At 22.9% G+C, this 57,671-nt stretch carries 68 protein-coding genes and 3 pseudogenes (2 of these 71 cut by a window edge); 21 read left to right on the plus strand and 50 right to left on the minus strand.

Annotation, left to right across the window (positions count from 1 at the left end; translation table 4 throughout):
- From SPIRDC1_RS00330 to SPIRDC1_RS00375, 10 genes and pseudogenes are all read right to left on the minus strand, one after another.
- Nucleotides 1–1,208, minus strand: the start of a protein-coding gene (locus tag SPIRDC1_RS00330) for a ligand-binding sensor domain-containing protein (RefSeq protein ID WP_174479960.1). The gene continues 1,573 nt to the left of window position 1, outside the view; the window shows 1,208 of its 2,781 coding nt (coding positions 1–1,208); its start codon is at nt 1,206–1,208; its stop codon lies beyond the left edge, outside the window.
- A 44-nt stretch (nt 1,209–1,252) separates the two neighbouring features.
- On the minus strand, nt 1,253–1,576 hold the full coding sequence (locus SPIRDC1_RS00335; protein ID WP_174479961.1) for a hypothetical protein: 324 nt from the start codon (nt 1,574–1,576) through the stop codon (nt 1,253–1,255).
- 27 nt (nt 1,577–1,603) lie between these two features.
- Nucleotides 1,604–2,155 carry a hypothetical protein gene (locus SPIRDC1_RS00340; RefSeq protein WP_174479962.1) on the minus strand — a complete coding sequence of 184 codons (552 nt, stop codon included), beginning with the start codon at nt 2,153–2,155 and terminating at the stop codon, nt 1,604–1,606.
- A gap of 72 nt (nt 2,156–2,227) precedes the next feature.
- Complete coding sequence (locus SPIRDC1_RS00345; protein WP_174479963.1) at nt 2,228–2,518, minus strand: hypothetical protein; 291 nt, start codon at nt 2,516–2,518, stop codon at nt 2,228–2,230.
- Entirely contained in the window at nt 2,519–3,301 is a 783-nt protein-coding gene (locus tag SPIRDC1_RS00350; protein WP_174479964.1) for a ParA family protein, read from the minus strand.
- A 124-nt stretch (nt 3,302–3,425) separates the two neighbouring features.
- On the minus strand, nt 3,426–4,178 hold the full coding sequence (locus SPIRDC1_RS00355; protein WP_174479965.1) for a replication initiation protein: 753 nt from the start codon (nt 4,176–4,178) through the stop codon (nt 3,426–3,428).
- 175 nt (nt 4,179–4,353) lie between these two features.
- Nucleotides 4,354–4,797 carry a competence protein CoiA family protein gene (locus tag SPIRDC1_RS00360; RefSeq protein WP_174479966.1) on the minus strand — a complete coding sequence of 148 codons (444 nt, stop codon included), beginning with the start codon at nt 4,795–4,797 and terminating at the stop codon, nt 4,354–4,356.
- Nucleotides 4,798–4,819: 22 nt separating this feature from the next.
- Nucleotides 4,820–4,966: a hypothetical protein gene (locus SPIRDC1_RS00365; RefSeq protein ID WP_174479967.1), complete on the minus strand. Its 147-nt coding sequence runs from the start codon at nt 4,964–4,966 to the stop codon at nt 4,820–4,822.
- A gap of 1,326 nt (nt 4,967–6,292) precedes the next feature.
- Entirely contained in the window at nt 6,293–7,288 is a 996-nt protein-coding gene (locus SPIRDC1_RS00370; RefSeq protein WP_174479968.1) for an IS3 family transposase, read from the minus strand.
- 92 nt (nt 7,289–7,380) lie between these two features.
- Nucleotides 7,381–7,539 (minus strand): annotated as a pseudogene (locus SPIRDC1_RS00375) (IS256 family transposase); the annotation flags it as partial.
- Between the two features lie 108 nt (nt 7,540–7,647).
- Between SPIRDC1_RS00375 and SPIRDC1_RS10430 the strand changes: the two are divergent.
- On the plus strand, nt 7,648–7,857 hold the full coding sequence (locus SPIRDC1_RS10430) for a SemiSWEET family sugar transporter (RefSeq protein ID WP_368668545.1): 210 nt from the start codon (nt 7,648–7,650) through the stop codon (nt 7,855–7,857).
- Nucleotides 7,858–8,440: 583 nt separating this feature from the next.
- Here the strand turns inward: SPIRDC1_RS10430 and SPIRDC1_RS00385 are convergent.
- The 3 genes from SPIRDC1_RS00385 to SPIRDC1_RS00395 form a co-directional block, all read right to left on the minus strand.
- Nucleotides 8,441–8,656 carry a hypothetical protein gene (locus SPIRDC1_RS00385; RefSeq protein ID WP_174479970.1) on the minus strand — a complete coding sequence of 72 codons (216 nt, stop codon included), beginning with the start codon at nt 8,654–8,656 and terminating at the stop codon, nt 8,441–8,443.
- A gap of 230 nt (nt 8,657–8,886) precedes the next feature.
- Nucleotides 8,887–11,613, minus strand: coding sequence for a hypothetical protein (locus tag SPIRDC1_RS00390; protein ID WP_174479971.1), 2,727 nt, complete (start codon nt 11,611–11,613; stop codon nt 8,887–8,889).
- Nucleotides 11,614–12,056: 443 nt separating this feature from the next.
- Nucleotides 12,057–12,770, minus strand: coding sequence for a DUF5050 domain-containing protein (locus SPIRDC1_RS00395; RefSeq protein ID WP_174480260.1), 714 nt, complete (start codon nt 12,768–12,770; stop codon nt 12,057–12,059).
- Nucleotides 12,771–12,851: 81 nt separating this feature from the next.
- Here SPIRDC1_RS00395 and SPIRDC1_RS00400 point away from each other — a divergent pair, with 81 nt between their 5' ends.
- Nucleotides 12,852–13,049, plus strand: a complete 198-nt coding sequence (locus SPIRDC1_RS00400; protein ID WP_174479972.1) for an HMG-box domain-containing protein — start codon at nt 12,852–12,854, stop codon at nt 13,047–13,049.
- Nucleotides 13,050–13,133: 84 nt separating this feature from the next.
- Nucleotides 13,134–14,129: an IS3 family transposase gene (locus SPIRDC1_RS00405; RefSeq protein ID WP_174479973.1), complete on the plus strand. Its 996-nt coding sequence runs from the start codon at nt 13,134–13,136 to the stop codon at nt 14,127–14,129.
- 57 nt (nt 14,130–14,186) lie between these two features.
- Here the strand turns inward: SPIRDC1_RS00405 and SPIRDC1_RS10135 are convergent, their stop codons facing one another.
- The 7 genes from SPIRDC1_RS10135 to SPIRDC1_RS00435 form a co-directional block, all read right to left on the minus strand.
- Nucleotides 14,187–14,309: a hypothetical protein gene (locus SPIRDC1_RS10135; protein WP_255495884.1), complete on the minus strand. Its 123-nt coding sequence runs from the start codon at nt 14,307–14,309 to the stop codon at nt 14,187–14,189.
- A complete protein-coding gene (locus SPIRDC1_RS00410; protein WP_174479974.1) occupies nt 14,302–14,616 on the minus strand; it encodes an HU family DNA-binding protein in 315 nt (104 codons plus the stop codon). The genes SPIRDC1_RS10135 and SPIRDC1_RS00410 overlap by 8 nt, the downstream gene beginning before the upstream one ends.
- Nucleotides 14,617–14,656: 40 nt before the next feature.
- Nucleotides 14,657–15,922 carry a rod shape-determining protein gene (locus SPIRDC1_RS00415; RefSeq protein ID WP_174479975.1) on the minus strand — a complete coding sequence of 422 codons (1,266 nt, stop codon included), beginning with the start codon at nt 15,920–15,922 and terminating at the stop codon, nt 14,657–14,659.
- Between the two features lie 156 nt (nt 15,923–16,078).
- The gene (locus SPIRDC1_RS00420) at nt 16,079–17,278 is read right to left on the minus strand and encodes a DUF2326 domain-containing protein (RefSeq protein ID WP_174479976.1); all 1,200 of its coding nucleotides are present in this window, start codon (nt 17,276–17,278) and stop codon (nt 16,079–16,081) included.
- Between the two features lie 53 nt (nt 17,279–17,331).
- On the minus strand, nt 17,332–17,679 hold the full coding sequence (locus SPIRDC1_RS00425; protein ID WP_174479977.1) for a hypothetical protein: 348 nt from the start codon (nt 17,677–17,679) through the stop codon (nt 17,332–17,334).
- Nucleotides 17,680–17,740: 61 nt separating this feature from the next.
- On the minus strand, nt 17,741–18,028 hold the full coding sequence (locus SPIRDC1_RS00430; protein WP_174479978.1) for an ABC-three component system middle component 6: 288 nt from the start codon (nt 18,026–18,028) through the stop codon (nt 17,741–17,743).
- A 20-nt stretch (nt 18,029–18,048) separates the two neighbouring features.
- A complete protein-coding gene (locus tag SPIRDC1_RS00435; protein WP_174479979.1) occupies nt 18,049–18,510 on the minus strand; it encodes an ABC-three component system protein in 462 nt (153 codons plus the stop codon).
- A 346-nt stretch (nt 18,511–18,856) separates the two neighbouring features.
- Between SPIRDC1_RS00435 and SPIRDC1_RS00440 the strand changes: the two genes are divergently transcribed.
- On the plus strand, nt 18,857–19,852 hold the full coding sequence (locus SPIRDC1_RS00440) for an IS3 family transposase (RefSeq protein WP_174479968.1): 996 nt from the start codon (nt 18,857–18,859) through the stop codon (nt 19,850–19,852).
- 159 nt (nt 19,853–20,011) lie between these two features.
- Here SPIRDC1_RS00440 and SPIRDC1_RS00445 read toward each other — a convergent pair whose 3' ends face one another.
- The 9 genes from SPIRDC1_RS00445 to SPIRDC1_RS00485 all read right to left on the minus strand — a co-directional run bounded on the left by SPIRDC1_RS00445 (nt 20,012) and on the right by SPIRDC1_RS00485 (nt 24,482).
- Nucleotides 20,012–20,353 carry a carboxymuconolactone decarboxylase family protein gene (locus SPIRDC1_RS00445; RefSeq protein WP_174479980.1) on the minus strand — a complete coding sequence of 114 codons (342 nt, stop codon included), beginning with the start codon at nt 20,351–20,353 and terminating at the stop codon, nt 20,012–20,014.
- Nucleotides 20,354–20,375: 22 nt separating this feature from the next.
- Nucleotides 20,376–20,924, minus strand: a complete 549-nt coding sequence (locus SPIRDC1_RS00450; RefSeq protein ID WP_174479981.1) for a DJ-1/PfpI family protein — start codon at nt 20,922–20,924, stop codon at nt 20,376–20,378.
- A gap of 170 nt (nt 20,925–21,094) precedes the next feature.
- Nucleotides 21,095–21,358, minus strand: coding sequence for a SemiSWEET family sugar transporter (locus SPIRDC1_RS00455; RefSeq protein ID WP_174479982.1), 264 nt, complete (start codon nt 21,356–21,358; stop codon nt 21,095–21,097).
- A gap of 21 nt (nt 21,359–21,379) precedes the next feature.
- Entirely contained in the window at nt 21,380–22,138 is a 759-nt protein-coding gene (locus SPIRDC1_RS00460; RefSeq protein ID WP_368668546.1) for a type IV secretory system conjugative DNA transfer family protein, read from the minus strand.
- 60 nt (nt 22,139–22,198) lie between these two features.
- Nucleotides 22,199–22,633 (minus strand): DDE-type integrase/transposase/recombinase (locus SPIRDC1_RS09980; RefSeq protein WP_233214948.1); only part of this gene is annotated, 435 nt, incomplete at its 5' end.
- Nucleotides 22,634–22,731: 98 nt separating this feature from the next.
- Complete coding sequence (locus SPIRDC1_RS00470; protein WP_233214947.1) at nt 22,732–22,965, minus strand: hypothetical protein; 234 nt, start codon at nt 22,963–22,965, stop codon at nt 22,732–22,734.
- Entirely contained in the window at nt 22,940–23,791 is an 852-nt protein-coding gene (locus SPIRDC1_RS00475) for a hypothetical protein (RefSeq protein WP_174479935.1), read from the minus strand. The genes SPIRDC1_RS00470 and SPIRDC1_RS00475 overlap by 26 nt, the downstream gene beginning before the upstream one ends.
- Nucleotides 23,792–23,793: 2 nt before the next feature.
- Nucleotides 23,794–23,985, minus strand: coding sequence for a hypothetical protein (locus SPIRDC1_RS00480; RefSeq protein WP_174479934.1), 192 nt, complete (start codon nt 23,983–23,985; stop codon nt 23,794–23,796).
- Between the two features lie 209 nt (nt 23,986–24,194).
- Nucleotides 24,195–24,482, minus strand: coding sequence for a hypothetical protein (locus SPIRDC1_RS00485; protein WP_174479933.1), 288 nt, complete (start codon nt 24,480–24,482; stop codon nt 24,195–24,197).
- A 211-nt stretch (nt 24,483–24,693) separates the two neighbouring features.
- On the opposite strand from SPIRDC1_RS00485, the pseudogene SPIRDC1_RS10140 reads away from it, so the two are divergent.
- Nucleotides 24,694–24,843 (plus strand): annotated as a pseudogene (locus SPIRDC1_RS10140) (IS256 family transposase); the annotation flags it as partial.
- A gap of 154 nt (nt 24,844–24,997) precedes the next feature.
- On the opposite strand, the gene SPIRDC1_RS00495 reads toward SPIRDC1_RS10140, so the two are convergent.
- From SPIRDC1_RS00495 to SPIRDC1_RS00525, 7 genes and pseudogenes are all read right to left on the minus strand, one after another.
- On the minus strand, nt 24,998–25,471 hold the full coding sequence (locus tag SPIRDC1_RS00495; RefSeq protein WP_174479985.1) for an Hsp20/alpha crystallin family protein: 474 nt from the start codon (nt 25,469–25,471) through the stop codon (nt 24,998–25,000).
- 339 nt (nt 25,472–25,810) lie between these two features.
- Entirely contained in the window at nt 25,811–26,080 is a 270-nt protein-coding gene (locus SPIRDC1_RS00500) for a SemiSWEET family sugar transporter (RefSeq protein WP_174479986.1), read from the minus strand.
- A 109-nt stretch (nt 26,081–26,189) separates the two neighbouring features.
- Nucleotides 26,190–26,411, minus strand: a complete 222-nt coding sequence (locus SPIRDC1_RS00505; protein ID WP_174479987.1) for an HMG-box domain-containing protein — start codon at nt 26,409–26,411, stop codon at nt 26,190–26,192.
- A gap of 83 nt (nt 26,412–26,494) precedes the next feature.
- Nucleotides 26,495–26,992 carry a hypothetical protein gene (locus tag SPIRDC1_RS00510; protein ID WP_174479988.1) on the minus strand — a complete coding sequence of 166 codons (498 nt, stop codon included), beginning with the start codon at nt 26,990–26,992 and terminating at the stop codon, nt 26,495–26,497.
- 196 nt (nt 26,993–27,188) lie between these two features.
- Nucleotides 27,189–27,866, minus strand: coding sequence for a DDE-type integrase/transposase/recombinase (locus SPIRDC1_RS00515; protein ID WP_174479989.1), 678 nt, complete (start codon nt 27,864–27,866; stop codon nt 27,189–27,191).
- A gap of 38 nt (nt 27,867–27,904) precedes the next feature.
- Nucleotides 27,905–28,183: a hypothetical protein gene (locus tag SPIRDC1_RS00520; RefSeq protein ID WP_174479990.1), complete on the minus strand. Its 279-nt coding sequence runs from the start codon at nt 28,181–28,183 to the stop codon at nt 27,905–27,907.
- A 287-nt stretch (nt 28,184–28,470) separates the two neighbouring features.
- A pseudogene (locus SPIRDC1_RS00525) lies at nt 28,471–29,142 on the minus strand (IS256 family transposase); the annotation flags it as partial.
- Between the two features lie 108 nt (nt 29,143–29,250).
- Between SPIRDC1_RS00525 and SPIRDC1_RS00530 the strand changes: the two are divergent.
- Nucleotides 29,251–30,246 carry an IS3 family transposase gene (locus SPIRDC1_RS00530; protein ID WP_174479968.1) on the plus strand — a complete coding sequence of 332 codons (996 nt, stop codon included), beginning with the start codon at nt 29,251–29,253 and terminating at the stop codon, nt 30,244–30,246.
- An 87-nt stretch (nt 30,247–30,333) separates the two neighbouring features.
- On the opposite strand, the gene SPIRDC1_RS00535 is transcribed toward SPIRDC1_RS00530, so the two are convergent.
- From SPIRDC1_RS00535 to SPIRDC1_RS00545, 3 genes are all read right to left on the minus strand, one after another.
- On the minus strand, nt 30,334–32,268 hold the full coding sequence (locus tag SPIRDC1_RS00535) for a hypothetical protein (protein WP_174479991.1): 1,935 nt from the start codon (nt 32,266–32,268) through the stop codon (nt 30,334–30,336).
- Between the two features lie 198 nt (nt 32,269–32,466).
- Complete coding sequence (locus tag SPIRDC1_RS00540; protein ID WP_174479992.1) at nt 32,467–33,054, minus strand: hypothetical protein; 588 nt, start codon at nt 33,052–33,054, stop codon at nt 32,467–32,469.
- Nucleotides 33,055–33,130: 76 nt separating this feature from the next.
- Nucleotides 33,131–33,814, minus strand: coding sequence for a hypothetical protein (locus SPIRDC1_RS00545; protein WP_174479993.1), 684 nt, complete (start codon nt 33,812–33,814; stop codon nt 33,131–33,133).
- Nucleotides 33,815–34,379: 565 nt separating this feature from the next.
- Here SPIRDC1_RS00545 and SPIRDC1_RS00550 point away from each other — a divergent pair.
- On the plus strand, nt 34,380–34,754 hold the full coding sequence (locus tag SPIRDC1_RS00550; protein WP_174479994.1) for a rolling circle replication-associated protein: 375 nt from the start codon (nt 34,380–34,382) through the stop codon (nt 34,752–34,754).
- Nucleotides 34,727–34,858, plus strand: a complete 132-nt coding sequence (locus tag SPIRDC1_RS10145; RefSeq protein WP_255495885.1) for a hypothetical protein — start codon at nt 34,727–34,729, stop codon at nt 34,856–34,858. The genes SPIRDC1_RS00550 and SPIRDC1_RS10145 overlap by 28 nt, the downstream gene beginning before the upstream one ends.
- Nucleotides 34,859–35,096: 238 nt before the next feature.
- Here SPIRDC1_RS10145 and SPIRDC1_RS00555 read toward each other — a convergent pair whose 3' ends face one another.
- The 5 genes from SPIRDC1_RS00555 to SPIRDC1_RS00575 all read right to left on the minus strand — a co-directional run bounded on the left by SPIRDC1_RS00555 (nt 35,097) and on the right by SPIRDC1_RS00575 (nt 38,183).
- Nucleotides 35,097–35,699, minus strand: a complete 603-nt coding sequence (locus tag SPIRDC1_RS00555; protein ID WP_174479995.1) for a hypothetical protein — start codon at nt 35,697–35,699, stop codon at nt 35,097–35,099.
- A 100-nt stretch (nt 35,700–35,799) separates the two neighbouring features.
- On the minus strand, nt 35,800–36,168 hold the full coding sequence (locus tag SPIRDC1_RS00560) for a hypothetical protein (RefSeq protein WP_174479996.1): 369 nt from the start codon (nt 36,166–36,168) through the stop codon (nt 35,800–35,802).
- Between the two features lie 71 nt (nt 36,169–36,239).
- Nucleotides 36,240–36,497: a hypothetical protein gene (locus SPIRDC1_RS00565; protein ID WP_174479997.1), complete on the minus strand. Its 258-nt coding sequence runs from the start codon at nt 36,495–36,497 to the stop codon at nt 36,240–36,242.
- A gap of 213 nt (nt 36,498–36,710) precedes the next feature.
- On the minus strand, nt 36,711–37,136 hold the full coding sequence (locus SPIRDC1_RS00570; RefSeq protein WP_174479998.1) for a hypothetical protein: 426 nt from the start codon (nt 37,134–37,136) through the stop codon (nt 36,711–36,713).
- 87 nt (nt 37,137–37,223) lie between these two features.
- Nucleotides 37,224–38,183: a rolling circle replication-associated protein gene (locus tag SPIRDC1_RS00575; protein WP_174479999.1), complete on the minus strand. Its 960-nt coding sequence runs from the start codon at nt 38,181–38,183 to the stop codon at nt 37,224–37,226.
- Between the two features lie 656 nt (nt 38,184–38,839).
- On the opposite strand from SPIRDC1_RS00575, the gene SPIRDC1_RS00580 reads away from it, so the two are divergent.
- A complete protein-coding gene (locus tag SPIRDC1_RS00580) occupies nt 38,840–39,883 on the plus strand; it encodes a hypothetical protein (RefSeq protein ID WP_174480000.1) in 1,044 nt (347 codons plus the stop codon).
- Between the two features lie 337 nt (nt 39,884–40,220).
- On the opposite strand, the gene SPIRDC1_RS00585 is transcribed toward SPIRDC1_RS00580, so the two are convergent.
- The 3 genes from SPIRDC1_RS00585 to SPIRDC1_RS00595 all read right to left on the minus strand — a co-directional run bounded on the left by SPIRDC1_RS00585 (nt 40,221) and on the right by SPIRDC1_RS00595 (nt 41,408).
- The gene (locus SPIRDC1_RS00585; protein WP_174480001.1) at nt 40,221–40,556 is read right to left on the minus strand and encodes a hypothetical protein; all 336 of its coding nucleotides are present in this window, start codon (nt 40,554–40,556) and stop codon (nt 40,221–40,223) included.
- A complete protein-coding gene (locus SPIRDC1_RS00590) occupies nt 40,483–40,806 on the minus strand; it encodes a hypothetical protein (protein ID WP_174480002.1) in 324 nt (107 codons plus the stop codon). The genes SPIRDC1_RS00585 and SPIRDC1_RS00590 overlap by 74 nt, the downstream gene beginning before the upstream one ends.
- A 314-nt stretch (nt 40,807–41,120) precedes the next feature.
- Nucleotides 41,121–41,408, minus strand: coding sequence for a UPF0236 family transposase-like protein (locus SPIRDC1_RS00595; protein ID WP_174480003.1), 288 nt, complete (start codon nt 41,406–41,408; stop codon nt 41,121–41,123).
- 662 nt (nt 41,409–42,070) lie between these two features.
- Between SPIRDC1_RS00595 and SPIRDC1_RS00600 the strand changes: the two genes are divergently transcribed.
- From SPIRDC1_RS00600 to SPIRDC1_RS00660, 11 genes are all read left to right on the plus strand, one after another.
- Complete coding sequence (locus SPIRDC1_RS00600) at nt 42,071–42,466, plus strand: terminase small subunit (RefSeq protein ID WP_174480004.1); 396 nt, start codon at nt 42,071–42,073, stop codon at nt 42,464–42,466.
- The gene (locus SPIRDC1_RS00605) at nt 42,460–43,812 is read left to right on the plus strand and encodes a phage terminase large subunit (RefSeq protein WP_174480005.1); all 1,353 of its coding nucleotides are present in this window, start codon (nt 42,460–42,462) and stop codon (nt 43,810–43,812) included. Before SPIRDC1_RS00600 ends, SPIRDC1_RS00605 begins: the two co-directional genes overlap by 7 nt.
- Nucleotides 43,813–43,815: 3 nt before the next feature.
- A complete protein-coding gene (locus SPIRDC1_RS00610) occupies nt 43,816–44,751 on the plus strand; it encodes a phage portal protein (RefSeq protein ID WP_174480006.1) in 936 nt (311 codons plus the stop codon).
- Complete coding sequence (locus SPIRDC1_RS00615) at nt 44,705–45,124, plus strand: hypothetical protein (protein ID WP_174480007.1); 420 nt, start codon at nt 44,705–44,707, stop codon at nt 45,122–45,124. Before SPIRDC1_RS00610 ends, SPIRDC1_RS00615 begins: the two co-directional genes overlap by 47 nt.
- 3,095 nt (nt 45,125–48,219) lie before the next feature.
- The gene (locus SPIRDC1_RS00635) at nt 48,220–48,699 is read left to right on the plus strand and encodes a hypothetical protein (protein WP_174480011.1); all 480 of its coding nucleotides are present in this window, start codon (nt 48,220–48,222) and stop codon (nt 48,697–48,699) included.
- 3 nt (nt 48,700–48,702) lie between these two features.
- Nucleotides 48,703–48,837: a hypothetical protein gene (locus tag SPIRDC1_RS10150; protein WP_255495886.1), complete on the plus strand. Its 135-nt coding sequence runs from the start codon at nt 48,703–48,705 to the stop codon at nt 48,835–48,837.
- 18 nt (nt 48,838–48,855) lie between these two features.
- Nucleotides 48,856–50,046: a hypothetical protein gene (locus tag SPIRDC1_RS00640; protein WP_174480012.1), complete on the plus strand. Its 1,191-nt coding sequence runs from the start codon at nt 48,856–48,858 to the stop codon at nt 50,044–50,046.
- A gap of 5 nt (nt 50,047–50,051) precedes the next feature.
- A complete protein-coding gene (locus SPIRDC1_RS00645) occupies nt 50,052–50,834 on the plus strand; it encodes a hypothetical protein (RefSeq protein WP_174480013.1) in 783 nt (260 codons plus the stop codon).
- Entirely contained in the window at nt 50,800–52,629 is a 1,830-nt protein-coding gene (locus tag SPIRDC1_RS00650; protein ID WP_174480014.1) for a hypothetical protein, read from the plus strand. The genes SPIRDC1_RS00645 and SPIRDC1_RS00650 overlap by 35 nt, the downstream gene beginning before the upstream one ends.
- A 143-nt stretch (nt 52,630–52,772) precedes the next feature.
- Entirely contained in the window at nt 52,773–52,979 is a 207-nt protein-coding gene (locus SPIRDC1_RS00655) for a hypothetical protein (protein WP_174480015.1), read from the plus strand.
- A gap of 127 nt (nt 52,980–53,106) precedes the next feature.
- Nucleotides 53,107–54,345: an IS256 family transposase gene (locus SPIRDC1_RS00660; protein WP_174479940.1), complete on the plus strand. Its 1,239-nt coding sequence runs from the start codon at nt 53,107–53,109 to the stop codon at nt 54,343–54,345.
- A gap of 54 nt (nt 54,346–54,399) precedes the next feature.
- On the opposite strand, the gene SPIRDC1_RS00665 is transcribed toward SPIRDC1_RS00660, so the two are convergent.
- From SPIRDC1_RS00665 to SPIRDC1_RS00675, 3 genes are all read right to left on the minus strand, one after another.
- Nucleotides 54,400–55,182 (minus strand): hypothetical protein, encoded by a 783-nt coding sequence (locus tag SPIRDC1_RS00665; protein WP_174480016.1) that lies wholly within the window; start codon nt 55,180–55,182, stop codon nt 54,400–54,402.
- 187 nt (nt 55,183–55,369) lie between these two features.
- Nucleotides 55,370–56,608 (minus strand): IS256 family transposase, encoded by a 1,239-nt coding sequence (locus tag SPIRDC1_RS00670; RefSeq protein ID WP_174479940.1) that lies wholly within the window; start codon nt 56,606–56,608, stop codon nt 55,370–55,372.
- 58 nt (nt 56,609–56,666) lie between these two features.
- A complete protein-coding gene (locus SPIRDC1_RS00675; RefSeq protein ID WP_174480017.1) occupies nt 56,667–56,825 on the minus strand; it encodes a hypothetical protein in 159 nt (52 codons plus the stop codon).
- A 295-nt stretch (nt 56,826–57,120) separates the two neighbouring features.
- Here SPIRDC1_RS00675 and SPIRDC1_RS00680 point away from each other — a divergent pair, with 295 nt between their 5' ends.
- A protein-coding gene (locus tag SPIRDC1_RS00680) for an IS256 family transposase (protein WP_174479940.1) crosses the window boundary here: on the plus strand, nt 57,121–57,671 show its 5' end (the start). 688 nt of this gene lie beyond the right edge of the window; 551 of the gene's 1,239 nt are visible here — the first part of the coding sequence; its start codon is at nt 57,121–57,123; its stop codon lies beyond the right edge, outside the window.

Below are 57,671 nucleotides of genomic sequence, written 5' to 3' on the forward strand. Positions count from 1 at the left end.
GATTTTCCATCTAATGTTGCACTTGCAACTAGGTTCTCTTTAATATCCATTTTTTGTACAGAATTGTAAACTATGCCTTGGTACAATGGTCATGATTTATCAAAAGTATCAGGTTTAGTTATTTTTAATAACAAATTTATTGGATTGATTGTATATAAACCTTTGTTTTCTGTTCCAATATAAATAACCCCATTTGGTGCAATTAAAACAGAATTAATAACATCATCATCGGGTACTTCATTTACTTTTGTAAATTCATCTGTTCCATTAGATTTATATAATCCTTTTTCAGTTCCTGCATAAATATTGTTATAATTATCAGCTGCTAAACTAGTAATTACACCAGTAGTTCCTGAAATTTCTGAAAAATTTATTCCATCAATTGATTTATAAACAAATCCTTGTTTAGTATTATAAACTTTTGTTCCTGCATAAACATTATTTGAACTATCAGTTATTAACTTTTGAACTGCACCAACAGTTTTAAATATTTCATGAAATTCATCTGTTCCATTAGATTTATAAATAATTCCTTCGCTTCCACTAGGATTTGTTGTTCCTGCATAAACATTATTTGAACTATCAGTTATTAACTTTTGAACTGCACCAACAGTTTTAAATATTTCATGAAATTCATCTGTTCCATTAGATTTATAAATAATTCCTTCGCTTCCACTATGATTTGTTGTTCCTGCATAAACATTATTTGAACTATCAGTTATTAACTTTTGAACTGCACCAACAGTTTTAAATATTTCATGAAATTCATCTGTTCCATTAGATTTATAAATAATTCCTTCGCTTCCACTATGATTTGTTGTTCCTGCATAAACATTATTTGAACTATCAGTTATTAACTTTTGAACTGCACCAACAGTTTTAAATATTTCATGAAATTCATCTGTTCCATTAGATTTATAAATAATTCCTTCGCTTCCACTAGGATTTGTTGTTCCTGCATAAACATTATTTGAACTATCAGTTATTAAACTTTGAATTTGACCAGTAGTTCCTGAAATTTCTGAAAAATTTATTCCATCAATTGATTTATAAACAGTCTTTTTGCTTCCACTATAATTAGAACTACCAACATAAACAACACCAGTTTCATCAGCAGCAATTGAACCTATAAAATCATCTTTTCCTAATCCACTTTTTAATTGTTCAAATGTAATTCCATCAGTACTTTTATATAATCCTTTCCCCAATGATCCAACTCAAATAGTTCCATTTGGAGCAATTGCAATAGAAGTTATATATATATATTACTAGGAATTCCATTTATTACTTGTTCTAAATTTATTCCATCAGTACTTTTTCATAAACCTTCACTTTTTGTTCCAACATAAATACAATTGTTTGGTAAAGAAATAATTATTGATGATTTGATTTTTTCTTTTATCATCAAAGTAATAAATGGATTTGTATTATTTTGATTTTTGATACTGATGTCTCTATTTAATTGATTTGATTTAAAACCATGATTTATAACATTATTTGCAAATACTTGTTTTAAATTACTTGCACTTGTACCTACTAATGTACTAAGAGTTATTGTAGTTAGTAATTTTTTCATATTATTTATTCTCCTTTAACCTTTAATTTACATCTTTGGTAAATTTGTTTTACTTCCGTTTGCTAAAGGTTTTGAATTTTTTAAATCAATTGAATTTATCTCATTTTTAAAATATTCTAAAACATCCATAGCTTCATCAATTGATGTCTCTAAAATTTCTGATTTACCTGCATTATTAATGGAATTTAAAATTTCTTTAATACAATTTTTTAGTACTTTTTTATCCATAATCAAATTTCAATCAGTTGATAAAATTATATTTTCTTGTACTAAAAAAGTACTAATAAGACTTAAAATATTTTCTAATATTTCATTTATATTTTGAATTGAACTTTCAAATTTTAAAAAATAATTAATTTTTAATTGACAATTAATTATACAATTTCTAGTTAATTTTAGTTTTTTCATTTTATTTTCTTTTAAAAAACAAGATGTTTGAGTAGTATTATTTAATTTTGTAAATACGTAATTAGAATTGATTACATAATTATTCATTTCAAAAGCTTCTCTTAAAAAATCAAAAATTTTAGTTATATCTTTATTAAAATCATTTTCTTTAGTTTGATCAATATTTATCAAATTATCTTAAATATTTATATATTAATTATACCATATTTTCTATATTAAATATTTATTTTTATTTAATTTTATTTACTTGTTTTTTGAAATTAATTCTTTATATATTTTTGATACTTCACGACGAACTAATTGAGACAAATTAACTTTGTAATTGTTTTCTTTGAGTTCATTTAACATATTTTGAGTTTTCTGGTCAATTGAAATTGTTTTAACAACTTTTTTATTCAGTTCTATACTATAAATATCTTTATTAGTATCTTGTTCTTTTGGGCTAGTCTTTTCTTGTTTAGTAAAACCTTTATCAACAGAATCAATATTTTTTTGTATGCTTTCAAATAAAGAACTCTTTTTTGGTTCGCTCATTTATAACACTCCTTTTTCAATTAGTTCATTTGTTAAAAACCCAATTGGGTTTTTATCTGTTATAGAAATAAATTTCATTAACATGGTTTCTTTTTGTTTTGTTGTAGATAAAGGAATTTTAGTTTTTAAAACCATTGTTCCAATCTCGCTATTATTAATAGCTTGAATTACAGCTTCATGAGTTTTATTTTTTTGAACTTTATTAAAAATAAAATAATTCATATTATTTGTTATTTTTAACCCCAATTGATTTAGTGTTTTAATGGCATTATCATAAGGTTCTTTTATTGTTTTATACCCCTCATAACTAAACTTATGTGGTTCAATTGGAATTATTATTTCATCACTAGCCAATAAAACATTTAATAAAATTTTATTCATTGACGGAAATGAATCAAAAAATATATAATCAATATCTTTTTTTAAAATTTCATCCATTTTAATTAAGTTATTTTTTAGAATCAACTCTCCCATGCTCATAGCGGTAACATAAGTATTTGTTTCTAAAACTAAATTATTATATGCAGGAACAATTAAAACATTTTTTAAAATAGTTTTTTCAATTGAATTTAATAATTCTTTTTCATCAGAGTTTTTAAATCATAATTCGATATTTTTTTTACTAGTATAATTTGATAATAATGCTCTGCTTAAATTTGCTTGTGGGTCTATATCAAATACAAGAATTTTTTTATTTAATTGTGACAAAACATTAATTAGATTCAAAGTTAGTGTTGTTTTACCAACGCCACCTTTTGAATTTGCAAAAGTAATTTTTTTCATCAGTATTCCTTTCTGTAAATATTTACATTTATAAATATTTATTGATATTTATTTATAAATATTATTATACATATAAATAAATAAAATAAGATATGATATCTTTTTAAAGATGTTTTGATTTTAATTACCATCAATATTGTCTAGAATTATTTGTTTTGTCTTTTTGAGTTCAAGTAAATTCATAATTTTGAACTTTACCATTTTTATAATTTTTTATTAATTTAATAATTAAATCTGTTTTTTCGTTGATTTCAGAAAGTGATAAATTAATTGTTTTTCTTTCAAAATCAGCACGATTAAATTTACCTTTGTATACATAATCATCAATAGACAAACCAAGTAATTCTTTTAAGTCTTTTGTTGTTATATATCTTTGATTTATTTTTTTATTTTCATCAGTTCAACTACACAAGAATTTATATAATGTTAAACTATGTTTTGATTTTAGTTTTAAAATACTATCTAATTGTAATTTGGTATATTCTCTAACTAATTGTTCTAAATAAGGCATAAAGTTTGGATTTAAAGATATTTCAAAATATGCTTCTTTTGGTTTTCAATAAGAATCAAATATCACTACACCAATTCTTACCCCTCCTTTTTCATCTGTTATTTCAAATAAACTTTTATTAATTAAACTATGAACGAGCTTACGATATCTTGGATATCTATTTTTACTTTCTAATTCTAATTTATTAAAAAAATCTAATTTATTTAATTTAAATGTTATTGGGTTTTTACCATAAGGATTAATTTGACTAAAAATCAAATGTAAAACTTTTTGTTCTTCTAATGTAAATTTACAATATTTTCTTGCTAACTCATTTGCATAATATACAGTTAAATCATCATAATTATTTTTTAAATCATTTCCCATAAATAACCTCCAAATATTTTGTTAATACAATTATATAATAATTATTTTATAAAGTATGCTTTATAAAATAATTTAGCCATACCTAGGGTTCCCTCCACGCCATACTATAAAAGAAGTATAATAAATTATAATGAATTAATTAATGAAGTAGAAATATATAAATTTATTTTCATAATTAACTGTCATTAAATATTTCAATATGGTGTTGTTCTAATTTTCAGTTGTATGCTTTGATTTGTTCATCAATAAATTTTTTCATACTTTCATTTGGAACAAGTCATTTGATGTGAATATTTTGTAATAAATAACTCCGTAAATTATTTAACTTTAATTTGAACTTATCTTTTGATTTGCGTGTTCGTTCAAATTCAATAATCATATCTTTGTTTTCATAATGAACTAATAAGTCAGGATATCCTTGTTTGCTTTTAGTATTTCCTCAAACATCTTTTATCAAATGACCCTCTGTTTTTAATTCTTTTTCAGTTTGATATGAAAGTATGTTAGTTTGTTGACAAAGTCATTTGATGAGTAAATCTTGATGAACTAACTCGTTGTAATTAATTTTAGTTATTTTATTACCTTGTCCTAATTTGTTGTTACCTAGACTTGACAGCATATAATAATTCTTTCTTGTTAATTTATCAATTCGAATTATTTTTTTCTTTATTAAAAACTCTTAATAAAGTTTTAATAGCTTCAATATTTTTATTTAATAACAAAGCAATTTCTTCTTTGTTTAAATATCCTCATCGATTTATAATTTCTAGAATTTTTATTTGTTCCATTTTGTTTCAACTCCTTAGTGGCTCTTGTGATAACTTTTTGCAAAAGTTTTCTTTTTGGGAGCGTTTTTCAAACGCGGACTTTTTCTTTTTAAAAAGAAAAAGTCTTTTTTCTCTCTCCCACCCGTAACATCTGACCACTCTCTTTCNTTTGTTCCATTTTGTTTCAACTCCTTAGTGGCTCTTGTGATAACTTTTTGCAAAAGTTTTCTTTTTGGGAGCGTTTTTCAAACGCGGACTTTTTCTTTTTAAAAAGAAAAAGTCTTTTTTCTCTCTCCCCCCCGTAACATCTGACCACTCTCTTTCATAAGGTTACGTTGGGAGAGAGTGGTCAGATGTTTTAAAGGTTGATAAATCCTTTAAAGGGTGGGAAAAAATCAATATTTTACTAAACACCCTTGGGGGTTAATTTTGGGTTATTATTGGGTTATTAAAAATCAAAAATATTTTTGATTTTATTTCTCTAATTCATAACTTTTAATATCAATTTTCTTTATATATTGATTTGAATTTGTTAGTAATATTTTGCAGTATGATTGTCCTGTTTTTAAACGTTTTAAATCGTTTGGATGAACAATGTATTATATTTGTTTGTTTATTAATTTCTAAAAAAGTTAAAACATCAAAATTTAAAAACTTACCTTGATTATTTTATCGGGTATCATCTTATCTTTTTCAATATTAACTAATTGAGTTTTAAACATAAAAATTGCCAATCCTTTCTATAAATTTTAATAAAAAAATAATAAAAGAATTGGAAACAATTAAGTAATTAAATTACAAATAAAATTAATCTAATAAAAAAGTTTCTAATATTAATATTTAACTATCCCGCGAAAGGAATTGTTACCAATTCAAATAAGTTAAATATCATTTAAAAACTAATCTAAAACAATATAAACTTATGTATTAATACTAACAAATTTTTAAAAAATAACAATAATAATAATCAAAATAAAAAAGTAAGTACTATTATTCCTTTCGCGAAAAACAATAATACTTACTATAAATAAAGTATAACAAAAATATAATAAAATACAAATATAGTATATATTAATTGAATAAATTTAAAATTAATGAAAAAAATCAAGTATTTATTTATATTTATGTTTGTTTAAATATTCCCATATTATCATTTTTATCTCATGAGCCAATAGTATTAGTTACAATTATTAAACCAGTGTCTGGATAATTATGTAAAAAATCATTATAAAATTTAATTATTTCCTCAAAGTTATTAATAATTACATTTACAAATGTAAAAATATCATTTTCAGTTAGGTGGTGGTGGTTAGCCCTAAATACTGGACCACTTTTGGATAGACAGTTTTAAATTTTTATTTGTGAAATTGGTGGTTTTAGAAATTTAGAATGTATTCTTTCGTAATTATAAAACATAATATATTGGTTTACATCATTTATAGCTTCATTGAGAGAAAAATATTGATTTGAACCTTTAGGTAGTCATTCTTGAGATAAATGAGAAAATCAGTTTTCAGATATTACATTGCCACCAATATCATAAGGTTGTTTTTTGCTTAAAATTATTTGCTTATCAGCAGCTCAATTTGTGATGTCTTGACAATAAAATTCGTTGGCGTTATCTGAGTGTAAAATAACGTTTTTTACTTGGTTTCAAGAGAATTGTTGATTTATTTTTTCAAGTGCAGGAAGAATTAAATCTTGATAGGATTTGTTTGAACATGTATTATAGCTTACAATATTATTTGAATAAAAATCAATAATTACAAAAAGATATAATCAACCTTCTTTAGTATTTATTTGTTTAGTGTCCATTGATCAAATTTGATTTGAAGAGGTTGTACTTTTATAATCTTTGTTTACTTTATCCATTGTAGGTATTCACTTATTTGGATTTTTTTTGTTTTTAGGATAGTTATTTTTAGTTTGTTTTAATCCTTGAAGATTGTGATCTTTCATAATTTTTCGCATTTGTTTTGTTGATAATTCTAGATTTAAAATAATATGTTTGTATTGTTTTAATCATTCTTTAAATGCTGAAAAAATTCGTAAATAGCCATAAATTTGTCCTTTTCTTGTAAAATGAAATTCAAGTAAAAGTTGGCATAATTCTTGATATTTATGTGTACAATTACTAATTTGATTTTTTTCTTTTTTAATAGGGTTTTGTTTGTTTTTTACAAAATAATATGTTGATCGGTTTAGTTGAAGATGTTGGCAAAGATATCTAATTGAATATTGGTTTTTGCTATCATCAATAATTTGAATTTTTTGTTTGATATTTAACTTGTTAATTACTAATGCTATTTGTTTAATTTTATCCATTATTAAAAATCCTTTCATGTCAAAATTAGTGTTAATTGTATAACACAATTGTTTTTCGAATACATTCAAGTTTTTTTTAAATTAATGGTCTAGTAAAAAGGGCTAAGTAGCATCTCAGAATTCAACATTTTTTCTACCAATCGTTTAGTTAATTCTTTATATAAGCCTCCCTCTTTAAAAACTGTTGTTAAATCCTCAGTATTTTCTAATAATAAATCTACTGCTTTTGATATTTGATCATTGTTATTAAGATTATCTTTTTTAGCCATCTGTAACTCACTCTTTCTAGATATATAAATTATATTTACTAGAATTAATTAAACATAGTTATTTTTGTAAGTCACACAGATTACTAAACATTCCCTAGTTTTATTTTTTTACCTCAAATTATAAAAATAATAAAAACAAAAAGAGTACGTGATTTATCATTTTTCATGTTATTAATTCAATTTTTATCTTGTTTTTTATGAATAACTTATGGAATATTCATAAAAAATTGAGAAGTTGTAAGTTTAGATTCAATAATCTTAATATCTACAATTATTATTTTAGGGTTTAAATTAAATATTCATTACAAAGAACCATAAAAATAGACCACCATAGTTATGGTGGTCTATTTACATTAAAAACTTTTCTTTTTAACAAAACGTTCTTTTTTATATAATTTCCAAAATAAACTTCATCTAGAACTTAAATTTTTTACAAATGTTTTCATAAAAAATCAACTCCTTGAAATAAATTTAAATTTCCTTAATAGGAATGTTTATATTTTAATAAATTCAAATATTTTTTTCAAGATTTTTACTTAAATCAACTTAAAAATGAAAATTATTTATTTTTTTTTATTGTCTGTAATATACTTTTTTAATTTTGTTATATTTTTTCAATTTACAATTACTTAATTTTTAGTTTATTTTAAAAATAAAAAAAATTCCTATTTTTAATGTAGGAATTAAAGTTTTTAAAGGTTATTTGAAATTTGTGTTTATATTTAAATTTTATATTCATTTTTTATAATTATTTTGTTCTATACAAAAATAAGAACAATTTAATTATAACAATTTTATTTTATATTTTAACACTTATTTAAGTTAAATATTTTCATTAAAATTATAAAAATAAAATTGTTAAGCAAACTGCACAATTGTGCAGTTTTGAAAATATTAATATCTACATTTTTTGTGATTTACTACTAGAACTTTGACTTTTACTTGTTGAAGCTTCACTGTTTACTTTTGATTTATCTTTTTCAAATCCAAGAGCATTAGCAACTTTTTCTCGTCTTTCACGTTCGTTTTTTTCTCCTCAAGCTTTGTTTGTTTCTCTAGCTTCTTTAGCGTATTTGTCTCTATCTGCTTTGCTTCAATCTATTGGTTCTCATGGCATAATTTTGTGTTTCCTCTCTTTATTATTTTTTGAATATTTTTTTCTAACCTTAAAATATCCAATAAAAATTATATATTTTTAAAACTAAAAATATGTAAAAATAATAAATAATCACTATTTTAAAAAATAGTGATTATTACTTTTAAGATTTTATATTTACAATTTAGAATTAATTAAACATAGTTATTTTTGTAAGTCACACAGATTACTAAACATTCCCAATTAATCTTTTAGAGTAAAAAATAATTTTCTTTTGATAATGGTTTATTAAGGGATTGTAAATGCATAGAGTTTATTTCATTTTTTATATCAAATTCATTATTTGAACTATTTATGTTTTTGTCAAGTTCAATAATTGGTTTAACATTATCGATTAATAATTTTTCCTCATGATTGATATTTTTTTGAAAATTATTTTTCAACTTGCGTCCAACAATACCTATTAAACCTAATGTAGTTGTAATTCCTAAATATAGTCAGTATTTTCAAGTTTGTTTTTCTTTAGATGTATCATTATTTTTAATGTGTTTTAATTTTAATCATGATATTTGTTTTTCAGTAAAGGCTTGAATTTGATTTTGTTGTAGTGATTGAATTTGTCTTTTAGAAAATGATTTTATTTGGTGTAAAGTTAATGCTGGTATTTGTTCTGGAGTCAGTCATGATATTGATTTTATAGTAGTTAATGAAGATATTGAATTGATATTATCAAACATTAAATTAGAACGTTTTTGTCTAGAAAAAACAGATTGATCTTTAAAAAACAATTTTTGCTCTGTACTAAACGCTTGAATTTGCTCTTTAGTAAATCATGATATTTGTTTTTCAGTAAAGGCTTGAATTTGATTTTGTTGTAGTGATTGAATCTGTTCTCTAGTAAATGCTTCAATTTGTGGTTTAGTTAATAATTTAATTTCAATTAATTTTAAATACTTAATTTCTTCTAATGGAATATTATGAATTTCATTTGGCATTTTACAAGCAATACTATCAAATATAATTGCTGGTATTTGTTGTGGAGTCAATCATTTTTTTTGTTGTTCAGTCAATAAATTAACTATACTTAAATAATTAATTTGTTGTTCTGTCAATGCTTGAACTTGTTGTTCAGTGAATGCTTGAATTTGACGTCTACTTAATGTTTGAAATTGTTCTAGAGTCAATGCTTGAACTTGTTCTGAAGTAAGCCATGATATTTGTTCTGGAGTCAATCATGATATTTGTTCTGACGTAAATAATTTTGTTAAAGACGGATTTAATTTTGATAAATGATTTTTTTTAAAATAAATAAGTTGTTCTTTTTTTAACGCTTGAACTTGTTGTGGAGTAAATCATGATATTTGTTTTTCATTCAATGAAAATATTTGTCAGGGCATAAAAAGTGATATTTGTTGTTCTGTCAATGCTTGAATTTGTTGTTCTGTCAATGCTTGAATTTGATTTTTAAGCAATAATGATATTTGTTCTGCAGTAAGTCATGATATTTGTTGTTTAGTGAATGCTTCTATTAGTTCTATTTTTAACGTTTGAATTTGAAGAGGTTGTAATGCTTGAACTTGTTGTTCAGTGAATGCTTGAATTTGTTGTTTAGTGAATGCTTCAATTTGTGGCACAGTCAATACTTGAACTTGTTGTGAAGTCAATCATGATATTTGTTCTGGAGTCAATGATGATATTTGTTGTCGAGTCAATCATGATATTTGTTGTGGAATTAATGAACCAATTTGTTCTTCTTTTCATTTTATAATTTGTCTTGCAGTAAATGCTCTAATTTGATCTTTGTTAAATATTGAAAGAGAAATTTTTTTGCATTTTAAAATCAAATCATTAATTTCATTTTTTCTACTAATAGAAATTAATTCAAGTTGTTGTTGAGTGAATGCTTGAATTTGATTTTGTTGTAGTGATTGAATCTGTTTTGCAGTTAATAATTCAATTTGGTCTGTAGTTAATCATTGAATTTGGTTTTCAGTAAAGGCTTGAATTTGGCTTTCAGTCAATGCTTGAATTTGTTGTTCTGTCAATGCTTGAATTTGATCTTCTTTTAATGATTCAATTTGTGATACAGTCAGTGCTTGAATTTGAAATGGTTGTAATGCTTGAATTTGCAAAACTTTAAAACTTTCTATTGAAATTACCGATATTTGTTTTGCGGTAAATGATGTAATTTGTTGTGGAGTAAATCATGATATTTGTTCTGAATTAAATAATAATATTTTTTCTATTTCGAATTCTTTAATTTGTTCTGCTTTTAACGCTTGAACTTGTTGTGAAGTCAATTTATTATTAAATCGTTGATCATAAATAGAACGTTTTTTTTTAGAAACATGAAGAAAAAAATTTTTATTTATCAATAATTGAACTTTTTCTGGACTAAATGCTTGAATTTGAAATGGTTGTAATGCTTGAATTTCAGATATACTCAATGATTCAATTTGTTCTGCAGTTAATCGTTGAATTTGTTTTTCAGTCAATAATTGAATTTTACCAAATTTTAATATTTCATAATATGGAATATTATCGTTTACATTTATAAAACTATTTTTAAATCATGATATTTGTTCTGGAGTCAGTCATGATATTTGTTGTTGAGTGAATGCTTGAATTTGAGTTGTATTCAATGATTCAATTTGTTCTGCAGTTAATCGTTGAATTTGGCTTTCAGTCAATGCTTGAACTTGTTGTGAAGTCAATTTATTATTAAATTGTTCATGATAAATAGAACGTTTTTGTCTAGAAAAAATAGATTGATTTATAAGTAATGATTTTTGTCTTTTAATAGGTTTTTGAACTAACTTATTGCCTCATTCTTGTGCTTGTAAAAATTGTTGATTAATTTCTTCAATTTTTTCTTGTCTCTCTTGTATAGGACTTTTTCAAGTTGTATTTTCAATTTTTGTTACATTTTGATTAATATTAGTAATATTATTACTCAATATTTTTAGTAAATTATTCATTTTAAACACCTCTTTTTTTAAACCTAAAATCCTTATTTATTTTACTATAGACTTAGTGCATAACGTTTTTAAGTTTTAATGATAAATTATAAAATCCTGCAATTAAATTAAATCTTAAAAATATTTAAAATTTCATAAATTTCATTAAAAACTAGTTTATTAATACCAACTATTTTACGAAAATATTGATCTGATTTATCTTTTAATTCAAAATATGTCATAAAATTTATCCTTAACTATTCAACTTTTATTTTAATAATAACAAAAAAATGAAAAGTTAACTAGTTATACAGTAAGTCTTATTTTATAAATTTTAGTTCCATCTACTGTTGATGAATATAAATTACCTTCATTATCAAAAACAAGCATACCTGTTTTATCACTTTTTAAATCAGCAAAAACTGATTCAGAACCATCTTTATTTATTNTGAAAAGTTAACTAGTTATACAGTAAGTCTTATTTTATAAATTTTAGTTCCATCTACTGTTGATGAATATAAATTACCTTCATTATCAAAAACAAGCATACCTGTTTTATCACTTTTTAAATCAGCAAAAACTGATTCAGAACCATCTTTATTTATTTTATAAATTTTAGTTCCATGTGCTGTTGATGAATATAAATTACCTTCATTATCAAAAACAAGCATAAAAGTTTTATCACTTTTTAAATCAGCAAAAACTGATTCAGAACCATCTTTATTTATTTTATAAATTTTAGTTCCATGTGCTGTTGATGAATATAAATTACCTTCATTATCAAAAACAAGCATAAATGTTTTATCACTTTTTAAATCAGCAAAAACTGATTCAGAACCATCTTTATTTATTTTATAAATTTTAGTTCCATGTGCTGTTGATGAATATAAATTACCTTCATTATCAAAAACAAGCATAAAAGTTTTATCACTTTTTAAATCAGCAAAAACTGATTCAGAACCATCTTTATTTATTTTATAAATTTTAGTTCCATCTGCTGTTGATGAATATAAATTACCTTCATTATCAAAAACAAGCATAAAAGTTTTATCACTTTTTAAATCAGCAAAAACTGATTCAATATTAATAAATGTTTTTTCAGAACCACATGCAATAACACTAGTACTTGTTATTGTAGAAAAAGCCATTACTCCTAAAATACTTAATAATTTTTTCATATCTTATTACCTCCTAAAATTTCTTAATGTAATTTTACATGATTTAAAAATTATAGTAAGAAAATTTAGGGGGTTATTTATATGCCAAAAACACTTAAAAATGAGAAAATTAAAAGAACTCAAAAGATAAAAGATGTTAATGCTCCAAAACAACCAATGAATGCTTATTTCTTTTTTCTTAAAGATAAGCGAAGCGATTTTAAAGCGACTCATTCTGATTTAAAATCAACTGAAATTGTTAAATCTTTAAATAAACGCTACTTGCTACTTGCTACTTAGCCCTTTTTACTAGACCATTAATTTAAAAAAAAATTGAATGTATTCGAAAAACAATTGTGTTATACAATTAACACTAATTTTGACATGAAAAAATTTTTAATAATGGATAAAATTAAACAAATAGCATTAGTAATTAACAAGTTAAATATCAAACAAAAAATTCAAATTATTGATGATAGCAAAAACCAATATTCAATTAGATATCTTTGCCAACATCTTCAACTAAACCGATCAACATATTATTTTGTAAAAAACAAACAAAACCCTATTAAAAAAGAAAAAAATCAAATTAGTAATTGTACACATAAATATCAAGAATTATGCCAACTTTTACTTGAATTTCATTTTACAAGAAAAGGACAAATTTATGGCTATTTACGAATTTTTTCAGCATTTAAAGAATGATTAAAACAATACAAACATATTATTTTAAATCTAGAATTATCAACAAAACAAATGCGAAAAATTATGAAAGATCACAATCTTCAAGGATTAAAACAAACTAAAAATAACTATCCTAAAAACAAAAAAAATCCAAATAAGTGAATACCTACAATGGATAAAGTAAACAAAGATTATAAAAGTACAACCTCTTCAAATCAAATTTGATCAATGGACACTAAACAAATAAATACTAAAGAAGGTTGATTATATCTTTTTGTAATTATTGATTTTTATTCAAATAATATTGTAAGCTATAATACATGTTCAAACAAATCCTATCAAGATTTAATCCTTCCTGCACTTGAAAAAATAAATCAACAATTCTCTTGAAACCAAGTAAAAAACGTTATTTTACACTCAGATAACGCCAACGAATTTTATTGTCAAGACATCACAAATTGAGCTGCTGATAAGCAAATAATTTTAAGCAAAAAACAACCTTATGATATTGGTGGCAATGTAATATCTGAAAACTGATTTTCTCATTTATCTCAAGAATGACTACCTAAAGGTTCAAATCAATATTTTTCTCTCAATGAAGCTATAAATGATGTAAACCAATATATTATGTTTTATAATTACGAAAGAATACATTCTAAATTTCTAAAACCACCAATTTCACAAATAAAAATTTAAAACTGTCTATCCAAAAGTGGTCCAGTATTTAGGGCTAACCACCTGACCTTTATTTAATTATTTATGTTCGTTTTCGTTTTTATTTTCAAATTCTGACTTTGCAACTGGTTTATTTTTATTTTCACATGAACCAGTTTTACATTTTCTATTTTTAAATTTTTCTTTTAATTTATTAAACATTTGTTTTTACCTCAGTTTCTTTTTGAATTATTGCTGATTTAATTGTTTGTTTGTAAATAGATTTTGGTTGAAATTTTGGTGAGTAATGTTCACTCATTTGTAAAGTTTGACCAGTTCTAGGACTTCTTACTGTTCTTGCATTCTTTTTAACAATCATGAATTTTCCAAGATTTGAAATATCAACAAATTCGCCAATTGAATTCTTGGAAATAATTATTTCTGAAAGTTTATCAATGCAGTTTTCAACATCTTTTTTATTCAAATTAATTTCATTACTTATTGCTTTTACTAGTTCTTTTTTGTTCATACTATCCCTCCAAAAATTTTAATTTTTAATTATTTTTATCTTATTCTTCTTCTTTTTTAAGAATCTCACGGTTAGGATTTTGTTCAGCTATTATTTGTTTATAAATTGTATCACGATATTTTACACAACCATCAATAACATTTTCTAAAGGATTTTGAGCAATACGTACTTCAAAGATATCTCCTTCATATTTTTGACGAACTGGTTTTGTACCAGATTTATTAGATTTAATTTCAATGAAATATTCTTTAGATAATTCTTCTTTAATAAATTCATCTATTTTTTTAATATAAGCTCCACCACCACAAATTGTGATTCCCTTACCTTTTTTCTTTAAGTCACTAACACTTCCAGCAGCTTTGTCTCCGACAGTTCTTAACACTGTTCTAATTGCAGGAATAACATGTTCTCTAAATTGAAATTGCATAACACTTTCACGAATTTCTTCGGGTGTAATTTCAATAGTTTTAGAAATTGACATTGTTTCTCCGGGTTGAGAGTCCAATCTAGGTAATGAAATCCCCGAAATAGTATACGGTTTTTCATTTTGATATTTCATAAGTGAACCAATGTTTTTAAGAACATCTTCAGCTTCTTTTGTTCCAATTTTTATAGCATGTTTTTTAGCAATGTATTCTTGAATTTTTTGTGTTAAAAAATCTCCAGCACAATGTGTTGTATATGAATATAAAATTGAATCATTATTAATGACAGCAATATCAGTGCTTCCTCCACCAATATCAATACACATAATTGCTGTTCCAAAAATATCTTGTCCCGAACCTAGCGCTGCCATTTTAACTTCTTCTTGTACAAATCCACGCAGTGCTCCTAATTGATGAACAATATTTTCTAAGGCTTCTCTTTGTATTGTATTGATTTCACTTGGTGTAGCCATTAATACAATCAAGTCACGTTTTTTATCTATTTTTTCTAGTTCTTTAAAATTTTTTATCGAATTATTATCTATTTGTTTTATATTTGTAATTTCAAGTCTGAAATCTTGAAAAATTTTAGCAAGAATACGTTGTAAAGCATCGGCGTCAGCAATATTACCGTCACGAACTGGACGTTTAATAATAACATTTTCATTAGTTTTATCCATCAATGCTTTTGCTTCTTCACCATAAATAATTATATTTTTTTCATAATCTTCAGCTAAATATGTTGGTGCATCATATCTAAGACCAGTATTAATATATCTAGCTTTAAAATTTTCAGTTCCAATATCTAAAGCTAATCACTGATAATCATTTATAGATTTAAGCTTATTACTTTTCTTAATTTCTTTTATTTTTTTAAACATTTTTATTCTCCTTTCTTAAAAATATTTTAAATCCTATTTTTTCTTATTATAATTTTACAATATTTATAAAATAAGTTCTTTGTATACTTTTTTAACAATAAAATTTGGATGGGTTACACAGATTACTAAACATTACCAAATAATCAGAAGAAAACATTAGTCTTTATCTAATTCTAAATCAATTTTTTCACCAATTAAGTAACCATCTTCACCTTTACCATTTAGTTCTAAAATTATATTATTTGTTATTATTTTTTTATATTCTTCATCTGATAGATTTAATTTTAATTCATTTATGTCATTTTGATTTATTGTAAAAATAAATTGATAATTTTTTAAAATATTTAAATATTTTAAAAAATTAGAAAATTTATTAATATCTACTCCATGAAAAATATTACTGTCATGTATTAAAAATTTTATATTTACTTGATTTAAAATTAATATCAATGTATCAAAACACATTATTTTAGCATTAGTAATACCGGTTGACGAATCATAATTGATTTTAGGTTCAATTGAAAATTGAAGTTGATTATTTTTATTTGAATTAACATCTATTGTTATTCCACCTACATATTCTTCCGGATAAAAATTATTAATAATTTTTGTAAAATAAGTATTTAACTTTTTAATATAATCTTGAATTGAATCAAGATATTCTTGTGCTTTGCTATTATTAATACTTATTTGTTCATCTATTGATAATTTATTTCTTTTAAATTTTGTTATTTTTTCCTTAACTGATGTCATTTGAGAAATAATAGTGTTATATTCAATTAAATCACCTCTATTATTCATAAAATTATAAATTTCATCAATTTCTTTTTCAATTTTATTTTTATAACTTTTTTTAAAAATTAATTGTTGTTCGATTTCATTTTTATCATTTTTTAGTTTAGTTATTCTATTTTCAATAATTTTTTTATGAAAATTTTCTACCTCTGTAAGATTTCTTATAGAATTTTTTGGAAAAATTGTTAATACTTCTCCATATAATTCTTTTATATCATTAAGTTGTATTTCTATATTCTGATTAAGTGCTTCATTTATAAGATTAATTTTTTTATTATATATAAATATAAGATTTAATATATCTTGTAATTCTAATCTTTTATTATATAATTTTTGTTTTAATTCAGATAAATTTTCTGCTAATTTAAAATTTTTTAATTGTTTTTCAAATAATTCTAATTTACGCTTCAATGCATCTATTTCAATTTTTGCATCAGCATTTTCATCTACTAATGTTTTTTTTATCTCCGGATCTTCAAATTGTTTTAAGGCATTTTTAAAATTATCTTTTTTATCATTTAATTCTTTTTTTAATCTTACTAATTTTAAGTCTAGTCCCAATAAATAAAAAACATTTAACAAGCTGTTATATGGAGTTTGTTTTTCATGGCTTTTTATTGGGTTAAAAAAACTACTACTTTTATATCTAAAAAATATGATAAGATCGTTCTAAAACTTATTTCATTATTTTTAATAATATTTATTTCATTTGAAAGAAAATTTTTAACATCAGTTAACCCTGAAATTATTACTTTTTCATCTTTATATATTTCAATAATTGATTGTTTTTCAGCGTTTCTTTTAATTGTATATAAACTATCATTAATTTTTATATCTAAAAAAAACGAATATTTTAATTTAGATAATGATTTTAAAGTATTCGAACCTAAACAAAAATCAACTAAAATCAAACTTAATGTTTTTCCAACTCCGTTATATGTATTTTTTGATTTTTCTTTCAATTCTACACCACATATAAATGAGAAACCATTTTCATTAAATTTTATAGTATTAAATTTATTTCTATTTGAATATAGTTTTAAAATTTTCATTATTAATTACCAACTTATCTTTTTTAAAAATTATTAATTTAATAATATACAAATAATCCATAGCTAATAAAAATTGTGAAAAATTTAATTTATATTTTACTATTTTTTTATCAACATATTCTTTTAAATACAAATTATAACAATCATCTACGGATAATTTTTCATCATTATTTTTAATTAAAAAAAATATTATTCCACCCAAACAAAATAAAGTTTCTGACATATTTATATTTTTAGTTCGAAAAAAGCTAAATTTCATAACTATTCACTCTTTCTAATTTACCTACTTTTTAAAATGCTACAATTTTCAAAATATTTAGCCATAATTACTCATTTTGCATCTTCAACTTGTTTTAATTTTAAATTATTTCAGTTATTTTTACATATATAAAATTTTTGAAAAATATATTCAAATTGATCATTTGAATCTTCAAATTTTTTTTGTGATTCTTTATACAATGTAATTATTTTTTTTCCAATTTCTTCTGTTGAAAATTGATCTAAATCTCTCATAATATTTTCTAGTTTAGTTAAAGAAAGATAAGCAATATTCAAATAAGCAGTTTTATTAAAATCTAAATTATTAAATTTAATTTTTTTTGTAAAATCTAATGGTTCATTTATTTTTTCTTCCAATTTAGGCAACTTAACTAAATTATCAATTATCTCTGATATAATAGTTGCGCTTAAATCTATATCAAAATTATTATCAAGATAAGGTGCTTCCAAAATTTTTTTCATTTCATTAACATTTAATTGTTCGAATATATTTTTAATTTCTCTTTGTGTTCAAAGTGTAATTTTTAATTTATAATCAAATTCTAATGAATTAACTTTACTACATATAGGTGAAGGTAAATTTTCATTTAATTTATCATTAATTACAAATATAAATTCTTTTAATGGACTTTTTCACTGACCTTCTTTAATTTTTTCAATTAATCCTTTTAAATCACTTTCTATTTTTTTATTTACAAAGTGCTACTTGCTACTTGCTACTTAGCCCTTTTTACTAGACCATTAATTTAAAAAAAACTTGAATGTATTCGAAAAACAATTGTGTTATACAATTAACACTAATTTTGACATGAAAGGATTTTTAATAATGGATAAAATTAAACAAATAGCATTAGTAATTAACAAGTTAAATATCAAACAAAAAATTCAAATTATTGATGATAGCAAAAACCAATATTCAATTAGATATCTTTGCCAACATCTTCAACTAAACCGATCAACATATTATTTTGTAAAAAACAAACAAAACCCTATTAAAAAAGAAAAAAATCAAATTAGTAATTGTACACATAAATATCAAGAATTATGCCAACTTTTACTTGAATTTCATTTTACAAGAAAAGGACAAATTTATGGCTATTTACGAATTTTTTCAGCATTTAAAGAATGATTAAAACAATACAAACATATTATTTTAAATCTAGAATTATCAACAAAACAAATGCGAAAAATTATGAAAGATCACAATCTTCAAGGATTAAAACAAACTAAAAATAACTATCCTAAAAACAAAAAAAATCCAAATAAGTGAATACCTACAATGGATAAAGTAAACAAAGATTATAAAAGTACAACCTCTTCAAATCAAATTTGATCAATGGACACTAAACAAATAAATACTAAAGAAGGTTGATTATATCTTTTTGTAATTATTGATTTTTATTCAAATAATATTGTAAGCTATAATACATGTTCAAACAAATCCTATCAAGATTTAATCCTTCCTGCACTTGAAAAAATAAATCAACAATTCTCTTGAAACCAAGTAAAAAACGTTATTTTACACTCAGATAACGCCAACGAATTTTATTGTCAAGACATCACAAATTGAGCTGCTGATAAGCAAATAATTTTAAGCAAAAAACAACCTTATGATATTGGTGGCAATGTAATATCTGAAAACTGATTTTCTCATTTATCTCAAGAATGACTACCTAAAGGTTCAAATCAATATTTTTCTCTCAATGAAGCTATAAATGATGTAAACCAATATATTATGTTTTATAATTACGAAAGAATACATTCTAAATTTCTAAAACCACCAATTTCACAAATAAAAATTTAAAACTGTCTATCCAAAAGTGGTCCAGTATTTAGGGCTAACCACCATGGCAACACTTTTTAGGATTATTTTTTGATATTTAATAGGAACTTTATAATTCACAGTACTGTGAATTATAAAGTTAAAAACTAGACTTTTTAAAATTTTAATAATAAATAAAAATTAAGTGTCTAATTCTTTTATAGCATCATAAAGTTTACTAACAATAAAAGCTAAAGTAGGGCCACCACCAAAAAGAACAGCAACTTTGGCACTTTCTAAAATTTCATCACGTGTTGCTTTTAATTGCAACGCATTATTAATATGTTTTAAAATACATTCATGACAACGGTTGTAACTAGCTATACCAATTGCAATTAATTCTTTAGTTTTAGTATCAAGATTATCATTTTTCATAATTTCTGAATTTAAAGAACTATAAGCTTTCATGAAATTTATTTCTTTTTTATTAAAATCTATTAAATTATTATTTAATTTTTCTAAAATTACTTTTGAACTTGACATAATATTTTTTTCCTTTCTTTTTTTATCTAAATAACAAATTATTTTCCATTTCCAATCTACGATTTTTACTATGTATTTTTTCTACTAATTTTAAGGCAAAAGGAAAAACACAACCCAAAGATGGACTAGTAATAATATTGCCATCCATTATAACTGGTAATTTATTATTTATTTTACCTATTTTTTTTACTGCCTCTAAACAAGAAGGATAAATAGTATATTCTTTATCATTTAATAATCCAAATTCTGCTAAAACCATTGGTCCAGCACAAATAGCAGCAATTATTTTTTGCTCTTTATTTGCATTTGTTAATCATTCTTTTAATTTTTTTGATTTTTTTAAATTTATAACTTGATCTCAGCCCCCAGGTAAAATAAAAGCTTGATAATCTTGATAGTTTGCTCGATCAAAATTAATATCAATTTTAATATTGAATCTATTACAACTAGTTACTTCTTTATTACTTACACTTATTAAATCAACTATAATATTTGCTCTTTTAAGCAAATCAGCAGTAACTATTGCTTCTCCCTCTTCATAACCATTTTCTAAAAACATCGCTACTCTCATTAATTTTCATCTCCTTATTTTTAAATAGTATTTTTTCTTTTTAATTTTATTTTAAAATTTAATGTTATGTTTATAGTTATATAAATTTTATGTAAAATTATCATTTTTTGATAAAAAATAAAAGTCTATTTTATTACTAATTTAATAATATATAATATTTTTACTAAATTTTATGGTTCTTTACAATGGATATTTAATTTAAATCCAAAAATAATAATTGTAGATATTAAAATTATTGAATCTAAACTTACAACTTCTCAATTTTTTATAAATATTCCATAAATTATTCATAAAAAACAAGATAATAGTTGAATTAATAACATGAAAAATGATAAATCACGTACTCTTTTTGTTTTTATAATTTTAATAATTTGAGGTAAAAATATAAAACTATTTACAGCAACTGCTAATCAACCAATTATTTCTACATTCATAAATTACCTCCTTTGTTTTATTTAAATAATATTATTTTCTTTGATTTTTAATACAAGTTCTAAACTTAAATTTTCTTTGATTTTTAATATATAATTTTGTAAATCTTTTTCATTTTTAATTTGTTCAATTATAGTTTTAATTTCTTGACTTAAATCTTGTTTTAATAATCAATTAATCTTATCTTTTATAGTTTTAATTTTATTATTAATGATATTAACAGTTTCAATATTTATATCTTTAATTTCATTAATAAGAGTAGTTTTTTCTTCACTATAATTCTTTATTTTTCAAATTGGTAATGTTTCAACTTTGGCTACATTAAGACGATTGTATTTAATAATTTGTGTATTTACTGGTAGTTTAATAAGAGTTTCAGCTGTAATTAATGGTGTTTGTTTTTGATAGGTCGTAGTTGATGTATGTTTTTCACTTTTAGTTGTACTAGTTTCATTTACTTTGATTGTGCCATATTCTTCTGCTAATATTTTCGCGTTTTGATAGTCATTAGTATGTAAAAAATATTTTAAATTACAATTGGCAATAAGCGTACGATAATTTTTATATTTATTTTTAAGTTGTTCAAAATCTTGAATGACTAACATAAATCAAATATTTCTACTTCTTGCTGCAATTATTCAATTAGTTATATCTTTAATCATTGGTAAATTAGCAAATTCATCTAATAAAAATAATGTTGGTCTTTTTAATGTTTTTAAAGCTGAAGTATCAGCTTTACCAATTAAAAATTTATATAATTGTGCAATAAACAGATTTGCTAAAAAATGATATTCATTACGGTGGTTAGCCCTAAATACTGGACCACTTTTGGATAGACAGTTTTAAATTTTTATTTGTGAAATTGGTGGTTTTAGAAATTTAGAATGTATTCTTTCGTAATTATAAAACATAATATATTGGTTTACATCATTTATAGCTTCATTGAGAGAAAAATATTGATTTGAACCTTTAGGTAGTCATTCTTGAGATAAATGAGAAAATCAGTTTTCAGATATTACATTGCCACCAATATCATAAGGTTGTTTTTTGCTTAAAATTATTTGCTTATCAGCAGCTCAATTTGTGATGTCTTGACAATAAAATTCGTTGGCGTTATCTGAGTGTAAAATAACGTTTTTTACTTGGTTTCAAGAGAATTGTTGATTTATTTTTTCAAGTGCAGGAAGGATTAAATCTTGATAGGATTTGTTTGAACATGTATTATAGCTTACAATATTATTTGAATAAAAATCAATAATTACAAAAAGATATAATCANCTTTATATTTTTTCTAGTTATTAAAAATGGATATAATATTATTAATAATAAAATTCCTAAAAGTAAATAACCATATCAAGGCATTATTTATCAACTCCTAACCAACTAAAAATCCAACTGCTTTTAAAAATACTCACAATGTTAAAACTTGTTCTAAACCACTAGTAAAATCAACATTTAAAACAGAACTAATAGTATCATCAAAAATACGTCTCAATAATCCGTCAAGTTTAGTAAAAAATTCTCTTAATGGTTCCACCGGTAAAACTTTACCAACAACACCATAAAGTACTCATCTAAAAGCATTACGTAAATGACCAAAAAACATCATATCAACTAACACGCTCATACTCAGGGTTAAAAGGACTATTTGGCGGTACTGGTGTTACTTTCTCACTTGAAAAAATATTAATTTGACCAAAATTCAACTGTGGTGAAAAAGTTGCTCTAGTTGATTCACCATGAACATCAAAAAATACTGTTAAATGTCTTAAATTTGGAACACGAATAGGCATAGTAACAAAATTATATAAATCTTGTTGATAAATATCATTATCCACTTTACCTTTAAAAACATATTTTGTATCACCAACATAATCTAAAAAACTAAAAGTAAAATTAGCAGTAAAAGTTTTAAAATATTCATATTCAAAATAAAACATAAAACCTTGAATATAAAAACTCAAAGGTTTATCAATTTCAAAATTTAACTGTGTTTGAAAATTTATAATACTTTTACCAGTATTAACAAAATTTAAATTATTAGTATTATTCTTTGCAACATAATTATGATTAAACATAATACGTGAAAATTCATCTAATTGTTTTCTATTAAAAGTATAAACGCCAGTTCCCATATCTATCATTTGTGACGGAACACCAACTGTATCACTATAATAATAACACGTATATAAAACTTCATTATTACCTATAAATTCACCACTTACTAATTTTAAATCCGGTTGGTCAACATCAAAATAAGCAGAATTTCATGGTATTGTTGCTCAATCATCAAAATTATGATACTTAACATGTTTAACCATTTCTTTTGTAATATCATAATTAACGACATTAGGGTCATTTGAAACAATTAAACTAGTGGGTGCTTGAACAGAAGTATTTACAACAAAAAATAATTTAGCAAACTTAAATCACATAATTATTTACCAAATAAACATTTTAAAATTCACCATGAACCATAAAACAAAACAAATCCAATAAAAAACTGTGTTCCATAAACTACTAAATTTCATAAAATAGTAGTAAAATCATCAACTGGATTACCTATAAACATAGTTCAATAATCAACTATACATTGATGTATTTTATTGTAAATTTCTAAAACACTCATACTTAACACCTACCCAAACAATGACCTAAAAACAAATTTAATACTACGATAAATAAAATTAAAAAATACACCTAATACTAATCAAAAAGTCAAATTAAACAAAATATAAACTTCATTAGTAATATTTGGTTGATTTAAAAATATTTGAATATCTTTACTAGAAAATATAAAAATAAAATGTAATATACTAAGAACAAAATTAGACATAATTAATTACCTACTTTTATTCCACTAACATCTTGTGTTTGTTTATGACCCTTAGCAATTTCTTTACCAACTGAAACAGAAGCCTTACCAATTTTCTTAACACCATAACCTAAACCTAATGTTGGTAACATTAATTCGGGTAAAATAACCCTAAATGCAAATCTAAGCAAAATTAAAAATATCATTAACGTACCTAAATTAAAACCTAAATCACCAAGTGGAAAACTAAAAAACTTCATAAAAATTGAAGCAAATAAATGCATAACTGTTGTAATAAAAGGTATAAACATAATTTCACATCCTAATGTCTTGTAAATCTAAATAATCCTAAAATTAAATAAAATACAAAACTAACATTTATTAAAGCAAGAATAGGCAAAGGTAAAGTGTATAAACTATCATAAAAAAACGACTTAATAAAAAGTGTCACAGTATGTAATCCAGCAAAAGAACTTAAATACTGCATATAAATAGTTTGTACCAAAGTATTAACAACTGGTAAAAGTTTTTCCTAATGATATGGCAGTTTTTAAAATTTTTTACTTAGCAATTGAAAATATCACAAAAAAATGAACATTGCCTATTCAAAATTGAAATACAGCAATTGCTCATTTTATGATAAAATTTGAAGACAGAATTAATCTGAACTAGTACTTTGTAAAACAAAGAAACACAGATTACTAAAAAGCCTCATCAAATTTGCTCATATACAAACGATTTAAAAATTTATATGGTTTATAAGTATTCAAAAAATAAACAAGCCTAATTAGGCTTGTTTTAAATGAATTAAAGATACTTATTTTAGTTATTTAATCGTAATTTTTTTAGTTTTTGTTTGTTCTTTTTTAGGTATTTTAACAATTAGTATACCATTTTTAAAATTAGCATCTATAGACTCTTCACTTATATTAGATGGTAAATTAATAGAGCGAGAGAATGAACCATAATATCTTTCTTGAATATGATAATTTTTATTTTTCTTTTCATTAACATCTTCTTTTTTAGCTTCTATTGTAAGAACGTTATTATTTATTTTTAAATCAATGTTTTCTTGTAAAACACCAGGTAATTCAATTTCTAAACAGTATTCAGAATCATTTTCAAAAACATCTGTTTTTGGTAAAAATGTTCTTTCTCGGTCGTTGTTGGAAGTTAAAGGATAAGAAAAATCTATAATATCATTAAAAAAATTATCAAATATATCAGTTAAATAATTACGTCTAGAAAAATTGTTTTGTATATCTAATTTCTTTTTTGTTTGTGAAATTTCATTTTTCATATTAACACCTCCGTTTTTCTTAAATTAGCAATTAAGTTATTAGATTGCTAATTACAAATTTATTTTAAACCAAATTAATATTAAAAATCAAGTAATTTTTATTTTTAATTTGACGTTTAAGCAAAAAAGTTGAAAAAAATATATGAATTTATTAAAATGTAAATATTCCTAGTTAAGGAATTTTAAATTTAAATTTATTTCAAGGAGTTGATTTTTTATGAAAACATTTGTAAAAAATTTAAGTTCTAGATGAAGTTTATTTTGGAAATTATTTAAAAAAGAGCGTTTTGTTAAAAAGAAAAGTTTTTAATGTAAATAGACCACCATAATTATGGTGGTCTATTTACATGGTTCTTTATAATGAATATTTAATTTAAAACCTAAAATAATAATTGTAGATATTAAAATTATTGAATCTAAACTTACAACTTCTCAATTTTTTATAAATATTCCATAAGTTATTCATAAAAAACAAGATAATAATTGAATTAATAACATAAAAAATGATAAATCACGTACTCTTTTTGTTTTTATGATTTTTATAATTTGGGGTAAAAATATAAAACTATTTACAGCGACTGCTAATCAACCAATTATTTCTGCATTCATATAATATTCTCCTTTCTTTCTTTTTATTTTCTTTTAAAATAAAACAACGATATATGAATTCTCTCATATACCATTGTGTTTAAAATAAATTTGTAAATCAATTAAATAATTATTTTTGAGTTTCACTTTCATATATTTTTTTGTTTGCTTCTGCCATTTTCACATATTTAGATTTCTCTTCACTTGTCATTTCTTTTCAATGATTACCAATCAATTTTGCAATTTCTGCAACTTTTGATTTAAGTTCAGGTTTTTGTTGAATAATTTCTCTTCTTTTTTCTTTACTAAAAAGCATATAAGCATTCATTGGTCTTTTAACTTTATTTGACATATTTTTACCCCCTAAATTTTCTTACTATAATTTTACATGATTTAAAAATTAATTTTTTACATATTGGTTTTTAGTAAAGAAATTTATCCATAATTACGATTTTTTCCTTTAGAGTTTTTCAATAACTCAATCTCATTTTTAAGTTGTTGATTTTCTTCTTTTAATTTTAATATTTTATTTTGATTTACATTATTATTTTTAATTTTTAAATATTCATTTAATTCTAAAGTAATAGATTTTGCTTTATAAGGGTTGCTTTCAATTATTTTCATTAACTTACTATTTTCATCAATTTGAATTGGTTTTCTTTTTTCATAATCAAATCAAAAACCTTTAATTTGATTTATTGTTATATTTCTAAGATAAATAGGTCTAATATAACAAATTTTATTATTTATAGTTACATTTCCTAAATCATGATTACTTGATTGAGTTGACAATAACTGAACTCTTATAAATTCTGGGTGTGTTTTTAATACAATAGCAGGCCTTCTATTTTGCTTACCCTCGTGTTCATCACCCGATATACAAACAATAATGCCACGGCCTTTTTTAAGTTTTCATCAATTAATTTCTTGCATGTAAATTCAACTTTCCTAAAATTTGACATATATATATACTTTTATCGTATAATTAAATTGTTAGTACAGGTAATGCTGTGCAAGGGGGTATATCCCTCACACTGCCCAACATTAAGTTGGGTATTTATTTTTTTGGTATTATTTTTTTAATTTGGTGGTTAGCCCTAAATACTGGACCACTTTTGGATAGACAGTTTTAAATTTTTATTTGTGAAATTGGTGGTTTTAGAAATTTAGAATGTATTCTTTCGTAATTATAAAACATAATATATTGGTTTACATCATTTATAGCTTCATTGAGAGAAAAATATTGATTTGAACCTTTAGGTAGTCATTCTTGAGATAAATGAGAAAATCAGTTTTCAGATATTACATTGCCACCAATATCATAAGGTTGTTTTTTGCTTAAAATTATTTGCTTATCAGCAGCTCAATTTGTGATGTCTTGACAATAAAATTCGTTGGCGTTATCTGAGTGTAAAATAACGTTTTTTACTTGGTTTCAAGAGAATTGTTGATTTATTTTTTCAAGTGCAGGAAGGATTAAATCTTGATAGGATTTGTTTGAACATGTATTATAGCTTACAATATTATTTGAATAAAAATCAATAATTATAAAAAGATATAATCAACCTTCTTTAGTATTTATTTGTTTAGTGTCCATTGATCAAATTTGATTTGAAGAGGTTGTACTTTTATAATCTTTGTTTACTTTATCCATTGTAGGTATTCACTTATTTGGATTTTTTTTGTTTTTAGGATAGTTATTTTTAGTTTGTTTTAATCCTTGAAGATTGTGATCTTTCATAATTTTTCGCATTTGTTTTGTTGATAATTCTAGATTTAAATAATATGTTTGTATTGTTTTAATCATTCTTTAAATGCTGAAAAAATTCGTAAATAGCCATAAATTTATCCTTTTCTTGTAAAATGAAATTCAAGTAAAAGTTGGCATAATTCTTGATATTTATGTGTACAATTACTAATTTGATTTTTTTCTTTTTTAATAGGGTTTTGTTTGTTTTTTACAAAATAATATGTTGATCGGTTTAGTTGAAGATGTTGGCAAAGATATCTAATTGAATATTGGTTTTTGCTATCATCAATAATTTGAATTTTTTGTTTGATATTTAACTTGTTAATTACTAATGCTATTTGTTTAATTTTATCCATTATTAACAATCCTTTCATGTCAAAATTAGTGTTAATTGTATAACACAATTGTTTTTCGAATACATTCAAGTTTTTTTTAAATTAATGGTCTAGTAAAAAGGGCTAAGTAGCAAGTAGCAAGTAGCATGTTTTATTAAAAAATGGTATTAATGATATTCATGTTGGAAAATGTGTACACGAAGATAATAATTTTAATAATATTATTAATTATCAATTAATTAATAATATTAAAAATATACAATAAATAATAAAAAGTTTTATAATGAGGCTTTTTAGTAATCTGTGTTTCTTTGTTTTACAAAGTACTAGTTCAGATTAATTTTGTCTTCAAATTTTATCATAAAATGAGCAATTGCTGTATTTCAATTTTGAATAGGCAATGTTCATTTTTTTGTGATATTTTCAATTGCTAAGTAAAAAATTTTAAAAACTGCCATATCATTAGGAAAAACTTTTTTATTTCTAATAACTTTTCGTAATTGGCTATTAACAGATTCAATAGCATTTGTAGTATAAATTACCCTTTTAATTTCTGCTGGATAACTAATAAAAACCATTAAATTTTCTCAATTTTTATATCAAGATTTAGCAATTTGTGGATATTGTTTATTTCATTTACTTTCAAATGATTCTAAAGCTTGCATTGCTTGTTCTTCACTACATGCTGTATAAATTGGCTTTAAATCGATAACTAGAGACTTTCGATGTTTGTATGAAACATATTTTAAGCTATTTCTAATTTGATGAACTATGCATAATTGATGTTCAGTTTTAGGATAAACTGATTGTATTGCCTCTGACATGCCTGTTAAATTATCACTACAAGCAATAAGAATATCATTTAAGCCTCGATTTTTCATTTCTGTAAAATTATTTAATCAGAATTTAGCACCTTCATTTTCACTAATTCATAAACCTAAAACATCTTTTTTACCTTCTAAATCAACTCCTAAAGCTATATAAACTGATTTGCTAATTGCTACTTGCTACTTGCTACTTAGCCCTTTTTACTAGACCATTAATTTAAAAAAAACTTGAATGTATTCGAAAAACAATTGTGTTATACAATTAACACTAATTTTGACATGAAAGGATTTTTAATAATGGATAAAATTAAACAAATAGCATTAGTAATTAACAAGTTAAATATCAAACAAAAAATTCAAATTATTGATGATAGCAAAAACCAATATTCAATTAGATATCTTTGCCAACATCTTCAACTAAACCGATCAACATATTATTTTGTAAAAAACAAACAAAACCCTATTAAAAAAGAAAAAAATCAAATTAGTAATTGTACACATAAATATCAAGAATTATGCCAACTTTTACTTGAATTTCATTTTACAAGAAAAGGACAAATTTATGGCTATTTACGAATTTTTTCAGCATTTAAAGAATGATTAAAACAATACAAACATATTATTTTAAATCTAGAATTATCAACAAAACAAATGCGAAAAATTATGAAAGATCACAATCTTCAAGGATTAAAACAAACTAAAAATAACTATCCTAAAAACAAAAAAAATCCAAATAAGTGAATACCTACAATGGATAAAGTAAACAAAGATTATAAAAGTACAACCTCTTCAAATCAAATTTGATCAATGGACACTAAACAAATAAATACTAAAGAAGGTTGATTATATCTTTTTGTAATTATTGATTTTTATTCAAATAATATTGTAAGCTATAATACATGTTCAAACAAATCCTATCAAGATTTAATCCTTCCTGCACTTGAAAAAATAAATCAACAATTCTCTTGAAACCAAGTAAAAAACGTTATTTTACACTCAGATAACGCCAACGAATTTTATTGTCAAGACATCACAAATTGAGCTGCTGATAAGCAAATAATTTTAAGCAAAAAACAACCTTATGATATTGGTGGCAATGTAATATCTGAAAACTGATTTTCTCATTTATCTCAAGAATGACTACCTAAAGGTTCAAATCAATATTTTTCTCTCAATGAAGCTATAAATGATGTAAACCAATATATTATGTTTTATAATTACGAAAGAATACATTCTAAATTTCTAAAACCACCAATTTCACAAATAAAAATTTAAAACTGTCTATCCAAAAGTGGTCCAGTATTTAGGGCTAACCACCCTTTTTAAATTAAAATATCTAATTATTGAAGAAAATTATTAAAATTATTGACTAATATGAAATAATTTTATTTTAAAGATTTTACTTGTAAGAAAATTAGCATTTTTAAATGTAATATCATAACTTTTATTATCTAAATTATTTTTAATTTTATAACTTAAAACTGCACTAACACTACCATCATCATGTTTAAATGTATTCATTACAATATCACTTAAAGTAAAATAACTATTATTGTTAATATCAAAATATTTACTATACATATCTTTATATAAATTTTCTTGGTCCTTTAACATATTATCAAGAATACCATTATGATGTGTTTTATCAACTATTATATTTAGTAAGAAGTTTAAACTACTAGTAGGAGTATTTAATCAATTAGAAAAGTTTGCAAGAACACTATCTTGTTTAAAATTAGTTTCATCACCAAATTGAACACCTAATAATTGTAATATTTCTTTAGTTTTACTAATATTATCTGTTGTTGGGTGATTAATAATATATTTAAGATTATTTAAAGCATTAATAAAATCTTTACTACCGAAATTTAAATCTAAATATTTTACTAAATCTTTTAAATCAATTAATGGATTTGTTGTTAAATATTTATTAGTAAACTCAAATATTTTATTAATTGTGTCATTAATTGGAGTATTTTTAATTCCTGATTCTAAACTATTAACAACTTGTTGAGGAATATCACTAATAGCTGAAATAAAAGAAAATTTCTTTTGAATCTCAGGTAATGTTCAATATGAATCAGTTCATGCAAAGGTAGCTTTCGCAATAATATCTTCACCAAAAGGTCCGGTCATTAAATTGGTAACTAATTTAAGCATATTATCTTTTGAAGATATTAATTTTTGAAAAATAGTTAATACTATTTTTAGTTGAACTGTATTATTTTTAAGTGGTGTTTTATCATCTCAAGTAATACTATCAATACCAAAAGTTGGATTAGTTAATTTTAATACTTCACTTTTAACCATTGGTATTATTGTTTTTATTAAATAAGGTCATGCCACTGGATTTGTTAAAATCTTATTAAGAGTTTCACTAAATGTAACATTAAAATTATCAAAGTTAAAACCGATAGGTCCAGCACCTCATAAAGCATACTTAATATTATCACTAATCATTTCCCCAATATATTTTCCTGATATTGACTTAAACATATAATTAAAATTAACACCAGCTATATATTCATAAAATTGATTTCAATTTCAATTTTTCGCTTCATCTTTAACATAGTATCACTTTTCATGACTTGGAATATTTCAAGCTTGAGCAAATGTCGCTTTCTTTGACATATAATCTTGCATTTTTTCAAAAGTAGTATTACCACTAAAATTATCTTCTTGATCTCAATCTGCTAATAATTCATCAATAGTATTAGTTATAATTGGAATATAATTAGTATAAGATAAGTAATCATTAATATTTGGTATTAAATTTTTAATATTTTTTAACATTCCGTCAATCATATTAACAGTATCATCATTAGATAAAATAGAATTATTTAAATAATTTTTAAGCATTGACAATATGTCACGATAACTATTATAGCTATTAATATTAATAATGATAGCATCAACTTTAGATTGATTAATACCATTACGTTGAAATAAAGCCTGAATAGTATTAATACTATTACCATCTAAGTTACTAGTTCAATCATTAATAAAATCATTTCCAGTATTCTTACCTGTAAGATTATCAATTTGAATAGAAGGGGTTTGATTATACATATCATTTAATAAATTATTAGTATTAAAACCTTTATTTTTAGCAATTAATAACGATTTACCAACAATAGAGGTTTCATTAGCATACTTAGTTGCTGTTTTAGTATCAACATTGTTATTAGCAAAATTATTAATACTAATATTGTTTGTATCAATTGTGAATGCTAAAATCGACATGCTAGAACTTAATAAAAGGCTGGTAGTAAAAAATAAATTTAATTTTCGTCTCATATTTTACACTCCATTTATAATTATTTTCTTATTATTATAAACTATTACAAAATAATGTACAGTAAATTTTATTTTTAAAAAAATATCTACTAATAAGTTAAATTAGTAGATATTTAATACATTTTAATTATGAATTTAATTAGATATTCCGTTTTTGTTAAGTTAGGACTAATAACTAGTAAAAGAATATTTATAAATTTATGAGAAAGTATGTTTATTATATTTTTTTGTTGTAGAAACATTAGTTTTTGGTGTAGAAGCATTAGTTTGTGTTTTATTAAAAACATGTGTTGGTTTAACTGAATGATTATTCTTTTGAGTAAAATGATAATTTTTTTTGTGTTGATGTAATTTATTATTACATTTATTAAACAAATGTTTAATCAAATGTAAGGGATTTACCATACAGTGATGATGGTGACATAAAATATCAACAATATTAGTTAATAAATAATTAACATTTTTATTAGCTTCCAAATTATGTTGGATAGGTTTTTCCAAAATGCTATAAAAAGTAGGAATAATATTATTATAATTAGCGATATCTCTTTCCTGTAAATATCTTAACATTTCCAATACTTTTTTATTATTTACTAAATCATTATTACTTTTAAACTTTCTATTCTTGATAATGCTACTATGATAAGAATTTGGATCACATAAACGATATTTTATTTTCCTTGATGATTTTATTTTCTTTTTTCTTAATTTCAGAAAAAATATTATTATAAAACCAATTAAAAAAATAATACTCATGATAATAATTAAAATAACTATTAACTTCATATGTTACTCCCACATTTTATTTTTAATTAATAAGTATTAATTTAACATTTTATTTTATAAAATAAAATACTTTTTATTAAAAATAATAACGTTTAGCAGAACCTATCTTTCTTTCAACTAAACTAAATAAGATAAAGATAAAAATAAATCTTAAAATTTCAATACCAAGTAAAATAAATAATATAATTACTGAATGATTATTAAAATTAAGAATATTATTATATTCATCAGGTCTTGGTAGATTAGGACTAAAATAAAGTACTACTAAAGTTAAAGCAAAAGATAAAGTAGCAATAATCGCATTTAAGGGTACTATTACTAGACCAGCACTTACTTTTTTGATAGTATCTACTTTTAAATTTTTACTTTTATTACACAATTTAAAAAGATAGTAGTAAATAAAATAAAAAGAAACAATAAATAAAATATTAGCAATATTATCAAAGAAAATTTGAATTGGCGGATGATCACTATCTGCTAATAAATGTAATCAAGGTTCGATAATACCAATTGCTAATGTATAATATAAACCAATAATTGGTAAAGCAAAAGCAATAATTAATGAATCAAAAATTCTTAATGGTAAAATTACTCCCATAAACTGAATAGGTATTTCAATTAATGAAGAAGCAACAGCTAATCCCAATAAAATTCCTATCAAAGTAATATTAAAAATTTGTTGTTTTGAATTAATCTTTATTTTTTTCTTTGTTTTTATATCTATTTTTTCTTTTTCTTGGTCAACACTTTTAACTATCATTATAACTTCTCCTTTTTAAAATAGGTATTTAATTAATTAAATACCTATTTATAAAAATTATAAATTAATTTTAATTAAAAAACAAGACATTTATTAAATTTTTATAAAAACTATTAATACTACTCTAATTTAGAAAATTAATTAACAATAAAAATATCATAATAATAATTTGATAGATAATTTTTATTAAAATAAAAATAACAAAAACTAAAAAAATAAATTATAATATTAATCATATATTAATCATTAAATTATAATATTAATCATTAATTTAATTAAATTAAATTAAGTATCATTTTTGTTTTGTGTTTGCTTTTATATTTTTTTATGTTAAGATTTGTTTGTTATTAAAATGTATAAAATTGGTTTTTAAAACCTAGAACTCGGAAGTTTTATATATGGATATTCAACAATATTTTTATGTTAAAAAGGTTTTTATGCTTCTTATGTTAAAAACGTTCTTTTACCTATTTCTTTTTTAAATAATGTTGGAAATATTAGGGGTAAATCTTATGTTGGTAATAAACAGAAATTAAGAAATAATACTTCTCGTACTAAAACTAATTTGATACAAAAAGCATTACATAATTTTTGTGATAGTCAAATGTTAAGTTTTCTTACTTTAACTTATAAAGATAATATGCAAGATATTAGAAAAGCAAAGAAAGATATTCCTTTATTTTTTCTTAAATTAAAGAAAAGATGAAATGAGCCTAAACGTTCTAAATATTTAGGTGAATTGAAACATTTTTATGTTTATGAATATCAAACTCGTGGAGCAGTTCATTTTCATATATTGTTTAATAGTAAAATACCTTATAGTATGATAATTGATTGATGACCACATGCTGAGAAACAAGGTATTAAGTTAATTGTTGTTAAAAAGGTACAAATGAATTTGTTATTAAATATTTGGGAAAGTATGTTACAAAAGCGTTAGATGATGTTAAAGCAGATATAGGTATAAAAGCATATGCTTTTAGTCGTAATTGTAAAAATCCTATTGTAGTTCGTGGTATTAAAAAATGAGAATTCAAGATATAATTAATGCAAGTTTTAATGCAACAAATGTATTTTATTTTAAATCTCAAAGAGATAGTAATGGTGATACTGTTATGATTGGTGGTATTATTGAAAGTACTGTTGTTAATGATTATTTTAAGGATTATGAAGATTATGAAAAATATGTATATTTAAGTGCTTTATCGCATAATCATTATTTACGGAAGGAAGGATTAAATCTTGATAGGATTTGTTTGAACATGTATTATAGCTTACAATATTATTTGAATAAAAAACAAATAATTACAAAAAGATATAATCAACCTTCTTTAGTATTTATTTGTTTAGTGTCCATTGATCAAATTTGATTTGAAGAGGTTGTACTTTTATAATCTTTGTTTACTTTATCCATTGTAGGTATTCACTTATTTGGATTTTTTTTGTTTTTAGGATAGTTATTTTTAGTTTGTTTTAATCCTTGAAGATTGTGATCTTTCATAATTTTTCGCATTTGTTTTGTTGATAATTCTAGATTTAAAATAATATGTTTGTATTGTTTTAATCATTCTTTAAATGCTGAAAAAATTCGTAAATAGCCATAAATTTGTTCTTTTCTTGTAAAATGAAATTCAAGTAAAAGTTGGCATAATTCTTGATATTTATGTGTACAATTACTAATTTGATTTTTTTCTTTTTTAATAGGGTTTTGTTTGTTTTTTACAAAATAATATGTTGATCGGTTTAGTTGAAGATGTTGGCAAAGATATCTAATTGAATATTGGTTTTTGCTATCATCAATAATTTGAATTTTTTGTTTGATATTTAACTTGTTAATTACTAATGCTATTTGTTTAATTTTATCTATTATTAAAAATCCTTTCATGTCAAAATTAGTGTTAATTGTATAACACAATTGTTTTTCGAATACATTCAAGTTTTTTTTTAAATTAATGCTCTAGTAAAAAGGGCTAAGTAGCAAGTAGCTAAGTAGCATGAACATCGAAAAATACTGTTAAATGTCTTAAATTTGGAACACGAATAGGCATAGTAACAAAATTATATAAATCTTGTTGATAAATATCATTATCAACTTTACCTTTAAAAACATATTTTGTATCACCAACATTATCTAAAAAACTAAAAACAAAATTAGCAGTAAAAGTTTTAAAATATTCATATTCAAAATAAAACATAAAACCTTGAATATAAAAACTTAAAGGTTTATCAATTTCAAAATTTAACTGTGTTTGAAAATTTATAATACTTTTACCAGTATTAACAAAATTTAAATTATTAGTATTATTCTTTGCAACATAATTATGATTAAACATAATACGTAAAATTGGGCGCATAACTTTAACCCTTAGATTCATAATTGGATAACAAAGAACGATATAACTATCGTTCTTTTTTTGTTAAAAGATTAAAACTTAATAAAACTGTCGTAGAAGTCTAATAGTGAGTACTTTATGTAAATACTTCTATATCAGAATAAAAGAGCATTTAAATCACTAGCAAATTCTGGATTATATCATTTATCACGTGTTTGACCAGTTGGCACGCTTGTTTGTTTATTTATTTCTACAAATTTCAAAACATCAAACTTTAATGTTTGACCTTTATTATTTTTATCGGGAATAATACGCCCTTTTTCAATATTAACTAACTGTACTTTAAACATAAAAAAATACTTAACCTCCTGAATTCATTAAATTAAAAATTTAATAAGTTAAGCATAGTAGGGTAAAACCTATACTTACAAATTAAGTATAACAAAAAAAATAAAAATCAAATAAAAAAAGCACTAATAAGAATTCAGGTAATTATTAGTGCCATTAACCATTATATATATATATATATATATATACAAGTAAAATTATAGAAAAATAATAAATTATTGTTTAACTACATTAGTAACTAAAAAATCTGCTTGATTAAAACCTATTTCAATTTTTATACCTCTAATAGATTGTTTATTTACCATATAAATTTTTGAAAAATTATTATAAATAACAGTTGATAATTTTTCATAATCCGCTTCTTTAAATAACAAATCTTTTTCTTTATAAAAAGTTTTAAATAAATTATTAAATTGTTTAATTGCTTTCAAAGGTAAATTTTGTAAATAAATATCTTCAATCTTTAAAAAAGTATTATGATTAATATAATCATAAAATTTAATATCATATATTTTATCACCAATATAATTTTTGCCGTCAATATTTATAGTATTTACTTTAGAATTATTTAATTGAAATAAATTTACTCCCGAGACAGTTGCCATTGTTGTAGTTGTTAAAATGGTTAGTAATGGTTTCATATTTATATTTATCTCCTTAATAAATTTTAATTCTCATTAACCCTAATAAAATTATAATATACAACACAAAATAAATAAAATAATATTTTAATGTAAAACTCTTTTCTTAAAATCTATTTTTTCAACTTTATTACCAAAAACTTTATCTACCCAATTCAAAACATCTTTATCTCTTTGAATTAAATAACCTATTTCACTAGTCCGTAAATAATGCTTATGTGATAAAGCACTTAAATATACATATTGTTCGTAATCTTCATACTCTTTAAAATAATCATTTACAACAGTACTTTCAATAATACCACCAATCATAACAGTATCACCATTACTATCTTTCTGGGTTTTAAAATAAAATACATTTGTTGCATTAAAACTTGCTTTAATTATATCTCCAATTCTCAATTTCTTAATACCACGAACTATAATAGGATTTTTACAATTACGACTAAATGCATATGCTTTTATACCAACATCTTCTTGATTTAAAGACTTAGCATCATCTAGTGATTTTGTAACATATTTACCTAAATATTTAATAACAAACTCATTTTTACCTTTACGAACAACTCTCAAATCAATACCCTTAGCATTTCCAGCATGTGGTCATCAATCACGTATCATATTATAAGGTATCTTTCTATTAAAAATTATATGAAAATGTACTGCTCCACGGTCTTGATATTCATAAACATACATATATTTTAATTCACCCATATATTTAGCACGCTTAGGGTCATTTCATCATTTCTTTAATTTAAGAAAAAATAAACGAATATCTTTTTTTGCTTTTTTAACATCTTGCATATTTTCAGCATAAGTTAAAGTAACAAAACTTAACATATTACTATTATAAAAATTATGTAATGCTTTTTGAATTAAATTAGTTTTAGTACGAACAGTACTATTTCTCAATTTTTGCTTATTACCAACATAACATTTACCTTTCTTATTTCCAATATTACTCAAAAAAGAAATAGGTAAAACTACATTTTTAACATAACAAGCATAAAAAATTTTTTTAACATAAAAATCTTGTTGAATATCCATATATAAAATTCCTGAATTCTAGGTTTTTAAAAACCAATTTTATATTTTTTAATAATAAACAAATCTTAACATAAAAAATTATAAAAACAAATATAAAACAAAAACGTTATTTAACATAATTTATTTTTTTAATCTATCAATTAATATGCTTTTTTGTATTTTTAAGGTTTTGAATATTTAATTAAAAATAATTTAAAGAATGTAAATAAATGATTATAAAATAAGTGTTTTGTATGGTTTGATTTAATTATTATTTTATAGTAGTGTATTATCAATAGTAATTATAATATTTGCAAAATTAGCCTTTTAATAGATTTATTTATTAATAAGGTTTTTTAATATTATAATTTATATTTTAAATTAACATTATTATGAGGAGAAATTTTAATGCCAAGATTAGAACATTTAGAAAAAGAAAGAATAAACAAATTTCTTATTTTACTAAAAAATAGTGATGAAATAAAAATTTTTTTAATGATTATAAAGAAGTCATATTAAATGGTGAATGTCAATATATGAATTTTTTTATGATTTAGATGAATTTTTAAAAAATAAAGAAAAAATTAGAGAACAATTAAAAGCAGAAACAGTTCCTGATAATAAAAAAATAAAAAAAAAATAAATTCTTTTTTTTAAAAAAAGAAAATAATAAAAAAATGTTTTTAATAGAAAACTTAGAAAAGAAAGCAAATATGTTGGAAGAAATACATAATATTTTATTAGAACTACGTGATAATGCACCAAAACGGGAAATGGAACATATTATTTATTTAAAAATATTATTATTATATTTTGATGACAATTCTTTAAATGGTAAAAGATTATATTTTTATGAATATGAACAATGAAAAAAGATATTTATTGAATTTGCTAATATAAGAATGAATGAACTTGAAGGAGTTGATTTAGAAAATATTCAAATAATAACTGATGCAGTACAAACTTTATTTTTAGATGTATTTCGTGATGAAACTTTTCAAGGAAAATATAATTTAAATATTGAAAAAGAAAAGTCTAAATTAGAAATAGAAGATGTAATATCTTTTAATCTTTTTAATGATACACTTGAAATTATAAATAATAAAATATTTAAAACATATATGGAACAATTACCTATTTTTACCAAAAAAATACCAAAATATATTAGAGAAATATCAATTATTAAAAAATACGATATACTAGTTGATTATAAATTATTTCTTCTTAAAAGAAATGAAATAAGAGAGACTATTGATATAGTCACAAAGATATCAAAAGAATTATTTGAAAGAAATGAACAATATAAAAATAAAATTAAAAAGAAAGAAAATGAAAACAATACTTTTTCTTTATTAAAAATGGAAGTTGAATTAGTAGCAATAGAAGAAATAATTAATACACTTAAATTAATTGAAGAATATAAACATTCTAAATTTATTTTTGCAATTCGTGGTATATGAAATCTTATTTTAATTTTATATTTAAAAGAAACAAATCATAATAAAGAAATAAAAATTGAACAATTTCAAAAATGAATAGATAACTTTATTAAAGTATGTAAAAACCAGAGATTTTATATTACAGAACGTGAGAAATTTAAAAGTTTAAGTAATTTTATTGAAATTTTTCAAAATTTTAAAAAAATATTGTTACAAATAAAGAATTTCAAGAAGAAGTGGCAATCACAGTTATTAGTGAAAAAGATTTTCCTGAAAATATAACTTTGATTAATAATACCTCTAGTGTAGTAACAAATTTAGAAAATAGACCATTTAATATGTAAAGTTTATTTTTTTATTTTAACAAAATATATTGTATAAAATAGAAATAAATTATGATTTTAATAATAATTTTCCCTTTACAAATGATTAGGACGTATAAGTTTAACCCATAGAATTCAATAACATTTACAATATAACTTGAAAATTCTATGATTTGTTAATTTAATTATACCATAAAATTTAAAAATACTAAAAAATATAATTTAAAAAATACATTTAAACAAAACAAAAATACTAATCTTAAAATTAGATTTTAAAAATATTAAATTGTATTAATTTAAGTACTATTAAGATAACTTCTATAATTTAAATAATTTGCTTTTGCAATTAACATATTATTTAATGTTTGATAATTATATATTTTTGCTCCATTAGTTAAAGATTTTAAAAAATGATATACATCACTTTCAGCAGAACAACCAATATTTCAATCAGCATTTTGATTAATAATTCCTTGTTCATTATTTTTAAAATAATTATAAGTTTTTTTAGTAACTTTATTATGATTATTTTCTAAAATAGTAATTAATCCATTATAATTACCATTTGAAAAAGTAGTTGTTACATCTAAATACTTTGTTCAATCAAGTGCTTTTTTTTTGATGTTTACCACGAACATTAACAAAAGATTTTCATAAATAACTATAAGCATGATATTTATCTAAAATATAATAACAGCCCAATCAACTAGCCATTGCTCTAATTCATAATGCACCATCCCCAGCAACTACTAAATTATAATTATTATATTCTCAATTAATAGCAAATATATTTAATTTAATATCATAATGATTATTAATAGTTTGCATTGTAAAATTATGTAATTCTTCTTGTTTTGGTGCATTATTAGTTTTAAATAACATAAATGAAGTTATTTTCTTGTCTAATTTATTTCTATATGAATAAATTTCTTTTCTTCCTAAATTATAAGTTAAAAGTCTACAACAATATTGTTGTTTTAAACTATTTTCATCTCAACAAGTTATATAAGCATCATCTGCACATATATTTAATTTTTCATTATCTAATACTTTAAATTTTTCTTCTGGTATTCATTTTGAAATATTTGCATTTTTAAAAATTCTTGAAATAAGATTTTTAGAAAAAGAAGTATATTTAAATTCTGATTGAATATTAAAATAACCTTTTTTACTTATTAAATTTTCAATTAAATTATCTAATATATCAAAATATAAATCATTAGTAATTCTTGCTCTTTTTTAATACCAAATTCTTCATAAATTGGATAATAATATTGTTTATTAATTGTATCTCAATAAACTCTTTGTCTAAAAGTCCCTATTCCAATTGGAGTATTTACTGTTCTATTAACTCTTGAATCAATTTTATATTGATTTTTATCTCTATTTTGAAAAAAATATTCATCATAATCATGGATTTTTTGAAAATATTTTGCTAAAATATCTGTGATTTCTGATTTTAGAAATTCTTTAAAACTAAACATTTTTTAACACCTTTCTAGTTATATGTTTCACGCTCAATTTTAGCAAATTTGTTAAAATATTGTTGAAAAATGTTTGGTTTTAGAGTATAATATTAACAAACGTTTAATAACTTGATAACTTGATAACTTGAAAATTCTATTTACGTTTAAAAGATAACTTTTATTAGTTATCTTTTCTTTTTTAATAAAATAATGTACAATAAAGAAAAATATAAATAGAAAAGGAAAATAAAAATGTTAAAATTGGGTGAATGACCACTATTAGCGATAGCGCTTTCAATATATTTAATAATATTTGCACTAGTATTACTCGGTGTAAAAGGCACTGAATTATGTCATAGACAAAAAAAATGGGTATATTTTTTATGTTTATTTCATTAAATATTATTGGTTTATTTTGGGCAAATAAAATATTTAAAAAAGAAAATCCAGATTTTAAATTTTGACAAACTATAAAAAATATTTTTAAAATTAAGAGAAAAAATAAAAAAATAGCAGTATAATGCTATTTTTTGCTATAATTATATTATAAAAATTAAATAAAAAAATATATGAAGTAATTAATAAAGTTAATAAGTTATTGTGGGAAAACTTAACTTAAACATTATATTAATTATATCATAATTTTTCGTTTTTTAAAGCATATGAAAGGAGATTTTTATGTGCAAGAAGAAAAAATAAAAATAAGAACAATTTTTAATGATGCAAAAGCATTAAGAGAAAAATTAGAAGAATATTTTAATCATTGTAAACAAACTGAAGAAGTACCTACTAAAATTGGTATGTTAGTTTATTTAGATATTACAGAAAATACTCTTTATAGTTGAAAACAAAAAAAGAGAAATACTTTTTTACAACAAATTAATTGAGCATATTTACAAATACGCCATATTAATACACAAAGATATTTAAAAGCAAATGCAAATAATACTGCATGATATTTAGAAAGAGCATTTGTGAAAGAATATCATTTATCTACAAAAATTGATATAAAAAGTAGTGATAATACAGCCCCTATAGCAATTAGTTTAGAAAATAAAGGTAAGAATAAATGTTAAGTAATTTTGGTTATTTATTAGATATTGCTAAAAGAATGTATTTAAAACAACCTTTAAATATTAATAAAATTAAACAATTAGGTAGTCGTAAATCTGGTAAAACATTTAGTGATATTGAATTTCTTGGTATTTTATTAATGTTAGATAATATTAATATTCATGCTTATTTAATTCGTAATATGTCAAAACAATTAAATGATAGTTGACAAGAATTAAAACAAATTATTAGAGCAACATATCCATCAATTAATTTTATTATTAGTGAAACTAAAAAAACTATTGAATTTAATGGTAGTAAAATCACTTGTAAATATTTACATGCACAAGATAATAGTAATGTTAAATTAACTGGATTAGCAAGTAATTATTTATATGATTATGTAATTATATGAAGTGATGAAAGATATGAAATTACTGAAAATGATTATCAAGATTTAAAAGATGCTATTCGTGGTGCAAATCAATTATTAGAAATTGAAAGTTGTAATCCTTGAAGTATTTTAAATGAATTTATTAAAAAAACTATAAATGCTTGTCCACAAAATGAAAAGCAAATAATTAATGAATATGAACAATTTACTATTATTGATAATACTATTTATCATTATCAAAATTGAAAATTAAATACTCATTTAAAAGATAGTGATAAACAACAATTATTAGAAATAGAAAAATTAGACCCAATATCTGCAAGAGTAAGAAGTCATGGTTTAGTAGGTTATGAATCTGGTGGAATATATTCACATTTAATTCATAAGATTAGTAGATTATTACAACCAAGTTATAGATTTAGTGCTGGATTAGATTATGGGTTTAAAGATGATGCTTTATCATGTTTATTAATAGGTTTTGATTATAATTTTAAATTTGTTAATGTTATTGATTGTTTAAAAATAGAAAATAAATTAATTAGATATGATAATAAACAATTAGCAAGATTAGTAGTTGAGTTTTATATTAAATTAGCAAAAGAAAATAATTTGTTATATGAATATGGTTTAACTGTATATTGTGATTTTAGTAATTATACATTTATTGAAATGTTAAATGATACAGCAATTAAATATCAAGTTAATTCATGGCTATATTTTAAAGATTGTGTGAAATTAAGACTTGAGTTTAGAATAGGTAAGAATGTGGCTTTAATGGCATCAGAACGCTTAAATATTAGTATGAATGCACAAGCATTATTAGATGAATTTAGATTGGCTGTATGAGACCCTAAAAGTATTAAACAAATACCATTAGCGGGTAATGACCATTTACGTGATGCATTTGATTATGCTATAGAACCATATATTAGAAATTTAAGTGCAAATATAAATCCTTATTTTGAAAGGAAGTAACATATGAATAATCATAATACTGAAATATTAAATCCTAGTTGATGTATGATAAATCTTCAAGAAATAATAGCAAATCATGCTTCTAAATTACTTTGGGGTAATGGTTATACTTTAACAAGTGAAGATGAAGAATATAAAAGAGCAATTGAAAAATTAAAAGAATGAAATAATTTTGATAGTTTATTTTATCAAGATTGTCATATTAAATCTGGTTATGGTTATAGTATTGTTCAAATTGATAAAAGTAAAACTGGTAGAATATCATTAAATTTTTCTCAACCTTATGCTCAATCAAGAGTTGCAAGAGTATTAGATACTGAACAAGGTGCTAGTACTTGGTCAAGATTACAATATGATGACCAAAGTATTTATGTTAAAACAACATATACTCCAAATCAAATAATTAGATATTTTACTAGTGATTTTATTACATTAGATGGATTACAAGAAAAGATAAGTAAAGATTTACAACTACCTTTAATAGAAAATCATAATTTAGGTATTATTCCAGTTAAATTTATGCAAAATTTACCTAAAAAGAATTTCTTTGGTGGAGTTATTGGTGATTATTATCCAGATATGACTCCAATTAAAAAATTACAGCAATTATTAAATAAAACATTTGAATCAATTGAACATGAACTTGAATATAATGTTACTCGTGTATTTTTAGATATTACTGAACAAGAAATAAATCAATCTAAAACTGCTTTTGATTTAAAAAAATTAATAGGTAAATTTATTTTACAAGCAAATTTAAGAAGTTTAGGAAGTACTAGTGGAACACCACCAATTGCTATTTTACAAGGTAGTCCAATATTAGATAAATATGCTGAATTTATACAATTTATTATTGATAAAGCATTTGAAGGCTCTGGATATAGTCCAGTAAATGATACTACAAGTCAAAAAACTGAAGCAAGAAGTATTAATTACTAATTCAAGAGATATGGAAACTACAAGAATTAAAAGAACTTTAAATCAAAGTGATTGAAATGAAATATTTCAAAGATGTTTTATATTAATGGGATTAGATGGTGATAAATCTAAATGAACATTTGAAATTAAAGAAAATACTATTATAGATAGATTAAAATCATTAGAAATTAATGAGAGAAAATTAGCATTAGATTTAACTAATAGAAAACGTATTCTTGTGCAAGAAGAAGGTGTTAGTGAAGAAGAAGCAATGAACATTCTTAAAGAAAATAGAAGAATGAGAAAAGAAGAAATTGATTTTGATAATGGATTAGTAAAAGATATTGATGGAGAAACTAAAAATGATACCGAAAATAAATCATCAATTAATTAAAACAGTTTGAAAATCAACTGGTGAAATTGAAAAAGATTTTACACAAAATAAAGATTTACAATTTCGGGTATGTCCTTTTACTATTATTTTAGGTGCTATAAATTCAACAGAAACGGGATATAAACCACCAACTAGTATTCCTAATGATTATACTTCATTTAGTAAAATCTTTACTGGAAGAGAAGCAATATTATCTGTATGAGATAATAGTTTTGATTTAATAGAACCAGATTTAAAAACAATAGATTCTACTGGTAAAAAGATTTTAAAAGTTGGTGATGTATTTTATGGAAATATTTTAAGTGACCAATTAGGTATTACTTATTCAGCAACTCCCAATGATAATAGTTTCATTCAAGAACAAGCAATTAAAAATGTAGTCATTAATATTCCAAATGAAAAAAAGAATTTTAATTTTATTAATAACATTGTTTCAAATTTATATAAGTTATATATGATTCCAGAAATTAATAAAGTTATAAATACTGATAAATCCATTAAAGTTGATAGACAATGATATATTCTTGAAGTTGCAAGTAAAACTTATAATAATGAAAATAAAGAATTAGCATATATTCAATGTACTTTTAGTAGTTTAAATGATAAATTATCAACAAGTGGTTTAGCAATTAATCAATATGTACAATTAGGTGCTGTTGGTGAACCGGTTGCAATACCTACACTGGATTTAAATAATAATATTATATTAGACCAAGATTATTTACCACCAAGACCAGTTACACATGCACAGATTACTTTTTATGGTACAGTTGGAAAAATAGGAATTGGATTATTAGGAAGAAATATTATTAACAAAAATGATAATAAAGAAATTATTATGAATCCTACACATTTAATTTTTCCTTTAAATTATCAAGCATCTACATATGACCCAGTTAGTTTTAGTGCTTTGCCAGAAACTAATTATGTTTTAACAGTAGGAGCAAAATCAACAGTTGATACTTATCAACAATGGCAAGAAGTAATAGCACCAATGTATGATGATGGTGCGAAAAAAACTTTTGAAGGTCATATATTAACTGATGTTGAAAAAACAACATCTACAAACAANAGAAACTAATTATGTTTTAACAGTAGGAGCAAAATCAACAGTTGATACTTATCAACAATGGCAAGAAGTAATAGCACCAATGTATGATGATGGTGCGAAAAAAACTTTTGAAGGTCATATATTAACTGATGTTGAAAAAACAACATCTACAAACAAAATTGACACTGAAACTGGTAAATATATTCCTTATTGAGATAGTAATTTTTTAAATGGAGTAAACTTAGATACTGATAAATTTTATACTATTGGTAATCCTTATTTTGTATATTTTAATAAAAATAATAAAAAAANAAAAAACAACATCTACAAACAAAATTGACACTGAAACTGGTAAATATATTCCTTATTGAGATAGTAATTTTTTAAATGGAGTAAACTTAGATACTGATAAATTTTATACTATTGGTAATCCTTATTTTGTATATTTTAATAAAAATAATAAAAAAATAAGAGGTCAGGTTAATGGTTATATTATTAATAATTTAAAATTTAAAAATTTAAGAAATTTAAATGCTTTAATGTATTTTATTTATAATTCTATGAATGAAATTCCTTTATCAATAAGAGAAACCGTTAAAATTCAATTAAATACTATACCGGTATTTGGTAGTTTTTTTAGTGGTTTTACTGGTGGAATGAATATAGGATTTAAAAAAGTTTCAAATTTATTAATACCAAGATTTGATACTGTTAATTTTTTTATGAGTGCAGAATTATATAAATTTTATACAAACGTTATTTATTCAAGTGCAAAAGAAAAAAATATTATGCCTTATGATGTTTTTAGAAATGGCACACCCGATTCATTACCAGCAATTTTAGGAACATCAAGTCATATGACAAGTTTTACGTTTAATTTAACGGATAACATTAAACTTTCAACTTATGATATTGATAATAATAATATTGTTGATACTAAATATATGAATCTAGTTAATATATCACAAAATAATCCAAATAATAATCAACAAATATATTTATTACCACCAGTAGAAGATTTTGATTTACAATCACCAATTTTTAGTAATGATAATTATAATGGTTTTTATATAGATATGATTGATATTTTAGTTCAAGGAAAATGTAACTTTAAATTAACATTTTATAGTATGCCAAATGATTACGAAAGTGCTGTAAGTGATGATTTTAGTATTTGAGCAGGAACATATCAAACGGTTGGTAAAGCAAGTGGTAATATAAGATTGATTAAAAATAACTTTTTACTAGCAAATAATAATTATAGTTTTAAAAATAAATATAATTATCCAAAAGCAGTTAATCCACCACCGCCAACAGAAATACCACACTCAATATTCATAGATTTATCTGGTCAAAAATTAAATAATAATTTTACTTCTCCATTTGTATCAGATATTTCTAAACGTTATCAATATTTTATTTATCCAAATAATACTAATTATCAGTCATGAATAAAAAATATTTCAATTGATTTAACTGATTATGATTATCAAAACGTAAAAGATTTTCTAAATGATTATAAAAATTTTGAATTAAATTGAAATATTAGTATATCGGCAATTGAAGGAAATAAAAACAATACCTTTAATAGTAGTAATTCATTTATTATTCCTGATTTAAAAGATATACCTCAATTCATAGGAGAATATATACCTTATTTTCATGAAAATAATCCAGAAACTTATTATCACTATAATGATAATCAAGAACATGAAGGTAATAATTGTAAATTTAAAGTAGAAATTCTTTTATCTCCTAGTTTAAAAGAATATTATATAAAAAATGAACTTGATAGTAATAAATATTATTCAGTATTAATTGGAGATACAAATAATGTTAGTTCAGATGATACAAGAGTAACTTTTATACAAACTTGATTAATTATGAGTTTTGTAGGTACTAAATTAAATATAACTATAAATTTAATTGGTAGTTTGCATATTAATACTGATTATTTAACTAGTGAAATAATTAGTAATATTAACTTTAATAATATACAAATTTCACCAAGAGTGACATAACAGTTAGAAAGGTGGTGGTAATTATGTTAAATGAAAATGAAATGAAAGAAGGTAATACTATGGAAGAAAAAGAAAAAGATGAAGAACAAGAAGAAAATAAAGAAGAAGTAAAATCAGAAGAAAATACTGAAAAAGAATCTGAAGAGAAAAAAGAATCAGAAACTGAAGAATCTAAAGAACCAACTTTAGAAGAAAAATATAAAGAATTAGAAGAAAAATATAATGCTTTATATAAAGAAAAAACTGATAAAGATAGAGAAATTAGACATTCAGAAAGTTATAAAAAATATGATTTATCACAAGAAAATATTAATTTATTAAAAAGATATCTTGGTGATAAAGAAGATATTGAAGAAGAATTATCATTATTAAATAAAGATTTTCCACATTTATTTAATAAAAATAAAGATACAAATATTAGTAATTCTTTAGATGTAAAAGATAAATTTAAAGAAGAAAAAGAAGATGAAGTAGATACTAGAAAAATAGGAATGGTAGGTTAAATTATGGATTATAGTATGCATGAATTACTTAGTCAAATTGATTTAGTAAGAAAATCATTAATTATTATTAATGATAATAATTTAAAAAAATTACAAGTAGAAGATTTATTAATTGAATTATTAATGAAATTAAAATAAGGAAAAGGTGAAATAAAAATGGCAATTATTACAACACAATCAACAACAATTAATGACCCTAGTAATCCAACTGGGAAATTAGATTTATCAGTAAAATATATTAAAAATTTAAAAGTTTTATTATCAAAAAGAGTAGCATTAATTAATGCAACAGTAGAAAATAGAGAACAATTAGATGCTGGTACTGCTATTTATAATATTACTAAAAAAAATCTTACAGATGATTATAATGCTGGTGCTGGTGCTAATGATTTAACAGCCACAAGAGTTGAACAAATTTTATTAGATAAAAAGAAACAAATTGTTTTTGAAGAAGAAACATTAGATTTAAAAAGATTAGGTGCAAAATATGAAGATGGTAATGTTCTTGTATCAGATAGTTTAGCATCTAGTTGAATTGATGCAAAAGCAAAAACAGTAGAAACTTATTTAGTAGCAAAATTATTATCATTAGCAGTTAAAACAGCAAAAGATAATGAAATTATTAAAATTGCATTACCAAGTACACCAAAAATAGATGATTATAGAATGTTATTATGATTAAAAATATCAAATACATTAGCAACATTAAAAGCAAGAATTACTGATGAATATATTGGTACAGATGAAGAAGATTATACATTATGAGTATCTAGTTTTTTTAAACCATTAGTATTATTATCAACAACTACATTAGGTAGTGATAGTGCAAGTCAAGCATTAAAAGATGGTAAAATTGTAGAAATTGGTGGTATTAAAATTGTAGAATGTCCGTGATTAGGTAGAAATTATCCCGCTGGAGTTATTGATAAAAAAGAAGGATTTAATTTTTTAGGATGTGATGCTGTATTAGTGCATAAAGAAGCATTAGCATTTCCATTTAATCGTGGTCAAGATAATATTTTTGTTTTACAAACTAATGGTAATATTAAGAATTTTCATAAGTTTTTAGTTTCAGAAGGTAAAGCATTACGTCCAGATTTAGTTAAAGGATTTACAGTTACTTCAAGTATTGATATTGCAACAGCAATTGAATTTACTAATTTAGGTGCTATTACTATGGCTGGTGCAACACCAACAGCAGATGAAGTTGAAAAAGCAATTCTTGCTAAAAATCCTAATTATGTTAAAGGTAATGCTAATTTTTCAGATTTAACAGCAACAAGTGCTAATGTTGAAGGTAAAACTTTATATGATGGTTCTTTACAAGTAACTTTTACAAAGAAGTAATTTAAATGCCTATTATCTTACTTTTAAGAATGATATTAGAAACTGCTGTTAGTGATATTCAAACTGCTGAATTAATAGAAAAATTTAAAAAAAGTAATTCATTATTTAATAGTTTTTTAAAAAATCCAGCAGGAATATTAAAAAATCAATTAATGTCAAAAGTATTAGGACAAGGCAAATCTCAAAAAGAATTATCTGAATTTCAACAAGTTTTACAAAAATTAACTAATTTACCAGTAATTCATAAAAAAATAATGACACATATTACTAATAATAATATTGCTAAATTACAACATATTCAAAAACAATATTTAACTGGTAAAGGATTAATGCAAAAAGGTAAAGAAATAATAATGAATGCTATTAATGAAAATTTTGCTGATAGTGTTATTGGAGTTTATATTAATCTTTCTAGTAGTGCATTAGCGGGTGGTATATGAACTCCAGTAATACAACAACAATCTGGTACTTATGGTATTGCTACATTAACTTATAGAACTAATTTATCTAAAAGTTATGATTATTTTATGGTCACAAGAGAAACTTGAATTGATATGTGTAAAGCAAAAAGTATGTATGGTACTGGTGCTAATAGTGTATTTATTAGAGAATATGCCAATGGTGGTTTATCTAAAACTGATAGAGAAAAAAGAGTTAGAACTAATGTTAAAAATATGAATAAAAAAGTTACTCAACAAGGAAAATATAAATCTGTTATTGGTGTAGTTAATAAATCACAAGCAGTACAAGGATATGGAAGGTATAAAGATTATGGAAAACAAAAATAATATTGATTGAAATGTAAATTTAAATTATATTACAAAAGATGATTTAAAAACTATATATGGTTTTATACCAGATGCTGACCAAACGACAATTGATAATACTAAAACTGATTTTACTATTATGGCTATTGCTATATCAAGTGAAAGAATTAATACTATTACTGGTAATCAAATTGAAGTAATAGGATTTAAAAATCTTAATGAAACTCAACAACAATTAGTTAAAAGAGCAACAGCAAGAATGACTATATATTATTTAACTGATGGAATGGCATTTATTAGAAGTAGTGTATCTATTAGTGGTAATGGTTTATCAAGTAGTATTAGTCCACCAACTGAACCAGATTATGTATTAATGGAAGTATATAATTTATTACAACAATCAAATTTACATACTCCAAGAAAAGCAATTAATAATCCTATTTCATGTAATACAGATAATTTTAATACACCTAGTATTTTTGATGAAAGTGATACAAGAGTAATAACATGAGATTCTGGTAATAAAACATTTTTACAAAAAATTGGAATAATTGAAGGTACTGGTATAAAAATAGATGATATTACTGATACTATACCTAAATTAAAAATTCATGTTGATAGTAATATTGATTCATTATGAGAAGTTGATAAAGATAATCCTAATTTTATTAAACCAAAAGATGATAAAGGTATTGATGTTAATGGGAGAAGAATTATTGATGTTGGTACACCTACATTTTTAAGTGATGCTACAACTAAAGTATATGTTGATAATTTATTAGATAAAAAACAAGATAAATTAATTGCTGGTGAAAATATTACTATTGATAAAGAAACTAATACTATTAGTGCTACTGGTGGTAGTAGTGAATCATTATGAGAAGTAGACCCTAATAGTCCAAATATTATTCAACCTAAAGAAAAAAGAATTATTACTTCAAATAATACTAGAATTGTTGATATAGGTGAACCAGAACAAGAAAAAGATGCAACTACAAAACAATATGTTGATAATTTATTAGATAAAAAGCAAGATAAAGAAAAGTGATTAATAGTTGCTACAAGTGTTATAAATGGAGTTAATCAAACTATTACATATGATTGTAAAGAAAATAAAAGATATCGTATATGATTTAATTATGGTATTAGAAGACAAACATTAATATTATCTGATATTTATATTTATGAAGAATTTATTTATTCAAAAGGAAGTAATACTGAATTAACATTTGATATAAATCATTCTCAACCTTATTTAATTTGTAATAGAACAAATACTCCAATATTTACTTGATTAGCTGGAAATACAAGAAACGGTAATTTATGAAAATTAGAAGAATTAGAAGAAAATAATGAAAATATTTATAAAATTACTAGTAATACATTAAATATTATTTCACCAAATAAAATTAATATGAATAAACCAATAAAAATTATTTCTAATAATTTAGAAACAAATGAAATTGAAGAAAATTGTTGAGATATTGAATTAAAAAATAATCCAATTCCAAGTATTCCAAAATGAAAAGAAGTAGGAACAAAAATTAATATAAATCATATTAAATATACTTTTAAATCAAATACTAAATATAAAATTTATTATAATTTTGAAAGTCAATCAAGTAATAAAAAATTTGCTTTTATGTGTAAAGAATTTTTATATGGTGAGTTAAATAAAGAGGTTCAAACTTTGGATTGAGATAAAGTTAATGATAGAATAATAATTTCTTTACAAATGCAAAATGATACCATTGCTATCGTTAGTGACCCTACAAGATTTGGCCAACTTTTAAAATTAGAAGAATTACAGGAATAATATTATGTTTTTTAAAATTATAAAGATTATTTTAGGTTTAATAGGAGTTTTATTATCTTCTGCGGTTGCTGGTTTAATTATATTCATTATTGTAAAAATTGTATTAAAAATTAATCAAATTTTTTAGAAAGGTGGTGATTAATATGGATACTACAACAATTATTATAGTTGCTAATTTATGTATTAATGGGGGTTATGTTTTAATTAAATTAGGAAAAGCATTAGTTGCATTTGGTAAATCTTTAACAGACCCTAATAAAAAAGAACTTAAAAAACAAAATAAAATTAATAAATTACAAAGTAAATTAAATTCTATTAATAAAAAAGAAGAAGTAAAAAGTATTTATTAATAATAAAAAATGCCTATATTAAAGGCATTTTTGGGAATGTTTAGTAATCTGTGTGACTTACAAAAATAACTATGTTTAATTAATTCTAGTAAATATAATTTATATATCTAGAAAGAGTGAGTTACAGATGGCTAAAAAAGATAATCTTAATAACAATGATCCAATATCAAAAGCAGTAGATTTATTATTAGAAAATACTGAGGATTTAACAACAGTTTTTAAAGAGGGAGGCTTATATAAAGAATTAACTAAACGATTGGTAGAAAAAATGTTGAATTCTGAGATGCAAAATTATTTAGGACACGAAAGAAATCAACGCAGTAATAATGACAATGTTCGTAATGGTACAACATCAAAAAAATTAATAACTCAACAAGGTAAAATTGAAATTGATGTACCAAGAGATCGCAATAGTAATTTTGAACCAGTAATAATCACAAAAAGACAGAGAAGATTTGATGGTTTTGATCAACAAGTTCTTTCACTATATGCAAAAGGTATGACTTTATCAGATATTAGAATGCAGTTGCAAGAGTTATATGATGGCGCAGATATTAGCGAAAGCGTAATTAGTCAAATTACTGATGATGTCATTGATGATGTCAAAGCATGGCAAAATCGTCCATTAGATAGTGTTTATCCAATCATTTATTTTGATTGTATCGTAGTTAAAGTACGTCAGGATAAACGTATTATTAACAAATCAGTTTATATAGCTTTAGGAGTTGATTTAGAAGGTAAAAAAGATGTTTTAGGTTTATGAATTAGTGAAAATGAAGGTGCTAAATTCTGATTAAATAATTTTACAGAAATGAAAAATCGAGGCTTAAATGATATTCTTATTGCTTGTAGTGATAATTTAACAGGCATGTCAGAGGCAATACAATCAGTTTATCCTAAAACTGAACATCAATTATGCATAGTTCATCAAATTAGAAATAGCTTAAAATATGTTTCATACAAACATCGAAAGTCTCTAGTTATCGATTTAAAGCCAATTTATACAGCATGTAGTGAAGAACAAGCAATGCAAGCTTTAGAATCATTTGAAAGTAAATGAAATAAACAATATCCACAAATTGCTAAATCTTGATATAAAAATTGAGAAAATTTAATGGTTTTTATTAGTTATCCAGCAGAAATTAAAAGGGTAATTTATACTACAAATGCTATTGAATCTGTTAATAGCCAATTACGAAAAGTTATTAGAAATAAAAAAGTTTTTCCTAATGATATGGCAGTTTTTAAAATTTTTTACTTAGCAATTGAAAATATCACAAAAAAATGAACATTGCCTATTCAAAATTGAAATACAGCAATTGCTCATTTTATGATAAAATTTGAAGACAGAATTAATCTGAACTAGTACTTTGTAAAACAAAGAAACACAGATTACTAAAAAGCCTCGCATTTTTTAATTTTATAAATGATGATGACTATAATCTCAATTTAATGAAGCATTATCTCTATCAAATAATATTTCACTTATATCACTGCCATAATTACTTACATTATCATTTACTAATCTTGCAGTTTCATTATTAAATGGTGTTTCTTGTATTTCTTGAATATGATTTGTAGTTTCCATAGGTAGTAAATTATGAATAATTTCACTTGCACCAGCAATTATGGTAGGTACTGCATAAGCATTATTAAAATCATTATTAATACCCATAGCAACACCACTTGATATTAAACAACCACCAGTAGCTATATTAGTAATTCTTCTTATAGATTCAAAACGATTAGGTATTAATTCAGTAATACCAGCAACCAAACTAGCAATACCATATGAATTTAAACTAATAAATGTATCTCAATCCATTAAATTATTAGGGTTATTATTTACTACAAATAATAAATCTGGTGGAAAAGGGTCTACTGTTGTTGTAGTAATAGGATTTTCTGTTGGATTAGGGTTAATATTATTGGTAACAAACTTTGAATAATTAACTAAACCAATTGTTCCTAAACCTAATAATATTTTTTTAGAACTATTAATTAATTTAGTTTTAGTATTTGGTCTTTGATTTAAATTTCATATATCTAAACCTAATTTTTTACCAAATAATAAACTATTAATTGAACCTAATATTGGATTTGCAATTACTTGACCATAATAAGCACTTGTACCAATCATTGCACAAATAGGACTTATACCAATTCTTATTAATTTTGTTAAAGTATAATTATTTGTTTCCATTTTTATTCTCCTTTTATAAATTTAAATTGCATATGTCCAATAGTATCTCTATTATTACCAACTATAATTAAATATCCAGTTTGATTATTTTCTAAAATTCATGAATAAAAAATATCTTGTGGATATAATTTTGGATATAAATTTAAGAGGCTTTTTAGTAATCTGTGTTTCTTTGTTTTACAAAGTACTAGTTCAGATTAATTCTGTCTTCAAATTTTATCATAAAATGAGCAATTGCTGTATTTCAATTTTGAATAGGCAATGTTCATTTTTTTGTGATATTTTCAATTGCTAAGTAAAAAATTTTAAAAACTGCCATATCATTAGGAAAAACTTTTTTATTTCTAATAACTTTTCGTAATTGGCTATTAACAGATTCAATAGCATTTGTAGTATAAATTACCCTTTTAATTTCTGCTGGATAACTAATAAAAACCATTAAATTTTCTCAATTTTTATATCAAGATTTAGCAATTTGTGGATATTGTTTATTTCATTTACTTTCAAATGATTCTAAAGCTTGCATTGCTTGTTCTTCACTACATGCTGTATAAATTGGCTTTAAATCGATAACTAGAGACTTTCGATGTTTGTATGAAACATATTTTAAGCTATTTCTAATTTGATGAACTATGCATAATTGATGTTCAGTTTTAGGATAAACTGATTGTATTGCCTCTGACATGCCTGTTAAATTATCACTACAAGCAATAAGAATATCATTTAAGCCTCGATTTTTCATTTCTGTAAAATTATTTAATCAGAATTTAGCACCTTCATTTTCACTAATTCATAAACCTAAAACATCTTTTTTACCTTCTAAATCAACTCCTAAAGCTATATAAACTGATTTGTTAATAATACGTTTATCCTGACGTACTTTAACTACGATACAATCAAAATAAATGATTGGATAAACACTATCTAATGGACGATTTTGCCATGCTTTGACATCATCAATGACATCATCAGTAATTTGACTAATTACGCTTTCGCTAATATCTGCGCCATCATATAACTCTTGCAACTGCATTCTAATATCTGATAAAGTCATACCTTTTGCATATAGTGAAAGAACTTGTTGATCAAAACCATCAAATCTTCTCTGTCTTTTTGTGATTATTACTGGTTCAAAATTACTATTACGATCTCTTGGTACATCAATTTCAATTTTACCTTGTTGAGTTATTAATTTTTTTGATGTTGTACCATTACGAACATTGTCATTATTACTGCGTTGATTTCTTTCGTGTCCTAAATAATTTTGCATCTCAGAATTCAACATTTTTTCTACCAATCGTTTAGTTAATTCTTTATATAAGCCTCCCTCTTTAAAAACTGTTGTTAAATCCTCAGTATTTTCTAATAATAAATCTACTGCTTTTGATATTGGATCATTGTTATTAAGATTATCTTTTTTAGCCATCTGTAACTCACTCTTTCTAGATATATAAATTATATTTACTAGAATTAATTAAACATAGTTATTTTTGTAAGTCACACAGATTACTAAACATTCCCAAATTTAATGCTAATAAATAACATAAAGCATCTTCTTTATTTTTTAATAATTCTACTGTTCGACATTTTATTTCTTTAGGACTTTTTTCATTATAAAATCATTCAGTTCTAATGTTTCTCATTATTTCACTTCCTTTTATGAACTCATCAGCACCGTAATAAACGGTGGACTATAGAATTATAATGTTATCCAAATTTTTAATAATTCTATAGTTTCGTTCTGTATAAAATAAAATTTAGGACTTACATTGACATATTTTAAGCAAGAATAAAAAATAGGGAATAGGAGTCAAAAAGGGTATATGTCAAATGCCTAAATATTGGGAATGTTTAGTAATCTGTGTGACTTACAAAAATAACTATGTTTAATTAATTCTAGTAAATATAATTTATATATCTAGAAAGAGTGAGTTACAGATGGCTAAAAAAGATAATCTTAATAACAATGATCCAATATCAAAAGCAGTAGATTTATTATTAGAAAATACTGAGGATTTAACAACAGTTTTTAAAGAGGGAGGCTTATATAAAGAATTAACTAAACGATTGGTAGAAAAAATGTTGAATTCTGAGATGCAAAATTATTTAGGACACGAAAGAAATCAACGCAGTAATAATGACAATGTTCGTAATGGTACAACATCAAAAAAATTAATAACTCAACAAGGTAAAATTGAAATTGATGTACCAAGAGATCGTAATAGTAATTTTGAACCAGTAATAATCACAAAAAGACAGAGAAGATTTGATGGTTTTGATCAACAAGTTCTTTCACTATATGCAAAAGGTATGACTTTATCAGATATTAGAATGCAGTTGCAAGAGTTATATGATGGCGCAGATATTAGCGAAAGCGTAATTAGTCAAATTACTGATGATGTCATTGATGATGTCAAAGCATGGCAAAATCGTCCATTAGATAGTGTTTATCCAATCATTTATTTTGATTGTATCGTAGTTAAAGTACG

Source organism: Spiroplasma endosymbiont of Danaus chrysippus, assembly GCF_902809815.1.
Classification (GTDB): domain Bacteria; phylum Bacillota_I; class Bacilli_A; order Mycoplasmatales; family VBWQ01; genus Spiroplasma_E.